The following is a 57,130-nucleotide window of genomic DNA, read 5'->3' on the forward strand; positions in this document are numbered from 1 at the left end:
AGAACAACAAATTAAATTTCTAACCAAAAAGGCGATTGAATTAAATATGCAACTAATTGATATTTAACAATATAAATAAAAACGTCAATGGTAGTGTTTTTGGTTTTGAAGATCAGGAATTAAAGCGCAAGTAAGTTTAAACCAAAAATGTATCGAGAACCCTGCTTAGAGGTTCTCGATACATTTTTTAAAGTCGGAGATTTTTTTTTAAGCTATACTATTTTTGGAAGCTTTAAAAAACACTCGAACTGACGGCGAGCCTAACGTCATTTTATATTGCTTTTTTTAGAATACAAATTATACCTCGAAGCGACGGAAGTTATTTCGATTTTTACATTCGTCAGTTCGAGTGTTTTTGGTTTTGAAGATTAGGAATTAGAGGGCAAGCAAGTTTAAACCAAAAATGTATGGAGAACCCTGCTTAGAGGTTCTCGATACATTTTTTAAAGTCGGAGCTTTTTTTTTAAGCTATACTATTTTTGGAAGCTTTAAAAAACACTCGAACTGACGCGATAGTTGTAACGTCATTTTATATTGTTTTTATTAGAATACAAATTATGCCTCGAAGAGACGTGGTGTTTTCCATTAGAGTAAAATCAAAAATAGAATAGCATTAGTCCTGAATATAGGTTTTATTTCCGTTGGAGTTAATATAATATTTTCCTCCTCTAGGACCGGTATACACTTTTTTGCCATTATACTCGCCGGTGATTTTATCTGCTACTTTCGGGGCTTTTTCATTGCTGGAAACCTCTTTCATTTTTTTGGAGACCGTCTTTTTTTCCTCTTTCATTTTGGCATCCATTTTATTCGTTGCTGCCTTTGCTTTTCCGGCTTCGGATTTCATTTCTCCTTTTGCCGCAGCTGCTTTTTTGCTTGCTGCAGCGGCTTTGGTTTCAGCTCCTTTTTTTGCTGTTTCGGCTGCTTCTTTTTTGGCGGCAATGGTCGCTTTTCTTTTTTCGTTAGCGGCTTGTTTTTTGGCTTCTTTTTCAGCCTCTTTTTCAGCCTCTTTTTTTGCCGTCTCAGCAGCCTCTTTTTTGGCTGCTATGGTCGCCTTTCTTTTTTCGTTGGCGGCTTGTTTTTTAGCTTCTTTTTCAGCTTCAGCCTTTTCCGTTTTTAGTTTTTCCGTTTTTGAAATAGGGGTTTTTTTCTTAGCGACTGCCTCTTGAGCATAGAAGCTATTGGAAATGACAAAAAACGAAAGTAATACTACTAATCTTTTCATAGTGGTTTGATTTTAAGGTTTCTATGTTAAAAATAGTAAATTATTAAATATCTTCTTATAATTTTTGGAATATTCTATTGAAAAATAAGAGTCACTTACTTTGTTTTTTATTTTGTTGTAAATCAGCTTTTTTGTGTGAATTTTATTGAAGACCTAAAAACAATTCTTTTTTTTAATCACTTGTTGTTTAAGCCGAATTAACCATTAAGGCAGAGACACTAACACACTAATTATTCCATAAGGTTAAAATGAAATTTGCGAATTCGCGGTGAATAACTTTGAGCTAATCTATTTTAGATATAACAAAAAAATCCCCGGAAAGTGAAATCCAGGGAAATTAGATGGCTTTAAAAAAATGAGATTATTGGAAATGTTTTTTAATTCCCACTTGTCACAATCTGCATGGTTTCCGTACTGATTTGTTTTAAAAGGACCGTTTTGCCGTTTTCTACTGTTAAAGCAGCATCTTCATTAAAATGTCTGATGGTGTAAAGCGTTACATTCTCAGTAAAGTCAACTTTGAAATTTTTGGATAAAATAGTATTCAGCTGTTTGAAATTATCAAATTTGTCTTCGACGCAAACCGAAAAACTAATCGCCGAGTTCTGGATCAGGTTGACTTTGATCTTGAATTGGTGAAACAAAGAAAAAATACTGCTGATGTTTTCCTCCATAATGAAAGAAAAATCAATCGAGGAAAGCGAAATCAACAATTGATTTCTTTTGACGATAAAACAAGGCAAATACGGTTCCAAAGCAGCTCCTTTTGAAACTTCTGTTCCTTCTAAGAGCGGATTGATAAAAGATTTTACATACAAAGGAATTTCTTTTTTCTGTAAAGGTTGCAAGGTTTTAGGGTGAATTACCGTGGCCCCGTAAAAAGCCAATTCGATTGCTTCTCTATACGAAATATGATTCAGCAAACGGGCATTTTCAAAATAGCGCGGATCAGCATTCATCACTCCTGGTACATCTTTCCAGATGGTCACACTGTCAGCATTCAGGCAATAGGCAAAAATGGCGGCAGTATAATCAGAACCTTCACGACCTAAAGTGGTGGTGAAATTATTCTCGTCAGAGCCTAAAAATCCTTGGGTAATATTTAAAATTTTTCGTTTTACATTTTTAGAAATGTTCTTTTGGGTCAAATCCCAATCCACTTCGGCATCTCTGTAATTCGAATTGGTTTTTATAAAACTCCTCACATCAATCCATTGGGTTTGTATGCCCATGTGATTCATGAAATGGCTAAGGATCGTTGTCGAAATCAACTCGCCATAACTCACAATTTGGTCGTAGACAAAATTGTAATTCGGCGATTTATTATGGGCTAAAAAGTATTCCAAATCACTAAAAAGAGCATTTACCGCCGTGAAAACGGCATTTTTATCATCCTCAAATAAATCCAAAAGGATTTGATTGTGGTATTTTTTCACCTCTTGAACAGAGGATTGCAAGGCTGCCGATTTATCGAAATAGTCTTTAATAACCGCTTCAAGCGCATTGGTGGTTTTTCCCATGGCCGAAACCACCAGAAGCACATCTTCATAACCTACCTTTTGCAGCACATCGTAAACGTTTTTAACTCCCGCTGCATCTTTGACGGAAGCGCCACCAAATTTGAATACTCTCATAGTATTTAGAATATAATTTTAATTTTCTTTATTTTAATTTGTTCTCGATGAAATGGTCGATCCCCATTTCGTCCATTTGCACAACAGACCAGTCTTTTAAATACTTCGCCCCGGTTTTTTCGTAAAACTCGATAGCCGGAGTATTCCAGTCCAGCACATGCCAGTCAATCCGGCGAACCTGATCTTTCTTGGCCTGCTTGATGATTTCAGAATATAAGGCATAACCCAAGCCAGTACCTCTCATTTTTTCCTTGACAACCAAATCTTCCAAATGAAGGATCTTTCCTTTCCAGGTAGAATAACGGTAATAATACAAGGCGATACCTACAATTTCCTTCGGGTCCGATTCAATTTCGGCAACAAAAACATGAAATAGCGGATTAGCACCAAAACCATCTCGAATTAAATCGGCAACAGTGATCAGGACGGCATCCGGCTCTTTTTCAAAATCGGCCAGTTCCTGAATCAGTCCTAAAACGGCTTTCATGTCCTCAGGCTTTCCTCTTCTAATATTCATAATTCCCTGTTTTTTGTGATTAAAAGCAGTTTTATCGATAGTATTTCAGACTGTTTTATCAGCAAATATACAATAGTGATAAACTAAGTAAATATTATTGAATTCATTTTCACAAAAAAAACGATATTTGTGACTTCAAATTAACTACAACGATTTCGTAATGAAAGAACGCAATAAGACCTTAGGGGAATTTATCATCGAAAACCAAAATGCTTTTCAGTATTCATCAGGTGAATTATCCAGAATTATTAATTCAATTAGATTGGCGGCCAAGGTGGTCAACTACAAAGTGAACAAAGCGGGACTGGTTGACATCGTAGGAGCGGCCGGAGAACAAAATATTCAGGGAGAAGACCAGCAAAAATTGGATGTATATGCCAATGAGGTTTTTATCCAGACTTTAATAAATAGGGAGATTGTATGCGGTATCGCTTCCGAAGAAAATGATGATTTTATTACCGTAGAAGGCAGCGATCAAAGTCATAACAACAAATATGTGGTTTTGATGGATCCGCTCGATGGTTCTTCAAATATTGATGTCAATGTTTCGGTGGGGACTATTTTTTCGGTTTACAGGAGGATCACACCCATAGGCACACCAGTTACATTAGAAGATTTTCTGCAGCCGGGAATCAATCAGGTGGCTGCAGGCTATGTGATTTATGGTACTTCCACCATGATTGTTTATACCACCGGTCATGGCGTAAACGGATTTACATTAAACCCCGCTATTGGAACCTTCTATTTGTCGCATCCCAATATGCAGTTTTCTAAAGACGGCTCTATTTATTCGATAAATGAAGGGAACTATGTTCATTTTCCCCAAGGAGTCAAAAATTATATCAAGTATTGTCAATCCGAAGAAGGAGATCGCCCTTATACTTCCCGTTATATAGGTAGCTTGGTTTCGGATATTCACAGAAACATGATTAAAGGCGGAATTTATATTTATCCCACAAGTTCCAAGGCCCCAAAAGGGAAATTGCGTTTGTTGTACGAATGCAATCCAATGGCTTTTATAGTCGAGCAGGCCGGCGGGAAAGCCTCTGATGGTTTTGGAAGAATTATGGAAATTCAGCCCACGGAACTACATGAAAGAGTTCCTTTTTTCTGTGGCAGCTTTAATATGGTGGAAAAAGCCGAAGAATTCATGCACGATGCCAAATTAAGCAAGTACTAAAAGTAAAAAAGCTTTTTTTAATAGTAACGAAAAAGAGTAGAAAACCTGGATTTCTACTCTTTTTCCTTTTTTATCAATTTTAATAAAAAGTAGAATCGTAGCGTTTGCAGGGTCAGGACCAATATCATTAAGTTGAGCTGTTTCAGTTGTCACTTCGAAGCATAATTTTTTACCAAAAAAAGCAATATGATATGAAATCCACAGTGTCACCTCGAGCGGAGTCGAGAGGCCTCAATGATCATTAAGTTGAGCTGTTTCAGTCTTCACTTCGAAGCATAATCTTTCACCAAAAAAAACAATTTGATATGAAATCGACAGTGTCACCTCGAGCGGAGTCGAGAGGCTTCAATGTAAAAAACGTCAATGGTAGTTGTGAGTTGTCGGTTGATTTCCATCACTTCGAAGCATAATTTTTTACCAAAAAAAGCAATATGATATGAAATCCACAGTGTCACCTCGAGCGGAGTCGAGAGGCTTCAATGTAAAAAATGTCAATGGTAGTGATTTTGAGTATTAATGCCATAGCTTTAATGTTTAAAATTGTATCGAGAAGCCAGCTAGGCGAGCATCTCACTCGTACCCAAACCAACTAAAACACCACAAACTATAATCCTAAAAACGGCAGTCTGTTTTGCAATAAACAGCGTTTACGGTTTTCCGTAAAATCCCTGAATCAAAAGGAGTTACTTTTGAGAAAAAGATATAAATCCAATTTTTTTATAAGTATTTTCGGTATTAATTTGTATATTTGAAAACAATTAGGCACGCTGTTTGTCAGATCTATCTACCTGATTCACGGGTGATAAATCGGACATCGTCAGACCTATATGCAAGTTGACAGAAATATTAGCAGAAAATGAGAAAATTTGAGGATTTACAACACCTCTTTTAGCTCCCAATTAGTAAAATTATTTTAAAATGAAAAAAATACTTTTAATATTAGTAATTTCTTTTTCAATGGGATTTACTACAGTAAATATTAATAAAAAATTATCAAATGAACAGTCATTTGAAGTTCTCTTGTTTAATAAATTAAACGAAATAAAATGCAATGATTTCGGCACAATTGATGCTTTATTAAACTCTTTAGATGGTTTTTATATGGAAGGTAAATCTTCTGACCAAACAATGGATATTTATAAACTTAAATCATCTTATAAAAAATACATATCTATAGGTGTTTATGTAGAATATAAAGGTTTCAGATTTGAATCAATTAGTCCAGCAATATATAATTACATTTTGAAGAACGGTGTGTATAAAGAAAAATTCTCTAAAAAAGATTTCTTTATGTTGGTTTATAAAATTGGTAATGAAGAATATCTTTTAAAAAAATCATATCATAACGGACAATCTTATTATCTTGTCGATACTTATTGCGCTTACGATTAATAAATGAAAAATTATAATTTAATATTCGCCCTTTTATTAACAGCCTTGTCTTTTATTCAAATTAGAGGGCAAAATATTAAATATGCAATGTTTAATTGTTCATCTGAACAGCTCACAAATTATCTAAATTCAAGTAAAGAATATTCCATAGGTAAGAATTACTATTCCGCAAAAAACACAAAATTTACCATTCAGTTTTACAATACAACAGGGATTTACGCAAATTATAAAATAAGAAATTACACTTATTTCACAAATATCGTATCAATCATAAATTCTTATGCACTTTTTAAATTTAAATATTGTTCTGATTATAACTCACCTATTATTTATAGACATGACACTTCAAATGGTAACATAATCAGATATAATTATGATGAACTTGTAATACAAATTCAATATCCTTCATCTGTAAATTCATTTCTCGATAGCAATTTTGAATTTACGCCTGTATTTGTTTGTACAAGTAAAGTTTCATATGCCTATCATACAAATATAAAATGTGAAGGATTACAAAATTGTGAATCTCAAATAGCTAAATCAAATATAAAGGAAGCTAAAAAATATGGATATAAAATATGTGGAATTTGCACAAGCAACTAACTATTAAGAATTATGAATAAAGAAGATGAATTACATAGTGAAATAACGGAAATCTGGAAAATTCTGTTGAGTGCTAAAGAATGCCTACTATATTCATTTTATTTACATAAACCAAACACTAAAGAAGAAGTTGTTTATCTAAACGAATCCGCAGATTTTATTTTTATCCGTGGAATTTTATGGAAAATGGCAGTTACAGAATTATCTAAACTATTTACTGAATCTAAAAAAAGAGACAGATTTAATATATTTCATTTTATAAGTAAACATAAAAAAGATGGCTATTTCAGAAATCTAGGTATTGATGATAGAACTATCACAAAATGGGAAAATGAAATTGAAAATAATAAACAGACAATTATAGAAATTATTACTTTAAGAGATAAAGCTTATAGTCACACAGATTCAAATTTTAACGAACACAGTTCGGAATTAACGTTTGAACAAACCGAAAAACTAATTTTATTTATTGAAGAAGTCATAAAGGATATATATATTAAAGTTTTCAATTCTAATGTAGCAATAGACAAAGGAAGATTTAATAGAGAAACATTTGATATAATAAAAATTTTAGCTATTGAAAAACAAAAAGTATTAAGGTAATTTGATTATTGAAGTACAAAAATACTTCTGGCAACCGTTGTTTTGATATAGTGAGGTTTTAGTGGAATTACCGTCTCGCATCATATTTTCTGTAAAGCAGAAAGTTGAAAGGTTACGAATTTCTCACCATCTCAAAGCAGCAAACCGTTAGGTATTTGTTTACACGTTACAGTCTCTTTTTTTGTTTTTATATAAAATTAGGAATTTTATTTTTTCAATAGTTTCTCTAAATACTCCACCTTATCTTTTTCAGCCTGAACTAAACGTTCGTAAAGCTTTTTGTTTTCTTCAAAAACTTCAATTAATTTTTCGATAGAATTGAAACTTGGTTGATAATTAAATAATGCACCATTATCATGATTATTAACTGTATTTCCAATAATATTAAAAACTGCTTCTTCTGAAAAATTTTTTAGAACCGCTTCATTTACGCCCAGTGCTTTTGCAACTTCAATTAATTTTTCATCTTCAATAGTTTCACTGTTTTCCATATTAGAAACCGTTTGCTGACTCACGCCCAATGCAATTGCCAATGCTTCTTGTTTCATCTCTCGCAATTCTCTAATGCGACTGATGTTGCGTCCGATGTGTTTTGATTTTGTAGTTGTATTCATAATTCAAAGATATTAAATCAGTACGACATTTTTTTTGGTAAAATACCAAAGCGGTATGGTGTTATACAAACGGAATTGGTAGGCTACGGCCGGAACTGTTCGGAACTTGCTATGACCTAAACAAAAATACAGTTTTTCAGACATTATATCAATTTAAAAAAGTAAAATTATGAAAGCAATTGAATTTTCACAGCAAAAAGAATTGGAGACAGCAATTAAAGATCATATCAAGACAGCTGCTATTTACTGTTTCGGTAAACGTGTAACAACGTATAGTTCAAATCACACTATTTATCCTGATAAGGGGATACAAAAAAAGCACACTCATTTGTACCTCTTAGTTCTTGTAGAGGAAACCATAGAAAATGCGACCAATGACATTAGTGATAAGATAAAAACAAAAACAGATGGGAGTATTACTGTAACGCTTCTTATACACCAACTCGGTAATCTTAAAAAAATGTACGACGACCAGCAGTACTTTTTCTGGAGCATCATGCAAAACTCAGAGTTGTTATTCCAAGATGCATACAAACCTCCTTATCTAATTACTAATGGGACTCCAAAAAGAAATCTAAAATTAACATCGCTTTATGCAGCAAATAGGAAGAATAATATTTCCACTATTTGGAGCTGGGTGTACAATGATGATGAAGTTAATTCTTCAGATGAAGTGAAAATGTCTGGTCTTCATCAAATAGTAGAACAAACGTGTTTGTCTTTGATCCGTGTTTTTCTGGGATATACGCCCAATCACTTTTCATTAGACTACCTATTTAATCTTTGTGAATACTTCACCGCTATAAGTACGGAGCTTTTCCCTCGTAAAACTCGGGAAGATCAATCCATGTTTAAACTACTAAAGCAGCAACCCAGTGCGTTACGTTTTAGCAAAGCTAATGATGTTGATTATTTGTATTATCAGTTACTGGAAAGAAGATGTACTAAATTTAAAAACGAAGCGGAAGTTTTGATACAAAAAGAACTTGATCGACTCAAGGAAATTGAAAATAAACAGGATTAAAACGTGCCAGTTTTTTCCATGGAAGACACAGAAAGACATTCAACTTTTTAAAATACTCAGCTGACCTTTACAGGCTATACATTATAGTGGCGATGATCATGTTAATTATAAAAACATGGATTTGCTTCAAACACGATGCAACAAGTTTGCCAATGATGCAAATAGTATTGTCAGACAAGAATTGGAACACATCCAAAATCAGAATATTACTTAAACTTAAAAAGCATTAGTTATGTACCATAATATTTTAACCCAGAAAGAATACCCACAGCATAGTCAAATAAAAAAAGTAGTTAAACTGCTGCTGGAGTTTATAGCAATAGATACCATATATTTTTCAAAACACTTTGAGCAGCCTTCTAATATTGGCATCATCACTGTTATCCTCAGCAAAAGCAGTCCTCATTTTTACGAGGATGTTTGCGAGTACGCATGGAAAATATTCAAGTCCCATCCTGAATTTTCATTCGCGATTTTTGATAATAGATGGGTAAAGTTAGAACTCAAAAGGTGCAATCCATTTTTAATTATGAATTGTAGTGAAAGTCAACTGGTGTATGGTGCCACTAATCACAAAAGTGTCAATGTCAAAAAAATAAATATCAAGCAACTGATAAAAAAGACTGGAAAAAGATTCCAGATTTATACTTCGTCCTGTAATGTTATCGATCGGGATTTAAGATACTACCGAAGTAATCACTTTTTAATGGCGGCGTATAACATGCACCAACAATTCCGCTACCTGTTTATAAGTGTCTCCTGGTTTTTGTCAGGAGAATGGTCCTTTGATCAAAGTCTTAAGGAACAACAAAGTCACCTCCGAATGTTTTCCAGTTTACTGGGCAATACGTTTGATTCCGAAAAGTAAGAAGAATGGTTTGTTCTAAAGCAATTAGACAATGCCTGTAAAGCAATTCAATGGGATAAGGAAATAGAACCCATAAGTGCAGAAACTTTGGAAGTAGCATCTGTCAAATTGGATGGAGTTAAAAAAGAGGTTGGAAGATTATTTCGGGCATATATGGAGAAAGCAAAAAAAACAATAGAAGACTATGGAAACAAATAAAATTAAAACATTAGAAGATTTAGAAATTCTCGCGAGGAAAAGCTTTGTAATACTGCAACCGGATAGTCGAAAAGGACATTACAATATCACTTTACCGGTTAAAAGTTACATAGAATTGCATTGGTTCATATTGGACATTGTAAAACTTTCACTGATGGCGCTTGACGCTGAACAAGGGTCAGTGACAACTATTGAAAATCCCTGCATTGCTATTCGAGGCGTACTGGAAATTGTGTTGCGGCTTGTTCCATTGGAGGAAGCTGAATTATTGGATAAAATTCATGAAATGATTAGGAGCGATGATTCAGAACAAAATGAAACTACCAGCCTTAAAGAATAGAATTATGGAAACAAATGATAATGAAGATGTTAAGGATTTTATTGAAGAAATAACAACAGCGGACTTTTTTATGACAATCATCCCTGATAACCGTGAAAAGGCTGTTTGTTATGCCCAACTAAGTTTTTTTTCAGTTATGTGGAATTGTTTTTTACTCTAGGAGATTTATTGAAAATTTCACTTCATACTCTTTATAATGATGGACTTGAATATTCGGGGCAAATAGCAGATCCCAGTTTTCATGTTGCAAGTCTTTTGGAAATCGCAATTCAGCTTCTACCATGCGGTGAAGCGGAAGCATTAGACGAATGTCATAAGCTAGTCTTAAAATTAAAAAAGGAGAAGAAGTCGTAGGACGGGTCAGGACCAATATCATTAAGTTGAGCTGTTTCAGTCGTCACTTCGAGCTAGCATTTTTTGCTAAAAAAGCAATATTAAATGACGTTTTATGCTTGTGCTCAATTAAATTCAAATTGCTATTATTTCCAAGATTCAATTGTCCTTAGCTTCCGCAGTCGAGCGTCAAATGTTTGAAGAAGTCGTAAAAACAAAAACTGTTTGAGCGAAGCGAGTTTTTTTGTTTTAGACTTCGAAAACTAATTTGACCGACGAGGAAGCTCAGACTTGATTTTTTTGTTTCTTTTTTGATCAAGCAAAAAAGAAAATTGGTAACCTAAATTTTTTTTCTTTTAACAAAAACGTCAATGGTAGTGATTTTGAGTATTAATGCGATAGCTTTAATGTTCAAAATTGTATCGAGAAGCTTGTGAAACATAAGGGTTCTCGATACTTCGCAATAATTTTCTATCGCAAATTAGTACTCAACTCGAACTGACGAATCCTTAACTTAACGACATTGGGGTCACGGGATAGGGCAATCACTAATCAATGGAATGGATGGTGCATGGATAGTGCATGGATAGTGCATGGATAGTGCATGGATAGTGCATGGATAGTGCATGAGTAATGTATGAAAAACAGAGCCGAAAAGAAGACTCATTTTCCTCAGGATGTTCAGAGCGTTATGGTCAAAAAAAAACTTTACAATAGCTTACTTCTAATAACTATTAAAAAGCACTTAAATAAACAGGAAATCGAAATAGGATTGAAATCTTTACAAACGAAAAAGCGATTAAGTTAAAATCAGTTTTAACTTAATCGCTTTTTTAATAAACTAAGAAAGAGGAGGAGATTTTTACCATCCTCGTTTTTAGCGGAAGTTTTTGTATTATTTGTTCATGTTTTGCATTTCAAATACAAAAGTGTCCAAATCTACTTTTTTATCTACTAAAGAAAGAGCTTTAGCGATAATGTGCTTAACATTTCCCGGAGTGAAACCCAGGGCAAGACCTATTCTTTGCAAAAGGATTTCCTGTTTGTCTCCCAGTTGATGATCCACGTGGACCATTCGGGCTAAATCATATAAACGCTCCAATCTTTGGGTGTATAAATACGGCGGGTTGATTGGGTACTTTAACGGGTTTTCTAAAATTTCTTCATACTCCTCGGCAGAGATTTCTAGTTTAGTAGCTAATTTGTCTAGAAAGTTTTTTTCTTCTGGAGCGAAATTCCCGTCAGCCAGGGCTACGCGAACAATGGCAGAGAAATGACCTTTATTTCGTTGTTTAAATTCGCTATCAAATAAATCTGAAAATGACATAATTAATTTGTTTTTTGTTGTCTCACAAAGATAATTCAATTTTTAAATTAATAATTTCAATTCAGGTTTAATTTCGTAATAAATTTCTTTTTTTTAAACAGAAATTTAATTTTTGGATTCAAAGATTCAAAACTAGGATTTTCAAAATAAATCGTAAGTTTACAAGCCCAATAATAAATTAATTAAAACCAACCTATGTCGCAGTTTTGGATTTACTTTCAAATAGGATTACAACACGTTTTGGACATCAAAGCCTATGATCATGTTTTATTTTTAATCGCTCTTGCAATTCCTTTTTCTTTTAAAGATTGGAAACGAATCGTTTTATTGGTGACCCTTTTTACAGTGGGGCACACGATGGCTTTGTTGCTTTCGGTGATGGGGATTATTGTCATAAAAGTAAATGTGGTCGAGTTGTTAATTCCTATTACGATACTGATAACGGCATTGTTTAACCTTTTTACCGCAGGTAAATCGAATAAGAAGGAGAGTATTAATTTGATTTTTTTTGTAACCCTTTTCTTTGGTATCATACATGGCCTGGGTTTTTCAAATTATTTCAAATCACTTCTTGGAGGAAGTGCAAGTTCTAAATTACTTCCTTTGGCCGAATTTGCTTTGGGGATTGAGGCGGCCCAAATTATTGTGGTTTTTGTGGTGTTGATTTTGTCGTATATTGTACAAACCGTTTTTAGATTTTCTAAAAGAGATTGGACTCTGGTGATGTCGGCATTTGTGATTGGAGTGGTTTTGCCAATGATTATTGACAATGAAATCTGGATGAGATAATAAATGGAGAAGAAAAAATTAAATAAATACGATAAAGCCTATCTTAGGATAGCAACCGAATGGGGGCTTTTGTCTTATTGCGAGCGCAAGAAAGTGGGGGCAATAATCGTTCGCGACCGAATGATTATTTCTGATGGTTATAATGGAACACCAACTGGGTTCGAAAATTGCTGTGAAGACCATGAAGGATTGACGCGTTGGGATGTTCTGCATGCCGAAGCCAATGCCATCCTAAAAGTGGCCAGATCAACGCAGTCTTGCGAAGGAGCTACTTTATATATTACACTTTCTCCTTGTAAAGAATGCAGTAAATTGATTCATCAATCCGGTATAAAAAGAGTAGTCTATCACCATGGTTATCGTGACGATTCCGGAATCCAGTTTTTAATTAAGGCCGGAGTAGAAGTAGAGCATATTCCTATATTAGAAGAATAAATGAAAACCAATTCTAAATATTTTCCAATCATCATTTGTGCTACTCTTGCTTTTGGAGTGGTGCTTGGCGGATGGTTGAATTCTTCTGACGAAAGTCATTTTTTAGCAACAAACAATTCGAAAGGAAAGCTAAACAGTCTAATTGACTTTATTGATAACGAATATGTAGATAATGTAAATACAGATTCTATTGTCGATAGGACTGTTGATGCTATTTTGGGGCAATTAGATCCGCATTCTGTTTATGTTCCGCCAAGCGAACAGGTTCAGGTGGCTGAGAATATGAAAGGAGATTTTGTTGGGATTGGTGTGAGTTTTTATATGCATAATGATTCTGTTGCGGTAATAAAACCCGTCGAAAACGGTCCTTCTGCCAAGGCGGGAGTCAAAGCGGGAGATCGAATTCTTTATGCCGGAAAGACAAAATTATATGGAAGAAAATGGCCTAGCGACAGCTTGTTTTCTAAGTTAAAAGGCGTACAAGGTTCTGTTGTGGAACTTACAATCTACAGGAAATCCGAGCGCAAAAGAATCAAATTAAATGTCATTCGGGATGTGGTGCCGTTAAAAAGTGTCGATGCGGCTATACTTTTAAATGACAGCACGGGCTATGTTAAAATCAATCGTTTTGCCGAAACTACTTTTGCAGAATTTAAAACCGGATTGACGAAACTGAAAAAAGTAGGAGCTAAATCACTGCTTATAGATGTTAGGGATAATGGAGGCGGCTATATGGAAGAAGCTATTGCTATCGCCGATGAATTGTTGAAGAACAAGCAGTTGATTGTTTTTACCAAAAATAAAAAGGGAAAGATTCAGAAAACATTTGCCACTAAGAAAGGTGATTTTGAAAGCGGAAAAGTTTTTGTGCTAATCAATGAGAATAGTGCTTCAGCAAGTGAAATTCTTGCCGGTGCAGTTCAGGATAATGACAGGGGGATTATCATTGGTCGTCGTTCTTTTGGTAAAGGTTTGGTGCAGAGAGAAATGGATTTTGAAGACGGATCAGCAGTAAGGTTGACCGTTGCCCGATATTACACGCCAACGGGGCGCTCCATTCAGAAACCTTATTCTAAAGGAAATGAAGCTTATCTTAGGGAATCGGAATCTCGTTTTGCAAATGGGGAATTGTTCAATAAAGACAGTATTAAAGTAGCCGACAGTCTAAAGTTTAAAACACCAAAAGGAAAAATTGTTTATGGTGGAGGTGGTATCGTTCCGGATTTGTTTGTTCCTATTGAAACAGAACATGGCGATATTAATGTGTCTTATTTGATGCAAACGGGAATCGTTGGCAGGTTTGTTTTTGAAGAATTGGATAAAAACCGAAGTCTTTTTAAAAATGTTGCTTTTGGGAAACTTAGCGCTAAAATGAATGCGAGTGATTTGTATTTTAACTCCTTTCAAAAGTACCTTTCAAAAATGGGTCTGGATGTAAATTTAAGAGGCAGCAAAGCCTTGGTGAAACGTTATCTTGAAGCAGAATTTGCCCGACAATTGTTTGGCGAAAATTATTATTACAAAATTATTTTAAAGGAGGATGCCATGATTAAAAGAGTTTTGAGTAAGTTAAAATAGCTATACAAAAACCATTATACCAATTTTGGCAGGATTTATAAATGAGTCCATTTTTTTATAGTCTCTGGAAATTATTGTGTCAAATAAGTATATTGACTTTTGATTTCGAACCTTAAGTGACTATTTTCTAATACTGTCGTGTGCGTGGGTCTGAATGCCGTTATTCCATAAAGTAAGAATGTCTGTAGCTACAGCGGCTCCGCTTCCTGCGGCAATGGATAATTGGCTTCTCCAGCCGGCAAGTGTTCCTGCGACATAAATGCCTTCGGCCACTTTGTGATCTGTGTTTTGTAGTTGTATGCGTTGTTTTTCGGGCAGTGATTTTTGATGAGGCGCGATGTACTGCATCAATCCCTCAATGGCGAAGGTATTTGCTGCTCCAATGGCGACCACAATTATTTTAGACTGATAGCTGTTTTTGTTTGTAGTGATCGTGAATTCAGGGTAGGCTCCTTCTATTTTTAGAACTTTCTCGTTAGGAATTTGAATTATGTGTGGATAGGTTTCGGATAAATCCCTCGTACTTTCAATTAACAAATCAGATCCTAGTTTTCCCGGTGGGATTCCGTAGGCGTTGTTAAAAACAGCTTCTTGAAGTGAAGATGTTTTTTGGTGGGTAAAAACACCTATTTTTTTATTGAGGGCAAAGGTTTTGTCTTTTGCAGAGCCTAAGACCAGAGCACAGGATATTCCTGAAACTCCGCCGCCAATAATAAGGACATCAAACATGATTATAGTTTGTCTTTCATTTTTTCTTCTATTTTTTTAGACATTCTAAAAATTAAAAGAATCAACATTGCGCAGAAAGAGGCTGCAATTCCAATAAAAGCAACTATACTATCTCCTTGAAAAGGATTTTTGAAATCCAGTAGTGTAATATTGAAAATGATAAGCGCCAGTGCTAAAACTACTAAGATGTTAGTAAAGATTTTCATAAGTTGGTTTTTTATTTCTGTTATAAATTCAAGATATTCAGTCTGTTTTGAATTTACACTACAATCCAAGTAAACTTAGGATTATTTTTACAGCGATAATTAGGGGGTAAATTTATAAAATTATTTTTTAGAGAAACAAACCTTTAACATTCGCTGCGAATAATTTAACAGCAATAGCCAAAAGGACCACTCCAAAAGTCTTTCGAACAACGCCAAGACCGTTTTTTCCCAGCATTCTTTCTATTTTAGAAGAGGATTTCAAAACAATGTACACCAAGATAACATTAAGGAGTATCGCAATGATGATATTGGTGGTGTGGAATTGTGATTTCAATGAGAGTAAGGTGGTCATGGTGCCTGCTCCGGCAATCAAAGGAAAAGCAAGCGGAACTATTGAGGCTGAACTTGCTTCTTCGTCTCTGTAAATACGTATTCCTAAAATCATTTCCAGTGCTAAGAAGAATAATACAAAGGAACCTGCTACAGCAAAAGAGTTAACATCGATTCCAATGATGTCCAAAAGTTCTTCACCAACAAAAAGAAAGGTAATCAGGATGATTCCGGAGACTGTCGAGGCTTTTTCGGATTCGATATGTCCAAACTTGGTTCTTAAATTTATAATAATTGGAATAGAACCAATAATGTCAATTACTGCAAACAGTACCATTCCTACGGTAATGATTTCTTTTAAGTCTAATCCCAGCATAGTTTTTTTTTGTGAGCAAAGTTAAACTTTTTGATTTATTATTGGTTAATATGAGGACTAAGTGTTTTATTTTAATTTATTTGGTTAAGGATATGCGGATAGTCTTGTTAGGGCTGGGATTCTGATGTGTTTATCGTTGCTTAGCTCTGTGTTGGATTTTGTGTAAAGGTTAAAGTTGGTTTTTATCCGGGGAATAATAGGATACTTTAATTACCTTTGCGCTTAATTATTAAGTGCTACAAAGTAATGTTTCAATTAGGAAAAACCATCGTCTCAGAAGACATTTTAGAAAAAGAATTTGTTTGCAATTTATCTGCCTGCAAAGGGGCTTGTTGTGTTGACGGCGATGCCGGCGCGCCGTTGAGTCTTGATGAAACCAAAATCTTGGAGGAAATCTATCCTAAGGTAAAGCCTTTTTTGCGCAAGCAGGGTATCGAGGCAATCGAATCTCAGGGAACTTGGGTCACTGGCGTTGACGGTGATTTTGAAACGCCTCTAATTGACAATAAGGATTGTGCTTATGTGATTTTTGATGGTAAAACAGCTTTGTGCGGAATTGAACAAGCGTATAATCAAGGGATAATTGACTGGAAAAAACCTGTTTCCTGTCATCTTTATCCTATTCGTGTTAAGGATTTCACTGAGTTTGCTGCTGTCAATTATGACAAATGGGATATTTGTGATGCTGCCTGTTCTTTGGGTCAGGAGCTTGAAGTTCCTGTATATAAATTTGTTAAAGAAGCTCTGGTTCGAAAGTTTGGTGAAGACTGGTATGCAGAGCTTGAAAAAGTCGCCGAAGAGTTAAAAAAGCAATAAGAGAAAAGTATTTTTTTTATTTGTTTTTTGCTTTTATAAATCCTATATTTTACGGCACTTAAGAGGTTTTTGCATTTTGTAAAACACTCATATTCAATTATATATAAATAAGCTTTAAAAATATTCTATTTCTGTCCTTTGTTAAAAACTAGGGCCGATTGTGAATAAGTTTGGCTTTTAATTGCCGCAATATTTCACAATCTTTGTAACTCTCAAAAAGTATTAAATTCCGTTAAAATCTTTTAAAAAATAAAATTATAATGTCGCAAATTGAACCAATTTTACAAGAGAATAAAAATCGTTTCGTAATTTTTCCTATCAAACATCATGATATTTGGGAATGGTATAAGAAGATGGAGGCCAGCTTTTGGACTGCAGAAGAAATTGATTTATCGCAAGATTTGAATGATTGGAACAATAAGTTAAATGAAGATGAAAGGTATTTCATTAAACACATTCTCGCTTTTTTTGCTGCATCTGATGGAATTGTAAATGAGAATTTGGCTGAAAACTTTGTCAATGAGGTGCAATATGCTGAAGCGAAATTTTTCTATGGTTTTCAAATCATGATGGAAAACATTCACAGTGAAACCTATTCTTTATTGATTGATACTTATGTCAAAGATGAAACAGAGAAAGATGAGTTGTTTAATGCTTTAGAAGTTTTCCCAGCGATTAAGAAAAAAGCGGATTGGGCTTTAAAATGGATCGAATCGGATTCTTTTGCCGAACGATTGATTGCTTTTGCAGCCGTTGAAGGGATTTTCTTCTCGGGAGCATTTTGTTCTATTTATTGGTTGAAAAAACGTGGCTTAATGCCGGGATTGACCTTCTCTAATGAATTGATTTCCCGTGACGAAGGTGTTCACTGTGATTTTGCGGTGCATTTACACAACCATCACCTGATCAATAAAGTGCCAAAAGACAGGATTAGAAGTATCATTGTGGATGCTTTGAATATCGAAAGAGAATTTATTACGGAGTCGCTTCCGGTAAGTTTAATAGGGATGAACGCTACTTTGATGACACAATATTTGGAATTTGTTGCCGATCGATTGTTAGTCGAGCTGGGTTGTGACAGAGAATACAATACTTCAAATCCATTTGATTTCATGGATATGATTTCGCTTCAAGGAAAAACAAATTTCTTTGAAAAGAAAGTGGCCGAATATCAGAAATCAGGTGTGATGAATACCGATAGTGATGCTCAAAAAATATCTTTTGACGCAGATTTTTAAAATTCAAAACCTTTATTGAACCTATAGTTAATTAGTTCTTAACTGGTTTGATTTTTGTTGAATATCTTCCTGTTACTGCGGCTTTAGCCCGGATAGCAGTGGAAATCCTTTTATTTTTTTTAATAAAAGATTAGCTCACTTAACTTTTATTTCCATAGGAGTTCAGTGAATTTCAGTTGCAAGATCCCGATAGTTATCGGGAAGCGGGAATAAGTTCCAAAAAAAAGAATACAAATAACGAAAAACAGCGAAGGGATTTTCTGTTTTAAAAAAACAAACAAAAGTATGTACGTAGTAAAAAGAGACGGTCGTAAAGAACCGGTAATGTTCGACAAAATCACAGATAGAATTAAAAAACTATGCTATGGTTTGAATGATTTGGTAGATGCCGTGAAAGTGGCGATGCGAGTAATTGAAGGACTTTATGATGGAGTTTCTACGTCAGAACTAGATAATTTAGCAGCCGAAACCGCGGCTTCGATGACTATTGCGCATCCTGATTATGCGCAATTGGCAGCGAGAATTGCGATTTCGAATTTGCATTCCAATACCAAAAAATCATTCTCGGAAACGATGAACGATATGTTTCATTATGTGAACCCGAGAAATGGACAAGATGCGCCATTGTTGTCTGAGGAGGTACATAAGGTAATTATGGAAAATGCGGAATTTTTAGATTCGCATGTGATATACAACAGAGATTTCAATTACGATTATTTTGGTTTTAAAACACTGGAACGTTCGTATTTGTTAAAGATCAATGGAAAAATAGTAGAGCGTCCGCAGCATATGTTGATGCGTGTTTCGGTTGGGATTCACTTAGATGATTTGGAATCAGTGATTGAGACGTATGATTTGATGTCGAAGAAATTCTTCACGCATGCCACGCCAACCTTGTTTAATGCCGGTACTCCAAAACCTCAGATGTCTTCCTGTTTCCTTTTGGCCATGCAAGACGATAGTATTGACGGGATTTATGATACTTTGAAACAAACGGCAAAAATTTCGCAATCAGCAGGAGGAATAGGGCTTTCTATTCATAATATTCGTGCTACGGGAAGTTATATTCGCGGAACTAACGGAACCTCAAACGGAATTGTTCCGATGTTGCGTGTTTTTAATGATACCGCTCGTTATGTAGATCAGGGCGGAGGAAAGCGCAAAGGAAGTTTTGCGATTTATATCGAGACTTGGCATGCCGATATTTTTGAATTTTTGGACTTAAAAAAGAATACCGGAAAAGAAGAAATGCGTGCCAGAGATTTATTTTTTGCCATGTGGACTTCGGATTTATTCATGAAAAGAGTACAGGAAGACAGTTATTGGACTTTGATGTGTCCTAACGAGTGTCCGGGCTTGTATGATGTTTATGGCGAAGAATTTGAAGCCTTGTACGTAAGTTATGAGCAGCAAGGAAAAGGAAGAAAAACCATCAAAGCACATGAGCTGTGGGAGAAAATTCTGGAGTCGCAAATCGAAACCGGAACTCCTTATATGTTGTATAAAGATGCGGTTAACAGAAAATCAAACCAAAAGAATCTGGGTACGATTCGTTCATCGAATTTGTGTACGGAGATTATGGAATTTACTTCCAAGGATGAGATTGCAGTTTGTAACCTGGCTTCGTTGTCATTGCCAATGTTTGTTGAGAATAATGAATTCAACCACGAATTATTATTTACCGTTACAAAACGCGTAACCAGAAACTTGAATAGAGTTATTGACAGAAATTATTATCCTGTAAAAGAAGGAGAGAATTCGAATAAACGCCACAGGCCTATTGGTCTTGGAGTACAAGGATTAGCGGATGCTTTCATCATGTTGCGTATGCCTTTTACCAGTGATGCGGCTAAAAAGCTGAATCAGGAAATCTTTGAAACCCTTTACTTCGCTGCCGTAACGGCTTCGATGGAAATGGCCAAAGAAGAAGGTCCGTATTCTACTTTTGAAGGTTCGCCAATGTCTCAAGGAGAGTTTCAGCACAATATGTGGGGGATGAAAGATGAGGAATTATCTGGTCGTTGGGATTGGGCTTCATTGAGAAAAGAAGTGATGGAACACGGCGTTCGTAATTCATTGTTAGTTGCGCCAATGCCAACCGCTTCTACATCTCAAATTTTAGGGAACAACGAAGCATTTGAGCCCTATACTTCTAATATTTATACCCGTCGTGTATTGTCAGGAGAATTCATCGTGGTAAACAAACATTTGTTGCATGATTTAGTAGAGCTTGGTTTATGGAATGAAAGCCTGAAACAGGAATTAATGCGAAATAACGGTTCGGTTCAAGCTCTTAATATTCCGCAGGATTTGAAAGAATTGTACAAGACCGTTTGGGAAATGTCGATGAAAGACATTATCGATATGTCACGTCAACGTGGTTATTTTGTGGATCAATCGCAGTCATTGAACCTGTTTATGCAAAATGCCAACTATTCGAAATTGACCTCTATGCATTTCTATGCTTGGCAATCCGGATTGAAAACAGGAATGTATTACCTAAGAACAAAAGCGGCTGTTGATGCCATTAAATTCACATTGAACAACGATAAAAAAGCAGAACCAATTGAGGTATTGTCGAGAGCTGTTGCAGTTCCTGTTGCCACTGCTCCGGTAGAATTGACTGCTGAAGAGTACAGAGCAATGATCGAATTGGCTAAAAATGCCGATCCGGATGATTGCGAAATGTGTGGGTCGTAAGGATTTCGCAATGATGAATGTTTTTTGATCGAAATTCTACAATACATAGCTTCTTTGTCATTTTGACGAAGGAGAAACCTAAAGCAGCTATCCATTATGGATAGCTGCTTTTTTTTTAGTTATTAAAAAATAAAATTGCGGTTTATTGATGTATAATTTAGTTTGATTGGAATTATAGCCTGCTGATAATTGGTTATATTTGAGCAAGTTATGCTTTGTTGGTTTTTTATTTTTTTAAAAGACACTAAAAACTGTAAAATATGAAAAATATAGAATTTACAATTACGGATGATTTGCTGGCGACTAAACAGCAGCGTCTTCTCAATTTAATCATCGATTTGCTGTTTCTCTATATCATTATATTGAGTGTTGGGACAGCTATTATGCTTATAGGAGAAGCTTCTTATAATTTGGCCCTTTCTGATTGGATCAAGTCTATGGGTTGGCTTGAAATTGTTTTTTACAGCTTATTGATCATGTTTTTGTACTATAGCCTGACCGAGATTTATTTCTCTCGAACTTTTGCTCAACTGGTTACCAGAACTGTTGTTGTGAAGAAAGACGGTTCGAAACCTGATAATGCAATGTTCTTCAAAAGAACATTATTTCGGTTCATTCCTTTTGAACCTTTTTCCTTTTTGGGCGCTTCATCAAGAGGATGGCATGATATTTTTTCGGAGACTTATGTAGTCAAGAAAAGGAAGTTGGCCAGAAAAATGAAATTAATCGAAACTTAGCGGAAACTGCGGAAGCATCGTTTGAAACAATAAAAAGAACCATCATTAACGATGGTTTTTTTGTTTTAAACACTTGCTTTTTTCTATATTCGCTACTTGTAATTTAATAGAATTTAAATAGTAAAAATGAACTGGGAACAACTCTTATCACTAAAACGCCAAGGCGATACCAGCAAGCGATTGCGAATAGAACAAGATGATACCCGTTTGGGATTTGAGGTAGATTACGACCGGATTATTTTTTCGGCAGCTTTCAGGAGCCTGCAAGATAAGACGCAGGTGATTCCGCTTTCTAAGACGGATTTTGTCCATACCCGATTGACGCATAGTTTAGAAGTTTCCGTTGTTGGGCGTTCTTTGGGACGTTTGGTTGGCAAAAAGATTATTGAAAAATATCCGCATTTGAAAGAAGTGCATGGTTTTCATATGAATGATTTTGGGGCTATTGTGGCTGCGGCATCATTGGCTCATGATATAGGGAATCCACCTTTTGGTCACTCAGGCGAAAAAGCCATCGGAGAGTATTTTTCGATTGGAAATGGTCAGCAATATAAAAACCAAGTTACTGAAAAAGAATGGCAGGATTTGGTCGATTTTGAGGGCAACGCCAATGGTTTTTCGGTTTTGACGGCAAGTCGTCCCGGAATAGAAGGCGGACTCCGAATTTCCTATGCCACTTTGGGTGCTTTTATGAAATACCCTAAAGAGAGTCTTCCAAAAAAACCAACAAAAAACATTGCTGATAAAAAATACGGATTCTTCCAAACGGATAAAAAATTCTTTCAGGAAGCGGCTAAAGATATGGGATTGATTTCCAATAAAACCGGTGATGATATTGGTTTTGAAAGACATCCTCTTGCGTATTTAGTTGAAGCGGCAGATGATATTTGCTATACTATTATTGACTTTGAAGACGGAATTAATTTGGGCTTGGTCTCAGAAGATTTTGCTTTAGAGTATCTGATTAAATTGGTCAAAGACAGTATCGATACTTCAAAATACAAGACCTTAGAGACTAAAGAAGATCGAATAAGTTATCTGCGAGCCTTGGCTATCGGTAGTTTGATCAATGATGCCGTAAAAGTGTTTGTTGCTAACGAAGAAGCGATTTTGGCAGGGCAATTCCCTTTTGCCTTAATGGACAAAAGTAAGTATAAAGTGCAGATGGACGATATTATTAAGATTAGCGTCAACAATATTTATCAAAGCCGCGAAGTCATTGAAAAAGAAATCGTTGGTTACCAGATCATACAGACTTTGTTGGATAAATTCATAACGGCTTATAATAATAAATTTAACGGGCATGCGTCAAATTATGATGCGTTGATCTTGAAGCTATTGCCAGAGAAACATCTTTTGGAAAAGGAAAACATCTACGAAAGATTGCTTCATATTTGCCATTTTATTTCCTTGCTTACAGATGGAAACGCATTGGAATTGTACGAAACAATCAATGGACGCAAGAAAGATTAATTGCTAAAAAACATACTCTAAACCTACGCCTAAAACTTGTTTTAATTGCAGTTTTGGGCCGACGGTTGTTTGTACTCCGTTAATTTCTTCTTTGGATTTAATATCGTCGTCATAGACAAAATGGGCTCCAATATTTGCCTTGACATATTGGTTTACCACTAAATTCAATTGGGTGTTACAATCAATGTCAATATTGCCGAAATTATTGATGTAATCAGAGTATAAACTCAGTCGATTTTCGAAAATTATATTTTTAAAAATTTCTTTTTTTAAGTAACTGGTTACCAGAAAACCAAGCTCGGTTTTTGATTTTTTTCCTTCATAAATTAAGTTTCCGTCAACGTCATAAACCGCTTTGTTGACACCAAAAGCCCCTTGATTTGCTAAATATTGGTCTAAAACGAGCGTGTTTTTCATCGTAACAGGCGAGATGTAAAGGTTTTCGTCTTTTTTCTTACTGGAATATTCTGCTCCGGCTCCTAAGAAAGTATAGGCGGGGGCAAAAAGTCTCGAAATGGCGATTTCTCTATTGGGATATTTGTAACCGTTTGTAAACTGGGTATTGAAGGTAAATTTTGCCGAATGATACCAATTAGAAGTACTGTCTTTTCTGTAACCGATGGTGGAGTTGTAACGAAAGGCATCGTCTGTTTTTCTAAGATCCAGGCCATCCTGTTTGTTTACGCCATAACGAACAATTAGTTCTTCGACCCATTTGACATTTTTATTAGAATAAGTTAGAACAAAGCTCCCTTTAAACAATCCTGAAATAGAACTTTCCCCTCCTGAACTCCAGTTCATAAAAGCAATTTCGCTAAAATCAAAACCAACAGTGTTTTTGCCGTTCCAATTTGAAACGTTTTTAGGTTTAGGGCTTACAATGTCTTGGGAGAAGCTGTTTATGGTGAATAATAATACAAGTGTCAATAAGGTGTTGCATGCTAACTTTGTCATGAATGTCAATGTTTTTTAGATGGGCAATATAATTATTTTAAATAGTTTAAAAAAATTAGTTCAAGGGTGTTAACGTTAATATTACAACATTGTTGTAGTTCTTCAACGGTACCCTGCTCGATAAACTCATCGGGAATTCCTAATATTTTTACTTCCGAAGTATAATGATGTAGAGCCGAAAATTCGAGAATCGCAGTACCAAATCCTCCTGTAATGGCGCCATCTTCGATTGTTATTATGGTTTTGAATTTCTTAAAAATAGCATGCAGTTCTTTTTCATCCAGCGGTTTGACAAATGCGAAGTTGTAGTGCGCAATTTCGTCCGGATTGGCTATTTTGGTTAAAGCCAAAGTGACGTTTTTAGCTATTGGTCCATTGGATAAAACGGCTATTTCAGTTCCTTTCTTTAAGCAACTAGACGAGCCAATGGCTATTTTTTCATAGTGACCGAAATTTACGGATTCCCAATCAGTAATCATACCACGACCGCGTGGGTATCGAATAGCTATTGGGTTTTTTAGTCCTAATTGTGCGGTGTATAAAATGTTTTGGAGGTCAATTTCATTCAAAGGAGAAAAAATAATCATGTTGGGAATGCAACGAAGATAAGCCAAGTCGAACACGCCATGATGGGTGGCGCCATCTTCTCCTACCAGTCCAGCTCTGTCCAAACAAAAAATGACGGGCAAATTTTGTAGAGCGACATCGTGGATTACTTGGTCATAAGCTCGTTGTAAAAATGTCGAGTAGATGTTACAATAAACGATCATTCCCTGTGTTGCCATTCCGGCTGAAAGTGTAACGGCATGCTGCTCGGCAATTCCCACATCAAAAGCGCGATCCGGCAAGGCTTCCATCATAAATTTGAGGGAACTCCCAGAAGGCATTGCGGGGGTGATTCCAATGATTTTTTCATTTTTTCGGGCTAGATCCAAAAGAGTCAGGCCAAAGACGTCCTGGTATTTTGGAGGGAGATTTTCCTCTACTTTTGTATGTATTTCTCCGGTATTGGCGTCAAATTTCCCAGGAGCATGGTATTTCACCTGATCTTCCTCGGCTTGTTTCAACCCTTTTCCTTTTGTGGTGATTACGTGAAGGAATTTTGGTCCTTTTATTTTTTGTAATCGTTTCAATTCTTTGATTAAAGCAAAAATATCATGTCCGTCGATAGGTCCTGAATAATCAAAATTCAATGACTTTATCATGTTGTTCTGTCTTGGATTCTTTCCGTTTTTGACAGCAGTTAAATATTTTTTTAACGCGCCTACGCTGGGATCGATTCCAATAGCGTTATCGTTAAGAATTACTAATAGGTTGGCATCGGTTACTCCGGCGTGATTTAATCCTTCAAAAGCCATCCCTGAAGCTATGGAGGCGTCGCCAATTACTGCGATGTGTTGCTTGGAGTGTTCCCCTTTTAAATTAGAGGCAATTGCCATTCCCAAGGCTGCCGAAATGGAAGTGGAAGAATGGCCTACGCCAAAGGCATCATAAATGCTCTCGCTTCTTTTTGGGAAACCGGAAATGCCGTGCAATTGACGGTTGGTATGGAAAATTTCTCTTCTTCCTGTAAGGATTTTATGTCCGTAGGCCTGATGTCCCACATCCCAAACTAATAAATCCTCTGGGGTGTTGAATACATAATGCAGGGCAATAGTCAATTCGATTACACCTAAACTCGCGCCGAGATGTCCTTCCTTTACAGATACAACATCGATTATGAAATTACGTAATTCCTGAGCGACTTGAGGAAGTTGGGTTTCGTCAAGCAGGCGTAAATCCTCGGGATTGTTTATGTTTAAAAGTAAATTTTCTGGCATAAGGCAAATGTACGAATTGAATTCCTATTTTTGTAAACAATAGGTTTTCAAGCAAAAATAATGCCTTTCACGTAAATAAATTATGATAAATCCTTTCACTGACGAATATTTTATGAAAAAGGCTTTGCAGGAAGCGGAGATGGCTTTTGAAAAAGGCGAAATTCCTGTGGGAGCTATCGTGGTTGTTGATCATACGATAATTGCGAGAAGTCATAATTTGACAGAATTGTTAAATGATGTGACCGCTCATGCCGAGATGCAGGCGATAACAGCGGCGGCAAATTTTATTGGAGGCAAATATTTGAAAGATTGTACTTTGTATGTTACATTGGAGCCTTGCCAAATGTGTGCTGGCGCTTTGTACTGGAGTCAGATTTCAAAAATTGTTTTTGGGGCCAGCGATGCGCATCGGGGTTATGAGAAAATGGGTACGCAATTACATCCAAAAACGACCGTTGTTCGTGGGGTTATGGCTGATGAGGCTTCGGACTTGATGAAGCGATTTTTTGCCGAGAGAAGGAAGTAATGCAGTACATGGGATTCCTAGTCCGGACGGAAGTGAAAATCCTTATGTTCCGGTGTTGGTCCTATAAGATTATAGCGTGCTGATAGTGATCGGAAGGCCGGAAATTGCTCAAAAAAGCGCAAAAAAAAACTCCCCAATTTCTTGAGGAGTTTCTGATTTATTCTTTTATAACATTTCCTTTTTTGTCGTAGAAATGATATTCTAAATACGTGTAAGCGTCACGAGGTATGATTTTCACCCATTTTTTATGTTCAAAAAACCATTTTGAACGTATTGATGGAAAACCTTTGGTAAGGTATGCGGCCACAAAGGGATGTACGTTAAGCACAACGTCTTGGTGGGTTTTTAAAACTCTATCTAAATCAGAAGCAATTTTATCAATGATTAGAATTGGCGCTTCAATTTCGCCATTCTCATTGTTAGGATCTTCTTCTCTAGTTTTAATGTTTCTTTCCGGTCTTACTCTTTGTCTGGTAATCTGGACTAATCCAAATTTACTAGGAGGTAAGATTTTATGTTTCGCTTTATCATCGCTCATTTCTTCCCTCAGGAAGTCGAACAAAACTTTACGATTTTCGGGATTAGACATGTCGATAAAATCAATCACAATAATTCCGCCCATGTCTCGCAGACGCAATTGTCTGGCGATTTCGGCGGCGGCAATCATGTTGACTTCCATTGCGGTGTCTTCCTGGTTAGTGGCCTTATTAGAACGGTTTCCGCTGTTTACGTCTATGACGTGTAGCGCTTCGGTATGTTCGATAATAAGATAAGCCCCTTTACTCATGGAAACTGTTTTCCCGAATGAAGTCTTGATTTGTCTCTCTATGTTGTATTTCTCAAAAATAGGCGTATCGTTTGATTGATAAAACTTAACAATGGATTGTTTGGATGGTGCAATTTCTTGCAAATAATCCTTTGTTTGGTTGTACAACTCTTCATCATCAATTTGGATACTGGTAAAAGTATCGTTGAAAACGTCTCTCAATATTGAAGAAGCTCTGTTGAGTTCTCCTAATACTTTGGACGGATGATGAGCAGTTGGTAATTTTTTACACATTGCAGTCCATCTGCCAAGCAGGTTCTGCAAATCTTTTTCTAATTCGGCTGTATTTTTGCCTTCGGCTACTGTGCGAACAATAACACCAAATCCTTTTGGTTTGATGGATTGTACTAATCGTTTCAAACGATCCTTTTCTTTCTTGTCTTCTATTTTTTGAGAAATAGAAACGCGATCCGAAAAAGGAACTAAAACTATAAAACGTCCGGCAAGAGAAAGCTCAGCGCTAATTCTTGGTCCTTTGGTTGATATCGGTTCTTTGACGACTTGTACTAAAATAGATTGATTGGCGTTGATTACATCGGTAATGGTGCCATCTTTGTCTATTTCTTTTTCAAACTGAAAGTTTTTTAGGGAGAAATCTTTTATTTTACCTGCGCTTACAAGTTTTATGAATTTCAGTTGGGAAGTGAGGTTAGGACCTAGGTCGTGATAATGTAAGAAAGCATCTTTTTCGAAGCCTACATTTACAAAAGCAGCGTTGAGTCCGGCAACTGGTTTTCGTATTTTGGCAATAAAAATATCGCCTACCTGAAAGTTGCTTTTTTCTTCTTCTTTGTGTAATTCAATTAGTTTTCCATCTTTTAATAAGGCAAAATCTACAAAATCAGAACTAGATCGAATGATTAATTCTTTATTCACGTTGTAAATTTTTATCCGAACTTTTTAGTTTTCAGTTGTCGGTTTTCAGTTCTTGGTTTGCAACTCAGAACTCATAACTTATAACTCATAACTGAATTGTAAGGATGGATTAAACAATAATTTTAACAGGTATTGAACCCGGATGGAAGTCTAGATGTCAGATGCCAGTTTTCAGGCAGCAGTTAAAACTGCAATCTGTAACCTGTAATCTGTTTTCTTTTTTCCAAATTTCAATGAACGGTTAAAAAGAAAAAAGTAGTTTAAAACTACTTTTTCTTTTTGTGACGGTTAGCTCTCGCTCTTTTTTTACGTTTGTGCGTCGCTACCTTATGTCTCTTTCTTTTTTTACCACTTGGCATATCTTGTCGATTTTATGATTAGTTAATATTATTATTTTGCTTCGTTATTAATTTTTACTCCTTCTACAAAAACTTTTGCAGGTTTGAAAGCAGGGATGTTGTGTGCAGGAATTTTTATTGTAGTATTTTTAGAGATATTTCTACCTGTTTTCTCGGCTCTAGTTTTTACTATAAAACTTCCAAAACCTCTTAAATAAACGTTATCTCCAGTCTCCAATGAATTTTTAACTTCATTCATAAAGGTCTCAACTGTTGCTTGAACATCTCCTTTTTCAAGGCCTAATTTTTCTGAAATTTTCGCTACGATATCTGCTTTCGTCATTTTCTTTCCTTATTTATTATTTTATAATAATTTTTTTGAGTTTGCAAATATAGGAATTTAAAAAACAAATATTCAAGCTAATTCATTAAATTTTAATCACATAAACTTTTACTTTTGTCAACAAATATTTAATAATGATTTTTTCTAACTCTCTTATTCAATGGTATTTACAAAATAAACGTGATTTACCTTGGAGAAATACTACAAATCCATACGCTATTTGGCTCTCTGAAATCATGCTTCAACAGACGCGTGTTGCGCAGGGAACACCTTATTTTTTGTCTTTTATGGATGTCTTTCCCACTGTTTTTGATTTGGCCAAGGCCGATGAAGAACAGGTGCTGAAACTCTGGCAGGGTTTGGGCTATTATTCGCGGGCGAGAAACTTGCATAAAACGGCCCAATATGTAGCTTTTGATTTAGGCGGTGTTTTTCCCGCAACTTATAATGAGTTGTTGAAGTTGAAAGGTGTGGGCGAATATACGGCCGCCGCGATTGCGTCCTTTTCTTATCAGGAGCCGGTTCCGGTTGTGGACGGCAATGTGTTTCGGGTGTTGTCGCGTTATTTTGATATAGAGACCGATATTGCTTTGGCTTCCGCCAAGAAAGAATTTGCAGCCCTGGCTTTTGAACTTATGCCGAAAGATATGCCGGCAACCTTCAATCAAGCCATTATGGAATTTGGCGCTTTGCAATGTGTTCCTAAAAGTCCGGATTGCTCAATTTGTATTTTTAACGAAAGTTGTGCCGCCTTGCAAAAAAAGAAAGTGGCTCAGTTGCCTGTGAAATCCAAGAAATTGAAAGTAAGGAATCGCTACTTTAATTATTTAGTGGTTTCGGATGATGATGATAACACTGTGATTCAAAAACGCAGTTCGAAGGGGATTTGGTATAACCTATATGAATTTCCTTTAATTGAAACGGAGAAAGAAGAGGATTTTGATTGTATTGCTGACTTGCTGAAAAAAAGCGATTTTGGTTCCCATACTATTATAGGTATGATGGAGGATAATCAAAAAAGCATCATTCATAAATTGTCGCACCAACATTTGCATATTAAATTTTGGAAGATAAAAATAAAGGGCAGGATCGAAAACGGAATAGATAAGGAGCATCTGAAAACCTTTCCGTTTCCAATTGTGATTCATAATTTTATTGAAAAGGAATAAAATTAATTTCTAAAAAAATGTACCTTTGGTAGAAATGCTAGTTATACTATGAATGGAACATTAAATAAGGTAATGCTGATAGGTCATCTTGGTGATGAAGTGAAGATGCATTATTTTGATGGAGGCAACTGTATTGGTCGATTTCAATTGGCGACCAATGAAGTTTATATCAATAAAACGACAAACGAAAAGATTGTTTCTACCGAGTGGCACAATTTAGTGGTGCGCAATAAAGCGGCTGAAATTTGTGAAAAATATTTATCAAAAGGGGATAAGATCTATGTGGAGGGGCGTATAAAATCACGTCAATGGCAGACGGAGGAAGGAGTTGTGAAGCATACTTCAGAAATTCAGGTAACTGAGTTCACTTTTTTATCGACCAAAAAAGGAAATGAAAACAGCAAACAAATTCCCGATCAGGATTCCGTAAAAAACACTAACTTTGACCCACAAAATAACGGCTTGCCAATCAATGATTTGCCGTTTTGATTGTCTAACTAATCCTTTTTAATTTGGACCCAGAGCCCAGTTTAAGACTTATAAACGCACTAGATACTGAACTAGTGTTTGATTTTATCGGAATAGGTGCATTGCTTTTTTGCTCTGCAGTAGTTTCCGGAGCCGAAGTGGCCTTGTTCTCCTTGTCTCAAAAAGACATCGATGATACTATTCAAGAAAATCCTTCAAAAGGAAAAATCCTGTCAGATCTTTTACAGAAACCCAAAAAACTATTAGCGACCTTGTTAGTGGCTAATAATTTTATCAATATCGGTGTGGTAATTCTGTTTTCGTTTGTTGGCCGAAATTTGTTTTCAGCGATAAGTTCCCCGGTTTTGAAATTTGTATTGGAGGTTATCGTAGTTACTTTTTTATTGTTGTTGTTTGGAGAAGTTTTGCCCAAAGTATATGCCAGCCGGAACAGTGTGAAATTTGCTAAATTGATTGCATTTCCTATTTCCATGCTTGAAAAATTACTTTCACCTATTAGTATACCCATGCGCAACACAACCATTTATTTGCATAATAAGCTGGGAAAACAAAAAACAAATTTTTCGGTAGATCAATTGTCGCAGGCGCTGGAATTGACCTCTTCGGAAGATACTTCTTCTGACGAGCAGAAAATATTAGAAGGGATTGTGTCTTTTGGAAATACAGATACAAAACAGGTGATGAGTCCCCGAATAGATATTTTTGCATTGGAAATCACAGAATCTTTTGTTGAGATCTATTCGAAAATTATTGAGAAAGGTTATTCCAGAATTCCGATTTATCGCGATAATATTGATCAAATTGAGGGTGTTTTATTCGTAAAGGATTTGCTGCCGCATATTGATAAAAAGAATTTTGACTGGGTAACATTGATTAGAGAGCCTTTTTTCGTTCCTGAGAATAAAAAACTAGACAATTTGTTGAAGGATTTTCAAAGGATGAAAAGTCACTTGGCTATCGTGGTTGATGAATATGGCGGGACATCAGGATTGGTTTCTCTTGAGGATGTGATTGAAGAAATTGTTGGAGATATTAGTGACGAATTTGACAATGAAAATGTGGTTTATTCGATGATAGACGATCACAATTATCTTTTTGAAGGGAAAATAAACCTAAAGGATTTTTACAGAATTATAGATGTTGATGAAGATCTTTTTGAAGTTAAAAAAGGCGAGGCAGAGACTTTGGCTGGATTTATTCTGGAGATTTTAGGAAACTTCCCCAAAAAAGGACAAAAAATAGCATACGAAAATTGCCTGTTCACCGTTGAAGCTGTGGACAAAAAAAGAATAAAACAGATAAAAGTTACTATTGATGCTTAATTTAAAGTACTACCGACAAAAATCGAATCAAAATAGAATCGTGATGCAGTTGTTTGCAATTCTAGGACTGTTGCTGTTCTCGGCTTGTAAAGATGATGTTCTTCCGAAACCTTCGGGCTATTTGCGTTTGGATTATCCTGTCGCAAAATATGCCAATTTTGAGAATGAATGTCCGTTTACTTTCGAAATGAATTCAGATGCTGTGATTAAAGGCGAGAAGAATTGTGGTTTTACTATTACGTATCCAAAAATGAAGGCGACGATTTATTTGACATATAAGCCTGTGCATAATGATATTAATAAGTTGTTGCGCGACGCCCAGAAGCTCACTTTTGAACATGTAATCAAGGCAGATGATATCCTGGAGCAACCGTATTTGAATCCGGATAACAAAGTGTATGGGATGTTTTATCAGGTGGATGGAAACGCAGCTACCAACTCACAATTCTATGTGACGGATAGTATAAAACATTTTGTCACCGGTTCCGTTTATTTCTATGCCAAGCCTAATTTTGATTCCATCATGCCGGCTGCGAGTTATATTAAAAATGATATGCAGCGACTGATGGAGACCTTGAAATGGAAGTAAACTGTCTAAGGTTGTTTATAAAAGTTTTTTCATAAAAAAAGCATTCACCGCTAAGTGAATGCTTTTTTTATGAAATCAAAAAAACTAATTTGATTATGATTTAGTGCTTTTTACAGTGTATGTTTTGCCGTCTCCTGTTGCTTGAACTACTTTGGTTAAGCTTTCAGGGTTTTGGATGGTTTTGTCGAAAGTTACGCTGGCTGATTTTGTTTCAAAATCTACTGTGGCTGTTTGTACGCCGTCAAGAGCAGTCAATTCTTCTTGAATCGTTTTAGCACAACCCATGGCACAGGTCATTCCTTCAATGGTAAAACTGGCTGTTTGTAGATTCTCAGCAGCAATTTCCTTCGGCTGTTCGCTGTCGCTCGAGTCTTTTTTAACTTTTGGAGCTACTGTTTCTGTTTTTGCGATGGCAGTGTCAGGAGTAGTTTTTTTACAACTTACAAAAAGAAGGCTGGCAAGAGCTATCGCTGCAATTGATTTTGTGATATTCATATTCATTGATTTTTAGGGATTTAACAAGGGTGTAATTCGATTGCAAAATTAATAAAAAAACGAGGGCTAATTCATAAAATTATTACAATTTTGGGGCAAAATAGTGATGATGGAATCAAAACAGTTGAAATGGGTTTATTTGGCAGTTCTTGCCTTGGTTTGGGGAAGTTCTTTTGTTTTAATCAAAAAAGGGTTGATTGGGCTTACTGCTTTGCAGGTGGGTTCGCTACGAATTGTATTTGCTGCTTTGTTTTTATTGTTAATTGGTTTCAAAAGTTTGTTTAAGATTCCGAAACAGAAATGGAAATATATTGCCTTGACTTCGTTGTTTGGGACTTTTGTGCCAGCCTTTCTTTTTGCAATGGCACAAACGGAGATTGATAGTTCGGTGAGTTCCATCCTCAATTCTCTGACGCCTTTGAATACCTTGATTTTAGGAGCCTTAGTTTTTGGGGTTGGTTTTCAAAGAAGACAAGTTTTTGGTGTTTTTATTGGGCTTTTGGGTAGTTTGTTGTTGGTTTTTAACGGCGCAATGAACCATCCGGATCAGAACTACTATTATGCGATTTTGGTAATTATTGCTTCGATCTGCTATGCGGTGAATGTGAATCTGATTAAGCGGTTTTTGTCTGATTTGAGTCCGGTGAGTATTACTACGGGTAATTTTTTGGTATTGCTATTTCCGTCTTTGACTATTTTATATTTAACGGGTTTTCTTCAGAAATTCATATCGAAAAAGTACAAGAGGCTGTTTTGTTTATCATGATTTTGGGAGTTGTGGGAACCGGGATTGCCAATATTTTATTTTTCAAACTGATTCAGATTTCGTCGCCTGTTTTTGCAACTTCGGTAACGTATTTGATTCCTGTAGTGGCTTTTTTCTGGGGATTGCTGGATCATGAAATGCTTACTTCGATACAGTTTTTTGGTGCTTTTATCATATTGATTGGGGTGTATTTGTCTGCTAAAAAATAGACAGCTGTCGGTATTAGAAAAGCTATAAAACAACAAAGGCTATCAGTTACGATAGCCTTTGTTTATTATTTAAGTTTTTGACTATTTAAAGTCGGAATCAGTAACGCCTTCGTTAATGGTAACTTCAGACATTTTAATGTCTAATTCAAAACCTACATTCTGAATGATGTTGAAAGGTACTTTTACTCCTTTTACCTCTCTGTAGTCGCCAAAGTTGGTTGTTTGGGTGATGGATTTGCCTCCTTGTTCCATTGTTTTGGCTTCGGCAAGTTTTAATCCGGAAGCTACATCATAGTAAAGTGTATTTTTTCCGTTTTTGATTGCATAAGCTTCTTTTCCGTTGAAGTTTTCAATACCGTCAAGGCTGATTCCTTCTTTTTTGGAAAGATTTAATTCTTCGAATAAGACTGCACTACTTTTCATTTCGGCTAATTCGCTTCCTTCAAAGTTTTTTCTTTGTCCTTGTTGAAGAACGTAGGCGCCGGTTTCATTGACTACTTGTTTCATTAGACTCATGGTTCCCATCGCTAATTCTACGTTTAGTTTTCCTTTGCTGTCCGCTTTTGAAGTAAAACTTAGAGGAGAAGGAGCTTGTGGAATTGTAGTAGATCCTTTCATGGAGATGGTTTTTACCGCTTTTACGGCTTTTTCTCCACCAATGGCTACAATGTATTTGTCTAATACGCTTTTGAATGTAACGTCTTTCGGGATGTCTTTTTTGAAAACTGGTTTTTCGATTGGATTACCAAACTTGTCAAAATAAAACATTGGCATTTTTAGGTTTTCCAATGCTGGAGCCACTTCGGTTCCTTTACCTACAACTAGAATTCGGATATTATCGGCCAAGAAGTATTTATTGGCTACGGCTTTAATATCTTCTACGGTTACTGCATTGATGCTTCGGATGTAATTTTCGTAAAAATCAGCAGGTAAGTTCTGTGTTTCTGTGTTTAACGCATAACGGGCTACTGTTGCTGGTTTTTGGATTTGCATTACAAAGTTACCAATGTATTTTGCTTTGGCATTTTTCAAGTCGTCAGCAGAAACCAGTTCGGTTCTTATCTTTTTTAATTCGTTTAAAATTTCAACGACAGAGCTGTCTGTAACGGCATTTCTTACTGATGTTGAAGAGCGGAATTTTTCTACATATTTGCCGTATCCTATCGAAGAATAAGCTCCGTATGTCCAACCGTGTTTTTCACGTAAGTTCAGGAATAATCTTCCTTCACCACCGCCGCCAAGAATTTGGTTTGCCAAAATGGCTGCGAAGTATTGTTTGTCGGTGATTTTTAGATTGACTGTATTAACAACGGAAATTTCAGATTGCACCGCATTGGGCATGTCTACAAAGTTGATTTGTGACTGCGGTACGTTTTTAGGATCCGGATAGGTTATTTGCGGAGCAGTAGCTTTGGCCCAAGAACCAAATAGTTTTTCCACTACTTTTTTTATCTCTTTGGTTTTTACATCACCTACAATAATCAGGTATGCGTTTCCTGGAACAAAATTGTTTTTGTAGTTTGAAACTGCATCTTGCAAAGTTACTTTGTTGATGCTTTCGGCGCTTAAATATTCACCTGAAGGATGATTTACTCCAAAAGTCAACACGTTTTCAACTCTTCCTGCTACAGCAGTAATGCTTTTTTCTTGAGACTTGATAGCCTCTAGCATTTTTGCTTTTATTTTGTCGAATTCTTCCTGAGTGAAAACGGTGTTTAGAGCGCCATCTGCCATTAATTCTAATATTCTGCCGGAATATTTTGACAATCCGCTGGCAGAAGCTCCATTAGCATCAAAACCGATATTTGCTCCTAAGAAATCTACTTCTTCATTGAAGGCGTCTTTGGTGGTTTTGGTGGTTCCGCTTCCTATAAGTTGGCTTGTAATATCGGCAACTCCTTTTTTGTCTCCTTCGGCATAAGGCATGTTGTCTAAGCTTAATCGGAACGAAACTCTTGGTAATTTATGGTTTTCAACCACCATTACTTTTAGTCCGTTTTTTAGTTCAAAATTGTTGGATTTGCCAATTTTGATTGTTGGAGAAGCGGTGGCTTTTGGTTGTGGAATTATTTGTCCTTGCATAGCTAAAGTCAAAAACAGACTGGATATTATATATATTGTTTTTTTCATGATGTTGGTATTAATTATTGGATTTGTCAGTTGGAACATAATCTAATACTAATCTTTGGTTTGGATTTAGGTATTTTTTGGCAACCTCTCTAATCTCTTCCGGAGTGATAGAATGGTATATTTCAATCTCAGTGTTGATTAGATTTACGTCTTTGTACAATAGGTGAAAAGTGGCAAGATTCTCAGCAATTCCTTCAATTGTGGAATTACTATTTACGTATTGATTGTCGTATTTGTTCTGTAATTTCTTTAATTCTTTATTCGAAATTAATTCCGTTTGCAATTTTACGATCTCAGCATCAATTTCTGCCAGGATGTTCTCGGCCGTGCTTGGAGCTTGCGGTAAGCCATACAGAATGTATGTTCCGTAATCTTCCTGGCTGTAGCTGAATGCGCCAATTTGTAAAGCCATTTTTTTGTCGTCAACAATTTTTTTGTACAATCTGGAGCTTTTTCCATCGCTTAAGATTGTTGAAATGAAATCCAATACTCTCGCATCACGCGTTTTCATCGATGGCGTTCTGTAGGAAGCAACCACCATTGGAATTTGGATGTTTGGATCTTCAAATTTTGATTTGATGGTTTTGGTAATAGGTTCTTCTACGAAAGTTTCTCTTTCAATAGCTGCGCCTTTCTTAATGACACCAAAGTATTTTTGAATCCACTCTTTCGCTTGGTTTTTGTCGAAATCTCCGGCAACCACAAGAACAGCGTTATTTGGAATGTAGAATTTCTTGTTGAAATCTTGAAATTCAGCCAGTGTTGCTGCATCTAAGTGTTCCATTGATCCAATGGTTGTCCAGCGATAAGGATGGTTTGTAAACATTTTTTTCTTTACTTCAGGAATCAATTGACCGTAAGGACTGTTGTCATAACGCAATCTTTTTTCTTCTTTAACCACTTCATTTTGAGTGTCAACCCCGATTTGGTTGATAACTGGGTGCAGCATTCTTTCGGCTTCCATCCATAGTCCTAATTCCAGATTGTTAGAAGGGAATACTTCGTAATAATACGTACGGTCTTCGGTGGTGTTGGCATTGTTTGTCCCTCCATTTCCGGTAACAATTTTAAACCACTCGCCACGTTTGATGTTTTCAGTGCCTTCAAATAAAAGGTGTTCGAAAAAGTGGGCGAAACCAGTTCTTTCCGGGTTTTCATTTTTGGCACCTACATGGTACATTACTGATGTGATTACAACTGGTGCCGAAGGGTCATTTTGTAAAATAACGTGCAGACCGTTGTCTAAAGTATATTCTTCGAAGGCTACTTTTTGAGCAGAAACGGCTCCTCCAAGTAAAAGTGTGGCGCTTAATGCCATTATTGATTTTTTCATAAGAATTAATAAAATTATATTGGTAATAAGTAGCAATAGTAGTTCTATTGTTACATCAAAAGTAATTTTTTTTAATGATTAAATAGGAAAATTACTGCTTTTTTATCGAATATAGATAAGTTTGATACTGGTATCTTGTATTGGCTTATAGGTTCTAAATCAAGGTAAAAGAAAGAGGCTGTATTTTTTTGGCACAACTGATTGCTTAGTAAATATTTAATTGTATATTTGCAACCTTAAAAATTAATAAAACAATTTGTTATGTACGCAATCGTAGAGATAGCAGGGCAACAATTCAAAGTAAGCAAAGACTTAAAGGTTTATGTTCACCGTTTGGCTAATGAAGAAGGTTCAAAAGTTTCTTTTGATAAAGTTCTTTTATTAGACGATAACGGAAACGTTACTTTAGGCGCCCCAGCTATAGAAGGTGCTTCTGTAGAAGCTAAAGTGTTACAACACTTAAAAGGAGATAAAGTTATCGTTTTCAAAAAGAAAAGAAGAAAAGGATACAAAAAGAGAAACGGTCACAGACAGTATCTTACTCAAATTGTAATTGAAGGTATTACTTCAACTGGTGCTAAAAAAGCAGCTCCTAAAAAAGCGGCGGTAGAAGCAACTGCAGAAACTGCAGCTCCAAAAGTGAAGAAAGCTCCAAAAGCAAAAAAAGAAGATACTCAAGAATAATAACAAAATAAAACTAATACGTCATGGCTCACAAGAAAGGTGTCGGTAGTTCCAAGAATGGTAGAGAATCAGAATCGAAACGTTTAGGTGTTAAGATTTTTGGTGGACAAGCTGCTATCGCAGGGAACATCATCGTAAGACAAAGAGGTTCAAAACACAATCCAGGTGAAAATGTTTACATCAGTAAAGATCACACCCTACACGCAAGAGTAGATGGAGTGGTACACTTCCAAAAGAAAAGAGATAATAAATCATACGTTTCTATACTTCCATTTGAAGTTGAAGCATAATTGATTTTCTCAATTTATTTAAAAACCCGTTTCGAAAGAAGCGGGTTTTTTTGTGTTCTTAGTTTTTTAAGGTGGAATGAGTTTATTTATGATCTGTCAATTTAAAAGTTTATTTTTTAGGTTTTGAACTCATAAAAAAAGCCATTCTAAGGAACGGCTTTTGGCTTTTGATGTAATGAAAGTATTTCGTGGAAGTTTTAGTCGTTTCTGAAATTTTGTCCTTCTCTTCTGTTGTTCTCTCTGTTTCCAGGCATTTTTTTCATACCGGCAAAATCTTCGATTTTATAGGTTAAAGAAAATAAGGCGTATCGCTTTAAAATAGTGTTTTCTTCATCGCGTATGGTTGTGGCCGAAATAGTTCTGGAATAGCTCTGATTTTGATTCAGGACGTCATATACCTTTATTTTTGCAATCAGTTTTTTGTCAAATAAACCATAGGATAAACTAGAGTTCCATTGGTAGAAATTATTATTTGTTCTGCTGGCATCATAAGTGTAGCCAAAGTCGTTTCCGAAAATCCAATTTTTAGGCCAGTAGTTTGTGGTTTGTAAATTAATTCTGTGAACAGCATTCGATCTTCCGCTAATCTGATAATTTTGATATTTGGATTCATTATACGACATACTGTAGGAAGGGGCGATGGTTAATAATTCTCCGTAATCATAATTAAAATACATTCTAGGACTGATTCCTATTGATTTTGCCTCATATAAAACGCCATCTGTAAAACCTTTGTTCAATGAGTAGCTTCCTCTAAGGCCTATTCCATATCGAAAGACATGTGCTTCTTTTTTTATGGTTTGATTCCAGTTTCCTCCCAATGAAGTCGAATAGGTTCCCGATATGTTCTCGTAGGTGGTTGTTCTTTTTCTGCTTTGGTCAAAAACGGTACTTGAAATAATTTCGCTATTATTATAAGTTGCGCTTGCAAATAAATTGTAGCCAGAACGAGTTCTGAAATCAAAATTTCTGAAATCTAAGCTAATATTGTGCTTTTCATTGGGATTTAAATCAGGATTCCCTATTACAGTGTTCAATGGATTAGATAAATTGGTAATCGCCAATAATTGACTTGATGAGGGCAGGCTATTAAGGTAATCATATTTTAAAGCTACAAATTTAGAGCGCTCGATTCGGTATCTGATTTGTGCGCCTCCATAAGGCAGCAGGTATTTTTTATTTAAATTGGCAGCTTCTCCTTTGTAGAAGGAATAGTTGTCAAATTGTATAATCGAAGTGCTGGAATTTAAGTTAAAAGTAAATTTGTTCTTCTCAAAACTCAAACCAACTTTTGGACTAATTGAGTTTTGTCTGGAAGTGGTATAGGTAGATAATCCTTCATTTAAAACAGAAAAGCTGTTTGAATTGGTATCAAAATCGTAGGTTTTTAAATCTTTGATTTCGTTCTTCCAGTCAAAATCGGCTCCAAAACGGACACGCAAAGAGTCAGTAATAGGTTCGGTATACTCGATATCAGCCGAATAGGAATCGGAGACGTTGTCGTTTTTGCTCTTTTGATTTCGAATGTCATTTGATTCGAATATGCCATCCTTGTAAAGAATTGTGGTAGATTCAGCAAAAGTGTCTGAGTCGCTGTTGTTGTTATTGTTGTTGAAAACAAAACTTAAATTACGTGCTTTTTTTTCAAAAGCTCTATTGAAATTGATCGAATTTCCAAAACTGGTTGATTGGTTTTCTCGCAGCGATATTGAATTGCTTTCGTTTAATAATTGGTCATTTTCGTCTTTAGAAAAGCTGTCGGAGTTATTGGAACTATTCGAACGAGATAAATTGACATTTGGTCTAACGACTATTCGTGTCTTAGGATCAATTTTATATTCCAATTCAAAATTAGCTTTATTTCCAGTGTTTTCATCTTTTGAGCTTGAATTCGATTCTGTTGTGAAATTCCCGGTTGGTTGAAAGTTTACTGTTTTAGATCGGTTGTCGTTTGTAGTAGTGGTATTGTTGAACGAGTAATTTGCCGAAGCATCAAAACCTTTAAACCATTCGTCAGTATAGTTAAATCCTCCTAAATTTGACTGCGTAATTCCTTTTCCGCTTCCTGATGAGGAATTGTTTGAGCCTCTATTGTTTCTCCCGCCACCCATGCTGTCAAAAACTTCATCCATAGAGAAGCCTGTAGAGTTGATGTTGTTAGACGAAGCTAAGACACTAATTTTTTGTTTGTTATTAAAGAAATTCATCACCATACTGCTTTCGTAACGATTGTCGGTGCCGTAACCTCCTAAAAATTTTCCAAACATACCTTTGTTTTTGTTGTCGTCGATAGTGAAGTTAATACTCGAAAAATCAGAAGTAGATTCTTGTTTTGATAATTCTTCTTTTTTGGTTTTAAAATCAGAAACCTGAACTTTATTGATGATTTCGGCAGGTAAGTTTTTTAAAATCATCGCTCCATCTCTGTCAAAAAAGGTTTTTCCATTGACTAGAAATTGGGTTACGTCTTTTCCATTAACCGAAACTTTTCCGTCACTGTCAATTTCAACACCGGGCAACTGTTTTAGCAGTGTTTCTACATTTGAGTCTGGGCGCACCTTAAACGAAGAGGCGTTAAATTCTAAGGTGTCTTTTTTTACTCGAATAGGCGGTGCTTCTGTTTTTATCGTTACTCCATCCAATGCGTTGAAGGATTCAGATAGGTAAATATTGTTGAAGTTTTTGTTTTCTGAGATTTTTGGCAGTTCTTCTGTAAATGTCTGAAACCCCATAAAACTGACTTTTAGAAATACAGGTTTATCATATTTCTTAGTTGTAAATTTAAATATGCCTTCCTTGTTGGTTGTGGCGTATTCTAATACGGCTGAATCTTTTACAGTAGAAAAATAGACGGTAGCCGCTTCTAGCGGAGTTTGGTCATTGATGTTTAAAACTTTACCGCTAATGCTGTATTGTTCTTGGGCATTAGTTAGAAAAGGAAAAATTAAAAAAAGCAGAATGGAGTAGTACTTTAGCATATTAGATTTATTTGACTGCTTTTTAGATGTCAAATCGTTCTAAAGGTTTAATCGGAAACTTTAAAATGAACTCTGATTCTTTATTTTAGATTTTAGAAGTCTTGAATTTAGGGTTTGCTTTGATAGAGTAAAACTATTTGTCATTATAATGCCCCAAGGCTGAAATGATAATTATAACTACTTCGTGGTCGATAATTTCATATACCAATCGGTCTTTTTTATTAATTTGTCTCGACCAAATTTCGGTTTCTTTGTATTTTAGCTTTTCGGGTTTGCCAATTCCAATTGTTGGATGTATTTCTAGCTCTAGAAATATTTTTTCAATTTTTGAAATATCCGTTGTCTTGCCCGACTTTTTTATTTTTAACAAATCAGCAAGAGCTTCTTTGCTTATTTCTATTGTATATCTGCCCATATATTTTTGGGATCTACTTTGGTGTAGTTTTCTTTTCTGTAGGCAGGATCCTGAAAGTTTTTATGGTGTTTGTCTAATCTTTCGATTAACTCTGGATGTGTAATTTCATTGTTTTGCTCAATTACTTCCACATCAAAAGCTTTCAAAATTTTTTTGATGATTGCAATTTGAGAAATGTCTTTTATATTTACCGTAAGTGTGGTCATTTTGATAAGTATTCAATTGAGACACAAAGATATAAAATATTTGGGTTATTGTTAAGAGCTTGATTGTTTTTTGAAAATAGCTTGTAGCTTTTTGAAGATAAGTTTTTTAAATTAATAGCTTTGAGCTATTCCATTATTTGGAAAGGCAAGTATAAATAAGACGCAAAATATAAATAAGATTTTTATTTGTTTTTTCACAGTTTGATTTTATTTGATATTGCTAAATTTTCTTATTTAAGGATATGAGATAAAAATGATAATGTTAAAAATAATATAATTGCACATAAGATGCCTCCTAAAAAGGAAACAACAATATTATCAATTGATTTGTCAATTTGATAACCGGCATAAAATCCGCCAATTATACAAAGTTTTGTTCCAAAATATACCTCTTTGACTCATATTGTAATTATTTTTTACATGGTTAAATATATCAATAATTATAAAATAAAACGCACAAAATTAAATAATGTTTCCTTTCAAAATTATTTGATATTTGAAAAACAAAAAACCCTCACATTGCTGCAAGGGTCTATCTTAATTCTTAGTACTAAAATCTTAATACTAATATCTGTAATATTCCGGTTTGAATGGACCTTCAACAGGAACTCCAATATAAGCTGCCTGATCGTCACGTAAAGTTTCTAGTTCAACACCCAGTTTTGCCAAGTGCAACATAGCTACTTTTTCATCTAAATGTTTAGGTAACATGTAAACATCGTTGTTATAAGCAGCACTGTTTTTCCACAATTCGATTTGAGCTAGAGTTTGGTTGGTGAATGAGTTAGACATTACAAAACTTGGGTGACCTGTAGCACAACCAAGGTTTACCAAACGACCTTCTGCCAAGATGATGATATCTTTTCCTGCGATAGTATATTTGTCTACTTGTGGTTTAATTTCGATTTTTGATGCACCGTGGTTTTTGTTCAACCAAGCCATATCAATTTCGTTATCAAAGTGTCCGATGTTACAAACGATAGTTTTGTCTTTCATTTGTTCGAAATGAGAACCCAAAACAATGTCTTTATTTCCAGTTGTAGTAATGATGATGTCAGCAGTTGCGATAACTGTATCTAATTTTTTTACTTCAAAACCGTCCATTGCAGCTTGTAAAGCACAAATTGGGTCGATTTCAGTTACCGTTACAATAGATCCAGCACCTCTAAAAGAAGCAGCTGTTCCTTTTCCTACGTCACCGTATCCGCAAACAACTACTCTTTTACCAGCCAACATAAGGTCAGTTGCACGACGAACCGCATCAACTGCTGATTCTTTACAGCCGTATTTGTTGTCAAATTTAGATTTGGTAACCGAGTCATTTACGTTAATCGCCGGCATTGGCAATGTTCCGGCTTTTACTCTTTCGTACAATCTGTGAACTCCAGTTGTAGTTTCTTCAGATAAACCTTTAATTCCAGCAACCAATTCCGGGTAACGGTCAATAACCATATTAGTTAAATCTCCACCATCGTCCAAAATCATGTTCAATGGTTTTCTGTCTTCTCCAAAGAATAAAGTTTGCTCAATACACCAGTCAAAATCTTCTTCGTTTAGACCTTTCCAAGCATAAACTTGAATTCCAGCAGCAGCAATAGCAGCAGCAGCTTGATCTTGAGTAGAGAAAATATTACAAGAACTCCAAGTCACTTCAGCACCAAGAGCAATTAAAGTCTCGATCAAAACCGCAGTTTGGATTGTCATATGCAAACATCCTGCAATACGAGCCCCTTTCAAAGGTTGTTCGTCTTTGTATTCCGCACGAAGCGCCATTAAACCTGGCATTTCAGCTTCAGCTAGTTCAATTTCTTTTCTTCCCCAGGCTGCTAGAGAGATGTCTTTTACTTTGAAAGCCACAAAAGGCATAGTTGTAGTACTCATTTATAGTATATTTGTAATTACTTCGTCCGTTCGCCTTGAGGCTCGGGCGTAAAATTTTTGCAAATTTACGCAATAACTTTAAAATCTAACTATTTTCTAAAAGATTTGTGAATTGTTTAATGCGCTAATCTTTTGAACAATAGCTAAATAATTTTTATAAGGAGCTATTCCCGCTAGCCGCTATATCTTTTTCCACGCAAAAAAGCGTGAAAAAAGGATGTCGCTATTATCGGGGCTAAAAAATAAAGAACACAATACGATGCCACTCTACAAAACCATAAACAGCAATGCGTCAACTCAAATTTTGGTTTGGAAAATCACCGAATCTTTCGATGAATTATTCGATGCAGTAGTTTTAAATGAAAACAATCTCATTCGGTTAAACGGAATGAAGTCTGAATTGCATCAGCGTGCTTTCTTGAGCGTACGCAAACTTTTGCAAGAAGCGGGCTATAGTGATTTGGATTTGTACTATGATGAATTTGGGAAACCGCATCTCAAGGACGACAAACATATTTCTATCACGCATTCCCATAATTTTTCGGCCATAATTATCAGCGATGAAATTGTGGGAATAGATATCGAATTGCAACGAGAAAAAATCATCCGGATTGCTGATAAATTCATAAACGAAAAAGAATTAAGCCGTTTAAGAAGTATTGGCGCTCAGGATTACATCAAAAAACTAACGGTAAAATGGGGCGCCAAAGAAGCTATTTTCAAAATCCGAAATGAAAAGGGAATCAGCTTCAAAGACCACATCAAAGTCAATGCGTTCGAAATAATCGATGCGCAAGCGATTGCCGAGCTTCATTTTGGAGGCTTGGTCAAGGAGTTCAAAATCTATTTTGAAGAAATTGAAGGTTTTACTTTGGTTTATGCTTTTGAGAAAAATTAAATCTTACCTCTATTTTCAAAAATATTCATATAAAGAAAAGTGCCCATTTTTCGGGCCCTTCTCTTTAGAATTTCCACATTTTCACCTTCAAAAAGTTCGTCTAAAGTTGCAAACCATAGGTTCAGCCAAATGCCAAATTCGTTTGGGGAAATCCGATGATCGAAATGTTCGTCCACTTTGTTATGAGCGGCAATGGGGTTTCCTTTGTATTTTTTACCCCCAAATAAATTCATTTCCCAAAAATCCGTCAGCTTTTCTAAATGCTCATCCCAATCGCTAATCGTCTCGTTAAAAAAGAAACCAATTTCCTTGTCGGCTCTTATTTTGTCGTAGAAAGAATGAACTAAAAGTGTCAGGTCATCTCGGTTTTCAATTGTTTTTCTCATAAAACAAAGTTATTCAAAAAGATCAAGAAAGCGCTCGAAATCACGCTTGTAATGATAAGGTTGAATACCAGTTTATGACTCATTTGTGCCAAAATAGAAGTGTTTACAAGCATACAAATCAAAACAACAATGGATAATTGTAGCATTTGTAAAGCAGAGGTACCATTAGAAAGGATAAACATTGCAGCAGCGGCGCCAAGGCAACTTTGTCCGATAACTGCCATAGTTGAAAAACCAATAAAGCCTTTTTCAAAATTTTCGAATGTTTTTTTGTAGAGTGTCATAATGTTTGAATTTTATACAGCAAATTTAGCGGTACTTCCATTCCTTAATTTATGACTGAAATCATAAGGGTAAAAATTAACGGTACACTTTTCGATTGATGATTTTTAAGGTTCCTTTTTTTTCCAATGATTTAATGGCACGAATCACGGTTTCAACGCGAAGCCCTGTCAGATCGCCAATTTGTTGGCGCGTTAAATCGATGCGGTGTCCGTTTTTATCTTCTTTGAAATTAAAATAGGTAATCGAATAATCAATTAGACGCAAAACCCTGTGTTCTGGTTCATGGGTCGAAATCTCGGCCGCCATAACAGATTTGTAATGCAAACGCTGGGCCAGATTTTCAATTATTTTTAGTGAAACCGACGGGTTTTCGCTGAGCAATTTCATAAAGTTGTCTTTTGAAATGCAAAGCAGTTCGGTGTCTTCGACCGCTATCGCATTGGCGGGATAGACCCTGTTTAAAAATAAAGGAGGTTCCCCAAAACTTTGACCCTTATTGAAAAAACCTTGGATGAATTCGCGGCCGTCATCATTGAAATTATTCATTTTTACTTCACCGCTCAGGATTTGGTAATAATGCGTAGGCGATTTTCCTTCCTCAAAAATGGTTTCTGATTTGTTGAACGATTTACTCAATGCGCCATATTTTTCCAGTAATTCAGTAGCAATCATGATTTTATTTGTTTTCTGTTCGGAATCGAGTAACAAATATAATTGATTCCAAATTGTTCTTTGGCCTCAAAAAAATCTTTTACTTTTACAACTATTATGAAGCAAATGATTTACAATCAAATAGTCCGGGCCAAGTCAGAAAACAAAAAATTACTGGCCCTATTATTGGATCCTGACAAAGTGGTTCTGGAAAATTTGGAGGGCTTAATTTCAAAAATCAATCAATCGCCAGCCAGCCATATTTTCATTGGCGGAAGCCTGGTCGAAAACAATATTTTAGACGAACTTGTTATTCGATTGAAACAAAAAATAAGTTTGCCCATCGTTTTGTTTCCCGGGGATCCTTCCCAAATTTCAAAAGAAGCCGATGCGATTTTGCTTCTTTCGTTAATTTCAGGACGAAATCCGGATTATTTGATCGAATATCAGGTGAAAGCGGCTCCTGTTTTAAAACAAAGCCCACTTGAAATTATTTCCACGGGCTACATTCTGATAGAAAGCGGCAATGAAACCGCTGTAGAACGGGTCAGTAAAACCAGGCCATTGGACAGAAACAATATCGATTATGTAATTCAAACTGCCCAAGCCGGTGAGATGTTAGGGAATAAATTGATTTATCTCGAGGCGGGAAGTGGAGCAAAAGAGTCAGTTCCTTTGGAAATGATTCAAAAAGTGTCAAAAAATATTCTTATTCCGTTAGTTGTTGGCGGCGGAATTGTAGATTTGCAAGGCATTCAAAACGCCTATGATTCGGGAGCTGATTTAGTGGTTATTGGTACTGCTTTTGAAAATAATCCCGGTTTTTTTGAATCGTAAATTAGTAAACAAAGGACACTTAATTCAAGAGTCAAAATAACGAACTATAATGATTGAATTTTTTCTGAATAGCTATAAAAATGTCCCCATTTGGCATATTGTCTTGGAATTTCTTGTTTTTGTTTTCGGAATTCTAAGCGTTTGGTTTGCCAAAAAAGAAAACATCTGGGTCTACCCAACGGGTTTGATAGCGACAATAATTTCGGTCTATTTGCTTTATGTGGCAGGCTATTTGGGAGATATGCTCATTAACGCTTATTTTTCGGTCATGAGTGTTTATGGCTGGTATGTTTGGTCCAAAGGCGGGAAAACGGACGATCATCTGCCGATTACGCGTACCAATACAAAGGAAAAAGGAATAGGAATTTTGTTGTTTTTTATCACCATTTTTGTGGTATTCGGTATTTATCATTATTTTGATTACGAGATAAAAAAAGAGAATTATATCGATATTATTGCTTCGGGGATATTTTTTGCGGGAATGTGGTACATGGCCAAGAAAAAAATCGAAAACTGGACACTTTGGATTATTGGCGATATCATTGTGGTGCCACTTTATGCTTATCGCGGCCTGGGAATGTTGGCGCTGCAATATTTAATTTTTACAATTTTGGCTATTTCAGCTTATATAGAATGGAAGAGAATCTTAGACAACAAAATACAACAATAGTAAAAATCGCTTTATTCGGACCCGAAAGCACTGGGAAAACCACCTTGGCAATCCAGCTTGCGGATCATTATAAAACGGCTTGGGTTCCTGAATTTGCACGCGATTATCTTCAGGAAAAATGGGATAAGAGCCAACTCATTTGCGATGTGAATGATATGTTGCCTATAGCTTACGGACAAACGCGATTGGAAAACGAAAAACTGTCCATGGCCAATAAATACCTGCTTTGTGACACTAATTTAATGGTAACCAAGGTTTTTTCGGAAGTTTATTATGACTATTGCGATCCTTTGCTGGATCAGGCGGCACGGGAACACGAATACGATTTGTTTTTTCTGACCGATATTGATGTGCCTTGGGAAAAAGACGATTTAAGGGATAAGCCCGAAGGAAGGCAAAGCGTTTTTGAAGTGTTTAAACAATCTTTGGTCGACAATAATAAAGCATTTATAACGCTTTCGGGCGATAAAAATTTGCGATTGAAAAAGGCAATTGCCATTATTGATGATCTGACAATTGCGCGGGAAATGGGATTTTCTTCACATGATTTTGTGCAAATATATGAGCATGGAATTCCATTAGCGAATATCCAAAAGCAATTGCAGTTTTTTCAGAACGGGATTTCCAAAACGGCTTTGGTGGAACCGGCAACTTTGTATAATGGAATCCTGAAACTTTCTGAAAGCGATTTTAAAGAAAAAGCGACTTTTTTTGAAGCGAATAAATCAAATTTAAAACTGAAAAAATTTGTTCCTGCCTCTGGAGCGGCGACCAGAATGTTTAAATTTCTGACAACATTCCTGAAAGAATTTGATCTTAAAAACGAAAGCATCAACGCTTATATCAACCGAAAGAAAGACAGTGAATTGTCGATTTTTATCATTGGTATGGATAAATTTCCGTTTTTCGAGGCCATTGATAAAAAGCTGAGAGAAGAATTTCCTGATTTTGTCACATTGGAGAGTGATTATAAGAATTATTATTTTATAAAATTCCTGTTGTCTTCGGACTATTTTGATTTTGCCAATAAGCCAAAGGGGATTTTGCCTTTTCATAAATACGCAGCCAATATTGCCACACCGATAGAGGAGCATCTGTACGAATGCGGTTATTATTCCAGTTCGAATGGGAATTCTCATTTGCATTTTACCGTTTCAGAGGCACATCAGAGTCAATTTGATGAGATAATCAATTCTATAAAGACTAAGGTTGAAAACGAATCCAAAACGACAATAGAGGTCTCTTACTCGTATCAAAATAAAAGCACTGATACGCTTGCGGTTGATTTGGAGAATATGCCGTTTAGGGATGAAAAGGGAGCCTTGGTTTTCAGGCCGGGCGGACATGGAGCTCTGATTGAAAATTTAAACAGCTTAAATGCAGATGTCGTTTTTATAAAAAATATTGACAATGTAATTCATAATAACAACGATAAAATTGCGCTGTATAAGAATGCTTTGGCAGGAATATTGGTCGAATTGCAGCAGCAGATTTTTGGTTATTTGGGTTTAATTGAATCTAATTTGGCAGCTCATGAACAAATCGAGGAGATTCGCAGTTTTTTAGAAGCCAAATTAAATGTGGAAATGGCGGCGGGTTTCGACAGCTTTAGTTTGGAACATAAAACAGAGTTTGTCAAAAATGCCTTAAACAGACCAATTCGGGTATGCGGAATGGTGAAAAATGAAGGAGAACCTGGCGGTGGTCCATTTTGGGTCAGAAATGAAAACAATGCGGTTTCTTTGCAAATAGTGGAATCTTCGCAAGTGGATTTGAAAGACGAACATCAAGCCAGGATTCTGGCCAATGCGACTCATTTTAATCCGGTTGATTTAGTGTGCGGTCTTAAAAATTATAAAAACGAAAAATTTCATTTAGCGCAATTTGTAAATCATAACAGCGGTTTTATTGTTGAAAAATCCCAAAATGGAGCTGCATTAAAAGCATACGAATTACCGGGATTATGGAATGGAGCGATGGCCAATTGGCTAACGGTATTTGTCGAGGTACCGCTGATTACGTTTAATCCGGTAAAAACGGTTAATGATTTGTTGAAACCGGCACATCAGCCACAATAATTTTATCACATCGATGGAAATAGAAAAAATAATTTCGGAATTGCAGTATAAAGCCGTCCGAAGTAGCGGTGCCGGAGGTCAAAATGTAAACAAAGTTTCTTCAAAAGTAGTCTTGACTTTTGATTTGAAAAACTCTCAGGGCTTGACAGCGGAGGAGAAAATACTATTAGAAACCCGATTGTCATCAAGGTTGACAACAGATCTGGTTTTGATTTTGAATTGTGACGAAGACAGGAGTCAATTTAAAAACAAAGAAATTGTCACCAAGCGCTTTTTGGAACTTATAAAAAAAGGATTGGTTGTTCCCAAAGAAAGGAAGGCGACTAAGATTCCGAAATCGGTGATTAGAAAGCGAATAAAGGATAAAAAGAACATTTCGGAAGTTAAGAAAAACCGCAGGAAACCTGATTTTTAGTATTAAGAAAAACTCAAAAGATAAAATTTTTGATACTTGATGGTAAAATCTTAATACTTTTTCTACCTTTGCGCCGTCTCAAAGGGGTGCTCTAAATAACGAGCTGAGATTATACCCAACGAACCTGAACAGGTAATGCTGTTAAGGGAAAAAATGACAAAAAAATAGCGTGCACACTATCTATTTGTCATAGGAAACAATCATTTTTAATTTAACAAAAGAATAATTCCCCCTTTTATTCGTAATCTTTTTACGGATGAATACTATTATTAGTTTTAAAGTTGCAAAGTCTCAAAGTTGCAAAGTCTCAAAGTTGCAGAAATATGCAAATCGCAAGTTGTTTTTCTGTTTTTTATTTTCTATTTTCTGTTCTTTCTCTTCTTTTTCACAAGTCAAAGACACAACCAAAGTAAACCAACTCGATGAGGTTTTGGTTTCGGCAGTTCGTGTCACTTCAAAAACGCCGGTCAGTTTTAGTGATTTAGGCAAAAAAGAAATCAAATTTCGAAATTTAGGACAGGATATCCCTATTTTGATGAATTATTTGCCATCGGTTGTCACGACTTCTGATGCCGGAAACGGAGTGGGTTATACCGGAATCCGCGTTCGAGGCAGTGATGCCACAAGGGTTAATGTTACCATTAACGGAATTCCGTACAATGATTCCGAGAGTCACGGAACTTATTGGGTAAACATGCCTGATTTTGCTTCTTCGATAGAGAGTTTGCAGTTGCAACGCGGTGTGGGAACTTCTACAAATGGCGCAGGTGCTTTTGGCGCAAGCCTAAATATGCTGACGGATAGTTATGCCAAGGAGAGCAATGGCGAAATCTCGAATTCTTTCGGGAGTTTCAACACCAGAAAACACACGGTTAAGTTCAGTACCGGACTCATTAATGATCATTTTGAATTGGCTGGTCGTTTGTCTGCTTTGAAATCGGATGGGTATATTGACAGGGCCTTTTCTGATTTGAAATCTTATTTCCTGCAGGGAACTTATGTGGGGAAAACAACTTTGATCAAGGCTTTGGCTTTTGGTGGAACTGAAAAAACCTATCAGTCCTGGAACGGATTGGAAGATTTGGACAAACTAAAAAATGACAGAACTTACAATACGGCTGGGATGTACGCCGATGAGTTTGGGAATGTTCGTTTTTATGACAATGAAACCGATAATTACAAACAAGATCATTACCAATTGCATTGGAACGAAAAGGTAGCCAAAAATTGGAATACTAATCTAGCTTTTCATTACACCAAAGGAAAAGGCTATTATGAGAATTACAAAGAAGATGCGAAATTCTCGGCTTATGGATTGACTCCTATCATTATTAATGGGGCTACAATCAATAGAACTGATTTGATTCGTCAAAAATGGTTGGACAATGATTTTTACGGAACTACTTTTTCGGCCAACTACAAAGACGAAAAACTGGATGTGATTCTGGGAGGTGGTTACAACAAATACGAAGGAGCCCATTTTGGGAAAATTATTTGGGCGCGTTATGCTTCGAAAAGTGAATTGGACGATCATTATTATGATGATGCAGCAACCAAAACAGACGGAAACATTTTTGCGAAAGCCAATTATCAAATCACCGAAAAAATCAGTTTGTTTGGGGATTTACAATTGAGAAATGTACATTATAAAGCCAATGGCGCCGAAACAGGAATTGTGAATGATAATTTTAATTTTTTCAATCCAAAAGCAGGATTAAATTTCGAAATCAACACTAATAACGCTTTGTATTTTTCTTATGCCAGAGCCAATCGTGAGCCTAATAGAACCGATTATGAAAACGGAAGTCCGAAGCCGGAAAAACTAAATGATTTTGAATTGGGATTGCGTCATAATTCGGCAAGAGTACAATTCAATGCCAATATGTATTATATGGCTTATAAAGACCAGTTGATTCTTACCGGAGCCTTAGACGATGTTGGTGCTCCTGTTCGCGAAAACAGTGGGGATAGCTACCGCCTAGGATTAGAGATTGATGCTACGATAGCTGTTTTGGATAATTTAATTGTCAGACCTAATGCTACGATAAGCACGAATAAAAACAAAGATTTTTTCTTTAAAAGAGACGGCGTTTTGACGGCTTTAGGGAATACTAATATTGCATACTCCCCTGATTTTATTGCGGGAAATATTGTGACATTTTTACCGGTTAAGAATTTTCAGGTTTCGTTATTGTCTAAGTTTGTTGGAGAGCAATACATGGGGAATATCGACTCTGAGGGGTCTAAGCTAAAATCGTATTTTGTAAATGACCTGAATGTCTCTTATGAGTTTAAGCCTAAGTCTGTTTTCAAGTCAGTACTTTTATCTGGCTTGGTAAATAATATTCTTGATTATAAATATGTGTCTAACGGCTATTTTTATACCTATGACGATGATTATTCTAATCCTCCTGCTGTTACCACAATTGAGGGAGCGGGCTATTATCCGCAAGCGGGAATTAATTTTTTGGTAGGATTGACGCTGAAGTTTTAACAGTGAAATATAAATAACTAAAAAGGGGTGAAAGTTATAAACTTTCACCCCTTTTTAAGTTTTAATTATAAACCCGTAGCACAGTTCCATTTACTTCAACCCGATATTGTTTTAACGGATATTGCAAGTTTCCCTGGCCGGTATATAAGCTGTATTCAGATTTGTCGCAAGGACAAACCAGATTGATGCCTTTTAAGGTCAAATTGGTACAGGAAGTCAAACTCTGATTAGGGCAGGCGGCATCAAAAGCATTGTAGCCACTACCGGTATTAAAAACGTAGATGCCTCTGGATCCTACGCCGGCTCCCGAATAATAAAAGGCATTTCCTGGGTAGGTGAGATTTTGGTAAAAAGCCAGATTTAGATCTACCGAAAAACTATAATTAGGAATATATGGGTTTTTATTGTTAAAACCATTATCGCTACAGCCAAAAAAGAAAGGCAGAATCAGGAGCAGGAGAAGGTGTTTTTTCATTATTTAAAATAAATTAAAAGTATTAGTTAAACAAATTTAATTTATTTAACTTTGACTTAGATATATGATTAACATATAATTTTAGACTAAAGAAAATAAAAGTATCTTTGTGGAAAGAAATCCCGTCCTGATGGGATTTTTTCTATTTACATAAATAACGAAACTATGAGCGCAATATCTTATTATACCGCAGAAGGATTAAAGAAATTAAGAGAAGAATTGGATTATTTGAAAAGTGTGATGCGTCCAAAAGCATCCGCTGATATAGCTGAGGCAAGAGATAAAGGGGATTTATCCGAAAATGCAGAATACGACGCAGCCAAGGAGGCACAAGGAATGCTGGAGATGAGAATCGCTAAATTGGAGGAAATTCATTCCAATGCCCGCTTAATTGACGAAACACATCTGGATGTTTCTAAGGTTTTGGTTTTATCTAATGTGAAGATCAAAAACCAATCTAATGGCATGGAAATGAAATACACCTTAGTTGCCGAAAGTGAGGCTGACTTAAAAACCGGAAAGATATCTGTGACTTCTCCTATAGGGAAAGGTTTATTAGGGAAATCCGTTGGTGAAGTTGCCGAAATTACGGTTCCAAACGGGGTTTTGAAATTTGAAATTCTTGAAATTTCACGAGACTAATTTTGCAAAGTTTAATCGGTTATTTGTTTAATCGGTTAAACGAATAAACAGTTAACTGCTTAATCCAAAAAAAAAACAATGAGTTCAATATTTACCAAAATAGTAAACGGGGAAATACCTTGTTACAAAATTGCCGAAGACGAGCATTATTTGGCTTTTCTGGATGTGAATCCAAATGCCAAAGGACATACGCTTTGTATTCCAAAATTTGAAGTCGACAAAATATTTGACATGGATGAAGCACATTATTTGGGCTTGATGCATTTTTCAAGAAAGATTGCCATTGCGCTGGAGAAAACCGTTCCTTGTAAAAGGATTGGAATGGCAGTGGTGGGACTTGAAGTGCCTCATGCTCATGTTCATTTGATTCCCTTGAATGAGATGGACGAAATGCGATTCCAAAATAAAGTTTCTTTGACCAAAGAAGAATTTGAAAGCTTAGCTGAAGAAATCAGGGTTAATATATAGTTTTTATGACAAAAAGTTTATATAAAAAAATCGTTTAGAGAATTTCTTTAAACGATTTTTTTATGCTTTTAAAAATGTTATTTGCTTTTTTTATTTAGTAAATAGTTCTGAATTCATTACTTGTTTCTTGTAGAATTAATCTTATTTTATATATTTGATATTGTACAACAAACTTTTTTTATTCTGTTATGAGACATACCCTTTTGTTGCTTTCTTGTTTTTGCTCCTTTTTTGTTTTGGCACAAAAAAAACAAAAAATCCAAAATAATTATGATTTGATTGATGCTAAGATGGATAAAATGCCGCTGGCTTATGCTCAATCTATGGATAGTGTGAGCCATTATATTAAGAGCAATTTCGAAACAGAATCAGATAAGATTCGTGCTGTTTTTTACTGGACTGCCAATACAATTAGTTACGATACTGAAAATATGTTTTTGGTGAATTTTGAAGAGAAACCTCAGGATAGGGTTGTGAAAATTTTAAATACAAAAAAAGGAATTTGTGTTGACTATGCTAATGTTTTTAAAGAAATAGCTAATTTGCTGGGTATGAAGACTTTTGTTGTGCAAGGTTATGTTAAAACTAATGGAGTTGTTAATAATTTAGCGCATGTTTGGAATGCCGCCAAAATTGATGATAAATGGTATTTATTCGATCCTACATGGGGTTCCGGTTATGTTATTAATGGTGTTTTTACTAGAAGAATTAATAATGAATATTTTAAAGCAGATCCAGAAATCATGATCAATACACATATGCCATTTGATTATTTGTGGCAGTTTCGAGAGTATCCTATAGGCAATCAAGAATTTATAAATGGTGTTTATTTGGGTGATGATACAAAACAAAAATTTGATTTCGTTAATGAAATAATAAGACTCGAAAGTTTATCAAGAGTAGACCAGTGTAAGGAATCTATTGTAAGAATTGAAAAAGGAGGGATGAAAAATCAGCATGTTTCTCAGGCTTATATTAGTAAAAAGCGAGAATTGATGTTTGAAGAGGATAATGTGAGAAGAGTGAAATTTGAAAAAGTTCAAGCAAAATTTAGAGAAGTAGCAAATCAATTTAGTATGTCCATTGTACAGTTAAATAATTTTATTGATTATAGAAATAAACGATTCCAACCTCCTCTTCCAGATAAAGAAATTAAAAGGATGATACAAGAACCAATTGATAGATTGTTAGATACTAAAGATTCTATTTTATATCTAGAAGAAAATATTGATGAACAAAATAGAGTGAATTTAGAAGGTTTAAAAAGTAGTATTGCTCAGACTTTAGAAAGATCAGATAAACATTTACAATTTGTAAAAACTTATTTGGCTACTAAATCTGGTTCAACAGGAAAAAGGGTCACACCCAAAACTAAGTAGCTGATTTAAATTAGTTTTTTAAAACTCACTTGCATAGTTGTTCCTTTTCCAATTTCGGAATTCAATACCTTTATGCTTCCTTTATGGTATTCTTCGACAATTCTTTTGGTTAAAGAAAGTCCCAGTCCCCAGCCTCTTTTTTTGGTTGTAAAACCAGGTTCGAAGATGGTTTTGAACTGGTTTTTTTGAATTCCATTGCCACTATCCGTAACATTTATTTTTACTATATCATTATCCTGTTCAATTTTTAAAGACAGTTTTCCTCTTCCTTTCATCGCATCAATGGCATTTTTCACCAAGTTTTCGATAGTCCAGCTGTGTAACACAGGGTTAAGCATTACATAAATAGGCATTTTTGGACCTTCGAAAGTAAATTCAATTTGTTTGGAAAATCGGGATTGCAGGTAGTTGTACGACTGAAGGGTTTCTTCGATAATATCTTTTTTTTCAAGGACAGGTTCGGAGCCTATTTTTGAGAAACGATCCGTAATGGTTTGCAAACGTTCGATGTCTCTTTCGATTTCGGCTGTGGTGTTTTTGTCAATATTTTCGGTTTTCAATATTTCTACCCAGCCTATTAAAGAAGACAGCGGTGTCCCAATTTGATGTGCGGTTTCTTTTGCCATTCCAGCCCAAAGTTTGTTCTGTGTGGCCATTCGGGTACTTTTGTAAAAATTGTAAACCAAGGCACCAAATAATACAATGATAAGCAACAGGGCTATGGGATAGTATTTGAGTTTATTCAGCAAAGCCGAATTACCATAATATAATTTTTGAAATTTCCCCGGGACATATTCAATTACAATCGGGTCATTTTCGTTTTTTAAATCGGATAAAAAGGCTAAGGCTTTGCCAGGGTTTTTTATAATTTCGTCGTCAATGTTCACCGTGTTGATGATGCTGTCGTGTTCAGTAAGGATGATAGGAATAGAAGTATTATTACTGAAAATCTGTAACGGAAGTTCAACATCCGTATTTTCGCCAGCTGTTTTTAGTGTTTTTTGGGCGTTTGCCCAAAGATTCATTTTTAAACGTTCTTCGTTTTTAAATATTTGAAAAAAAGTATAAGTATTCCATAGAATTAATGAAATAATCAAAAAAGAGGCGGCAATAATGACCCAGCGGGTGGTGTTTCTTTTTTTAGAAAACTGCATAAATACGTTTTTGAGGTATAAATATAACGAAATATACGCAGTATTATTTCAGTTTTTAAACGAGGGGTTTCTGTTAAAAGTATTTTTTAGGATTAAATAGAGCTAGCTTCTTTTTTTACAAAACGATTTACTTACTTTTGTAAAATAAAATAGCGAAACCAAAATAAATATGATTAGTATTGATCCCAAAAGTATTGCAACTGCTAAGCTACAAGGGTATTTACAAGCAGCTGTTGGTCCAAGGCCTATAGCTTTTGCAAGTACAGTTGATGAAAAAGGGAATCCAAATTTATCCCCTTTCAGTTTCTTTAATGTTTTTAGTGCTAATCCGCCTATTTTAGTTTTTTCGCCTTCAAGACGCGTTCGCGATAATTCGATTAAGCATACTCTGATT

General features: G+C 35.7%; 58 protein-coding genes and 1 pseudogene (1 of these 59 cut by a window edge). 34 read left to right on the plus strand and 25 right to left on the minus strand.

The window, feature by feature from the left end:
• Positions 1–613 precede the first annotated feature (613 nt).
• The 3 genes from BUB25_RS06630 to BUB25_RS06640 all read right to left on the minus strand — a co-directional run bounded on the left by BUB25_RS06630 (position 614) and on the right by BUB25_RS06640 (position 3,376).
• On the minus strand, positions 614–1,225 hold the full coding sequence (locus BUB25_RS06630) for a hypothetical protein (RefSeq protein ID WP_072942125.1): 612 nt from the start codon (positions 1,223–1,225) through the stop codon (positions 614–616).
• A 377-nt stretch (positions 1,226–1,602) separates the two neighbouring features.
• Positions 1,603–2,859 carry an aspartate kinase gene (locus BUB25_RS06635; RefSeq protein ID WP_072942127.1) on the minus strand — a complete coding sequence of 419 codons (1,257 nt, stop codon included), beginning with the start codon at positions 2,857–2,859 and terminating at the stop codon, positions 1,603–1,605.
• A 28-nt stretch (positions 2,860–2,887) separates the two neighbouring features.
• Entirely contained in the window at positions 2,888–3,376 is a 489-nt protein-coding gene (locus BUB25_RS06640; protein ID WP_072942129.1) for a GNAT family N-acetyltransferase, read from the minus strand.
• Between the two features lie 160 nt (positions 3,377–3,536).
• Between BUB25_RS06640 and fbp the strand changes: the two genes are divergently transcribed.
• The 4 genes from fbp to BUB25_RS06665 all read left to right on the plus strand — a co-directional run bounded on the left by fbp (position 3,537) and on the right by BUB25_RS06665 (position 7,154).
• On the plus strand, positions 3,537–4,556 hold the full coding sequence (gene fbp / locus BUB25_RS06645) for a class 1 fructose-bisphosphatase (RefSeq protein WP_072942131.1): 1,020 nt from the start codon (positions 3,537–3,539) through the stop codon (positions 4,554–4,556).
• A 918-nt stretch (positions 4,557–5,474) separates the two neighbouring features.
• Positions 5,475–5,948 carry a hypothetical protein gene (locus BUB25_RS06655; protein WP_072942135.1) on the plus strand — a complete coding sequence of 158 codons (474 nt, stop codon included), beginning with the start codon at positions 5,475–5,477 and terminating at the stop codon, positions 5,946–5,948.
• A 3-nt stretch (positions 5,949–5,951) separates the two neighbouring features.
• Positions 5,952–6,551, plus strand: a complete 600-nt coding sequence (locus BUB25_RS16340) for a hypothetical protein (RefSeq protein ID WP_084089451.1) — start codon at positions 5,952–5,954, stop codon at positions 6,549–6,551.
• A gap of 12 nt (positions 6,552–6,563) precedes the next feature.
• Positions 6,564–7,154 carry an AbiU2 domain-containing protein gene (locus BUB25_RS06665; protein ID WP_072942137.1) on the plus strand — a complete coding sequence of 197 codons (591 nt, stop codon included), beginning with the start codon at positions 6,564–6,566 and terminating at the stop codon, positions 7,152–7,154.
• 206 nt (positions 7,155–7,360) lie between these two features.
• Here the strand turns inward: BUB25_RS06665 and BUB25_RS06670 are convergent, their stop codons facing one another.
• A complete protein-coding gene (locus tag BUB25_RS06670; RefSeq protein WP_072942139.1) occupies positions 7,361–7,768 on the minus strand; it encodes a helix-turn-helix domain-containing protein in 408 nt (135 codons plus the stop codon).
• 169 nt (positions 7,769–7,937) lie between these two features.
• Between BUB25_RS06670 and BUB25_RS06675 the strand changes: the two genes are divergently transcribed.
• The 4 genes from BUB25_RS06675 to BUB25_RS16570 all read left to right on the plus strand — a co-directional run bounded on the left by BUB25_RS06675 (position 7,938) and on the right by BUB25_RS16570 (position 10,358).
• Positions 7,938–8,792: a hypothetical protein gene (locus tag BUB25_RS06675; protein ID WP_072942141.1), complete on the plus strand. Its 855-nt coding sequence runs from the start codon at positions 7,938–7,940 to the stop codon at positions 8,790–8,792.
• 232 nt (positions 8,793–9,024) lie between these two features.
• Positions 9,025–9,660 (plus strand): hypothetical protein, encoded by a 636-nt coding sequence (locus tag BUB25_RS06680; RefSeq protein WP_072942143.1) that lies wholly within the window; start codon positions 9,025–9,027, stop codon positions 9,658–9,660.
• A 184-nt stretch (positions 9,661–9,844) separates the two neighbouring features.
• Entirely contained in the window at positions 9,845–10,198 is a 354-nt protein-coding gene (locus BUB25_RS06685) for a hypothetical protein (RefSeq protein ID WP_072942145.1), read from the plus strand.
• A gap of 4 nt (positions 10,199–10,202) precedes the next feature.
• Positions 10,203–10,358, plus strand: a complete 156-nt coding sequence (locus BUB25_RS16570; RefSeq protein WP_170066885.1) for a hypothetical protein — start codon at positions 10,203–10,205, stop codon at positions 10,356–10,358.
• Here BUB25_RS16570 and BUB25_RS16410 read toward each other — a convergent pair.
• Positions 10,350–10,574 carry a hypothetical protein gene (locus BUB25_RS16410; protein ID WP_139256891.1) on the minus strand — a complete coding sequence of 75 codons (225 nt, stop codon included), beginning with the start codon at positions 10,572–10,574 and terminating at the stop codon, positions 10,350–10,352. The genes BUB25_RS16570 and BUB25_RS16410 overlap by 9 nt on opposite strands.
• 852 nt (positions 10,575–11,426) lie before the next feature.
• Positions 11,427–11,858 (minus strand): tellurite resistance TerB family protein, encoded by a 432-nt coding sequence (locus tag BUB25_RS06700; RefSeq protein ID WP_072942153.1) that lies wholly within the window; start codon positions 11,856–11,858, stop codon positions 11,427–11,429.
• A 195-nt stretch (positions 11,859–12,053) separates the two neighbouring features.
• On the opposite strand from BUB25_RS06700, the gene BUB25_RS06705 reads away from it, so the two are divergent.
• From BUB25_RS06705 to BUB25_RS06715, 3 genes are read left to right on the plus strand one after another with little or no spacing between them, the layout of a single operon-like run.
• Positions 12,054–12,647 (plus strand): HupE/UreJ family protein, encoded by a 594-nt coding sequence (locus BUB25_RS06705; protein WP_072942155.1) that lies wholly within the window; start codon positions 12,054–12,056, stop codon positions 12,645–12,647.
• A 3-nt stretch (positions 12,648–12,650) separates the two neighbouring features.
• Positions 12,651–13,082 (plus strand): deoxycytidylate deaminase, encoded by a 432-nt coding sequence (locus BUB25_RS06710; protein WP_072942157.1) that lies wholly within the window; start codon positions 12,651–12,653, stop codon positions 13,080–13,082.
• On the plus strand, positions 13,083–14,660 hold the full coding sequence (locus tag BUB25_RS06715) for a S41 family peptidase (protein WP_072942159.1): 1,578 nt from the start codon (positions 13,083–13,085) through the stop codon (positions 14,658–14,660).
• A 120-nt stretch (positions 14,661–14,780) separates the two neighbouring features.
• Here the strand turns inward: BUB25_RS06715 and BUB25_RS06720 are convergent, their stop codons facing one another.
• The 3 genes from BUB25_RS06720 to BUB25_RS06730 form a co-directional block, all read right to left on the minus strand.
• Entirely contained in the window at positions 14,781–15,389 is a 609-nt protein-coding gene (locus BUB25_RS06720; protein WP_072942160.1) for an FAD-dependent oxidoreductase, read from the minus strand.
• 2 nt (positions 15,390–15,391) lie between these two features.
• The gene (locus BUB25_RS06725) at positions 15,392–15,595 is read right to left on the minus strand and encodes a hypothetical protein (RefSeq protein WP_072942162.1); all 204 of its coding nucleotides are present in this window, start codon (positions 15,593–15,595) and stop codon (positions 15,392–15,394) included.
• A gap of 127 nt (positions 15,596–15,722) precedes the next feature.
• A complete protein-coding gene (locus BUB25_RS06730; RefSeq protein ID WP_072942165.1) occupies positions 15,723–16,301 on the minus strand; it encodes a MarC family protein in 579 nt (192 codons plus the stop codon).
• A 246-nt stretch (positions 16,302–16,547) separates the two neighbouring features.
• Here BUB25_RS06730 and BUB25_RS06735 point away from each other — a divergent pair, with 246 nt between their 5' ends.
• The 5 genes from BUB25_RS06735 to BUB25_RS06755 all read left to right on the plus strand — a co-directional run bounded on the left by BUB25_RS06735 (position 16,548) and on the right by BUB25_RS06755 (position 23,265).
• On the plus strand, positions 16,548–17,117 hold the full coding sequence (locus BUB25_RS06735; protein WP_072942167.1) for a DUF3109 family protein: 570 nt from the start codon (positions 16,548–16,550) through the stop codon (positions 17,115–17,117).
• A gap of 260 nt (positions 17,118–17,377) precedes the next feature.
• Entirely contained in the window at positions 17,378–18,355 is a 978-nt protein-coding gene (locus BUB25_RS06740) for a ribonucleotide-diphosphate reductase subunit beta (RefSeq protein WP_072942169.1), read from the plus strand.
• A gap of 285 nt (positions 18,356–18,640) precedes the next feature.
• Positions 18,641–21,055 (plus strand): ribonucleoside-diphosphate reductase subunit alpha, encoded by a 2,415-nt coding sequence (locus BUB25_RS06745; RefSeq protein WP_072942171.1) that lies wholly within the window; start codon positions 18,641–18,643, stop codon positions 21,053–21,055.
• Between the two features lie 260 nt (positions 21,056–21,315).
• The gene (locus BUB25_RS06750; RefSeq protein WP_072942173.1) at positions 21,316–21,792 is read left to right on the plus strand and encodes an RDD family protein; all 477 of its coding nucleotides are present in this window, start codon (positions 21,316–21,318) and stop codon (positions 21,790–21,792) included.
• A 126-nt stretch (positions 21,793–21,918) separates the two neighbouring features.
• Complete coding sequence (locus BUB25_RS06755) at positions 21,919–23,265, plus strand: deoxyguanosinetriphosphate triphosphohydrolase (protein ID WP_072942175.1); 1,347 nt, start codon at positions 21,919–21,921, stop codon at positions 23,263–23,265.
• 3 nt (positions 23,266–23,268) lie between these two features.
• Here BUB25_RS06755 and BUB25_RS06760 read toward each other — a convergent pair whose 3' ends face one another.
• Positions 23,269–24,219, minus strand: coding sequence for a DUF3078 domain-containing protein (locus BUB25_RS06760; protein ID WP_072942178.1), 951 nt, complete (start codon positions 24,217–24,219; stop codon positions 23,269–23,271).
• Between the two features lie 32 nt (positions 24,220–24,251).
• Positions 24,252–26,039 carry a 1-deoxy-D-xylulose-5-phosphate synthase gene (locus tag BUB25_RS06765; protein ID WP_072942180.1) on the minus strand — a complete coding sequence of 596 codons (1,788 nt, stop codon included), beginning with the start codon at positions 26,037–26,039 and terminating at the stop codon, positions 24,252–24,254.
• An 82-nt stretch (positions 26,040–26,121) separates the two neighbouring features.
• Here BUB25_RS06765 and BUB25_RS06770 point away from each other — a divergent pair, with 82 nt between their 5' ends.
• A complete protein-coding gene (locus BUB25_RS06770) occupies positions 26,122–26,565 on the plus strand; it encodes a nucleoside deaminase (protein WP_072942182.1) in 444 nt (147 codons plus the stop codon).
• A 157-nt stretch (positions 26,566–26,722) separates the two neighbouring features.
• Here the strand turns inward: BUB25_RS06770 and BUB25_RS06775 are convergent, their stop codons facing one another.
• Both BUB25_RS06775 and BUB25_RS06780 read right to left on the minus strand, forming a co-directional pair.
• Complete coding sequence (locus BUB25_RS06775; protein WP_072942185.1) at positions 26,723–28,267, minus strand: Rne/Rng family ribonuclease; 1,545 nt, start codon at positions 28,265–28,267, stop codon at positions 26,723–26,725.
• 390 nt (positions 28,268–28,657) lie between these two features.
• Positions 28,658–28,948, minus strand: coding sequence for an HU family DNA-binding protein (locus BUB25_RS06780; RefSeq protein WP_016989051.1), 291 nt, complete (start codon positions 28,946–28,948; stop codon positions 28,658–28,660).
• A 134-nt stretch (positions 28,949–29,082) separates the two neighbouring features.
• Here BUB25_RS06780 and mutY point away from each other — a divergent pair, with 134 nt between their 5' ends.
• From mutY to gldD, 4 genes are read left to right on the plus strand one after another with little or no spacing between them, the layout of a single operon-like run.
• A complete protein-coding gene (gene mutY, locus BUB25_RS06785) occupies positions 29,083–30,117 on the plus strand; it encodes an A/G-specific adenine glycosylase (RefSeq protein ID WP_072942188.1) in 1,035 nt (344 codons plus the stop codon).
• A gap of 48 nt (positions 30,118–30,165) precedes the next feature.
• Positions 30,166–30,606, plus strand: a complete 441-nt coding sequence (locus BUB25_RS06790; protein WP_072942190.1) for a single-stranded DNA-binding protein — start codon at positions 30,166–30,168, stop codon at positions 30,604–30,606.
• Positions 30,607–30,629: 23 nt separating this feature from the next.
• Positions 30,630–31,928, plus strand: a complete 1,299-nt coding sequence (locus tag BUB25_RS06795) for a gliding motility-associated protein GldE (RefSeq protein ID WP_072942192.1) — start codon at positions 30,630–30,632, stop codon at positions 31,926–31,928.
• Positions 31,929–31,971: 43 nt separating this feature from the next.
• Positions 31,972–32,517 carry a gliding motility lipoprotein GldD gene (gene gldD, locus BUB25_RS06800; RefSeq protein ID WP_106357464.1) on the plus strand — a complete coding sequence of 182 codons (546 nt, stop codon included), beginning with the start codon at positions 31,972–31,974 and terminating at the stop codon, positions 32,515–32,517.
• Positions 32,518–32,610: 93 nt separating this feature from the next.
• Here gldD and BUB25_RS06805 read toward each other — a convergent pair whose 3' ends face one another.
• Positions 32,611–33,012, minus strand: coding sequence for a heavy-metal-associated domain-containing protein (locus BUB25_RS06805; RefSeq protein ID WP_072942793.1), 402 nt, complete (start codon positions 33,010–33,012; stop codon positions 32,611–32,613).
• A 109-nt stretch (positions 33,013–33,121) separates the two neighbouring features.
• Here BUB25_RS06805 and BUB25_RS06810 point away from each other — a divergent pair.
• Positions 33,122–33,987 (plus strand): annotated as a pseudogene (locus tag BUB25_RS06810) (DMT family transporter).
• An 81-nt stretch (positions 33,988–34,068) separates the two neighbouring features.
• Here the strand turns inward: BUB25_RS06810 and BUB25_RS06815 are convergent.
• Both BUB25_RS06815 and BUB25_RS06820 read right to left on the minus strand, forming a co-directional pair.
• Positions 34,069–36,117 (minus strand): M16 family metallopeptidase, encoded by a 2,049-nt coding sequence (locus BUB25_RS06815; RefSeq protein ID WP_072942795.1) that lies wholly within the window; start codon positions 36,115–36,117, stop codon positions 34,069–34,071.
• Between the two features lie 10 nt (positions 36,118–36,127).
• Positions 36,128–37,450: a M16 family metallopeptidase gene (locus BUB25_RS06820; RefSeq protein ID WP_072942196.1), complete on the minus strand. Its 1,323-nt coding sequence runs from the start codon at positions 37,448–37,450 to the stop codon at positions 36,128–36,130.
• A gap of 261 nt (positions 37,451–37,711) precedes the next feature.
• Between BUB25_RS06820 and rplU the strand changes: the two genes are divergently transcribed.
• Positions 37,712–38,134 carry a 50S ribosomal protein L21 gene (gene rplU / locus BUB25_RS06825; RefSeq protein ID WP_072942198.1) on the plus strand — a complete coding sequence of 141 codons (423 nt, stop codon included), beginning with the start codon at positions 37,712–37,714 and terminating at the stop codon, positions 38,132–38,134.
• A 23-nt stretch (positions 38,135–38,157) separates the two neighbouring features.
• Positions 38,158–38,424: a 50S ribosomal protein L27 gene (rpmA, locus tag BUB25_RS06830; RefSeq protein ID WP_066333538.1), complete on the plus strand. Its 267-nt coding sequence runs from the start codon at positions 38,158–38,160 to the stop codon at positions 38,422–38,424.
• A 197-nt stretch (positions 38,425–38,621) separates the two neighbouring features.
• On the opposite strand, the gene BUB25_RS06835 is transcribed toward rpmA, so the two are convergent.
• The 4 genes from BUB25_RS06835 to ahcY form a co-directional block, all read right to left on the minus strand.
• Positions 38,622–41,402 carry an outer membrane beta-barrel protein gene (locus BUB25_RS06835; protein WP_072942200.1) on the minus strand — a complete coding sequence of 927 codons (2,781 nt, stop codon included), beginning with the start codon at positions 41,400–41,402 and terminating at the stop codon, positions 38,622–38,624.
• Positions 41,403–41,535: 133 nt separating this feature from the next.
• On the minus strand, positions 41,536–41,817 hold the full coding sequence (locus BUB25_RS06840) for a Txe/YoeB family addiction module toxin (RefSeq protein ID WP_072942203.1): 282 nt from the start codon (positions 41,815–41,817) through the stop codon (positions 41,536–41,538).
• Positions 41,799–42,023 carry a DUF2683 family protein gene (locus BUB25_RS06845; protein ID WP_072942205.1) on the minus strand — a complete coding sequence of 75 codons (225 nt, stop codon included), beginning with the start codon at positions 42,021–42,023 and terminating at the stop codon, positions 41,799–41,801. The genes BUB25_RS06840 and BUB25_RS06845 overlap by 19 nt, the downstream gene beginning before the upstream one ends.
• Before the next feature lie 564 nt (positions 42,024–42,587).
• On the minus strand, positions 42,588–43,904 hold the full coding sequence (gene ahcY / locus BUB25_RS06850; protein WP_072942207.1) for an adenosylhomocysteinase: 1,317 nt from the start codon (positions 43,902–43,904) through the stop codon (positions 42,588–42,590).
• Positions 43,905–44,163: 259 nt separating this feature from the next.
• On the opposite strand from ahcY, the gene BUB25_RS06855 reads away from it, so the two are divergent.
• Positions 44,164–44,802 (plus strand): 4'-phosphopantetheinyl transferase family protein, encoded by a 639-nt coding sequence (locus BUB25_RS06855; RefSeq protein WP_072942797.1) that lies wholly within the window; start codon positions 44,164–44,166, stop codon positions 44,800–44,802.
• On the opposite strand, the gene BUB25_RS06860 is transcribed toward BUB25_RS06855, so the two are convergent.
• From BUB25_RS06860 to BUB25_RS06870, 3 genes are all read right to left on the minus strand, one after another.
• A complete protein-coding gene (locus BUB25_RS06860; protein ID WP_072942209.1) occupies positions 44,799–45,188 on the minus strand; it encodes a group III truncated hemoglobin in 390 nt (129 codons plus the stop codon). The two genes, BUB25_RS06855 and BUB25_RS06860, sit on opposite strands and share 4 nt — an antisense overlap.
• Positions 45,185–45,472: a hypothetical protein gene (locus BUB25_RS06865; RefSeq protein ID WP_072942211.1), complete on the minus strand. Its 288-nt coding sequence runs from the start codon at positions 45,470–45,472 to the stop codon at positions 45,185–45,187. Before BUB25_RS06865 ends, BUB25_RS06860 begins: the two co-directional genes overlap by 4 nt.
• Before the next feature lie 76 nt (positions 45,473–45,548).
• Positions 45,549–46,145: a Crp/Fnr family transcriptional regulator gene (locus BUB25_RS06870; RefSeq protein WP_072942212.1), complete on the minus strand. Its 597-nt coding sequence runs from the start codon at positions 46,143–46,145 to the stop codon at positions 45,549–45,551.
• Between the two features lie 96 nt (positions 46,146–46,241).
• On the opposite strand from BUB25_RS06870, the gene BUB25_RS06875 reads away from it, so the two are divergent.
• The 5 genes from BUB25_RS06875 to BUB25_RS06895 all read left to right on the plus strand — a co-directional run bounded on the left by BUB25_RS06875 (position 46,242) and on the right by BUB25_RS06895 (position 52,618).
• Positions 46,242–46,961, plus strand: coding sequence for a geranylgeranylglyceryl/heptaprenylglyceryl phosphate synthase (locus tag BUB25_RS06875; protein WP_072942800.1), 720 nt, complete (start codon positions 46,242–46,244; stop codon positions 46,959–46,961).
• A gap of 49 nt (positions 46,962–47,010) precedes the next feature.
• The gene (pnuC, locus tag BUB25_RS06880; protein WP_072942214.1) at positions 47,011–47,631 is read left to right on the plus strand and encodes a nicotinamide riboside transporter PnuC; all 621 of its coding nucleotides are present in this window, start codon (positions 47,011–47,013) and stop codon (positions 47,629–47,631) included.
• Positions 47,595–49,709 carry a DUF4301 family protein gene (locus tag BUB25_RS06885; protein ID WP_072942216.1) on the plus strand — a complete coding sequence of 705 codons (2,115 nt, stop codon included), beginning with the start codon at positions 47,595–47,597 and terminating at the stop codon, positions 49,707–49,709. Before pnuC ends, BUB25_RS06885 begins: the two co-directional genes overlap by 37 nt.
• 13 nt (positions 49,710–49,722) lie before the next feature.
• Positions 49,723–50,124 carry an alternative ribosome rescue aminoacyl-tRNA hydrolase ArfB gene (gene arfB, locus BUB25_RS06890; protein WP_072942218.1) on the plus strand — a complete coding sequence of 134 codons (402 nt, stop codon included), beginning with the start codon at positions 49,723–49,725 and terminating at the stop codon, positions 50,122–50,124.
• A 256-nt stretch (positions 50,125–50,380) separates the two neighbouring features.
• Positions 50,381–52,618: a TonB-dependent receptor gene (locus BUB25_RS06895; protein ID WP_072942220.1), complete on the plus strand. Its 2,238-nt coding sequence runs from the start codon at positions 50,381–50,383 to the stop codon at positions 52,616–52,618.
• Between the two features lie 61 nt (positions 52,619–52,679).
• Here BUB25_RS06895 and BUB25_RS06900 read toward each other — a convergent pair whose 3' ends face one another.
• Positions 52,680–53,093: a Rieske (2Fe-2S) protein gene (locus BUB25_RS06900; RefSeq protein WP_072942222.1), complete on the minus strand. Its 414-nt coding sequence runs from the start codon at positions 53,091–53,093 to the stop codon at positions 52,680–52,682.
• 165 nt (positions 53,094–53,258) lie between these two features.
• Here BUB25_RS06900 and greA point away from each other — a divergent pair, with 165 nt between their 5' ends.
• The 3 genes from greA (at position 53,259) to BUB25_RS06915 (ending at position 55,582) form a co-directional block, all read left to right on the plus strand.
• Positions 53,259–53,735 (plus strand): transcription elongation factor GreA, encoded by a 477-nt coding sequence (gene greA, locus BUB25_RS06905; RefSeq protein ID WP_072942225.1) that lies wholly within the window; start codon positions 53,259–53,261, stop codon positions 53,733–53,735.
• Positions 53,736–53,813: 78 nt separating this feature from the next.
• Complete coding sequence (locus BUB25_RS06910) at positions 53,814–54,203, plus strand: HIT family protein (RefSeq protein WP_072942227.1); 390 nt, start codon at positions 53,814–53,816, stop codon at positions 54,201–54,203.
• A 188-nt stretch (positions 54,204–54,391) separates the two neighbouring features.
• Positions 54,392–55,582, plus strand: coding sequence for a transglutaminase domain-containing protein (locus tag BUB25_RS06915; protein WP_072942229.1), 1,191 nt, complete (start codon positions 54,392–54,394; stop codon positions 55,580–55,582).
• 5 nt (positions 55,583–55,587) lie between these two features.
• On the opposite strand, the gene BUB25_RS06920 is transcribed toward BUB25_RS06915, so the two are convergent.
• Positions 55,588–56,736, minus strand: a complete 1,149-nt coding sequence (locus BUB25_RS06920) for a sensor histidine kinase (RefSeq protein ID WP_072942232.1) — start codon at positions 56,734–56,736, stop codon at positions 55,588–55,590.
• A gap of 169 nt (positions 56,737–56,905) precedes the next feature.
• Between BUB25_RS06920 and BUB25_RS06925 the strand changes: the two genes are divergently transcribed.
• Positions 56,906–57,130, plus strand: partial view of a flavin reductase family protein gene (locus tag BUB25_RS06925; RefSeq protein ID WP_072942234.1) — the 5' end (the start) only. 651 nt of this gene lie beyond the right edge of the window; the window shows 225 of its 876 coding nt (coding positions 1–225); the start codon lies at positions 56,906–56,908; the stop codon falls past the right edge of the window.

Origin of the sequence: Flavobacterium granuli (assembly GCF_900129705.1) — a bacterium.
Lineage (GTDB): Bacteria > Bacteroidota > Bacteroidia > Flavobacteriales > Flavobacteriaceae > Flavobacterium > Flavobacterium granuli.

Bases quoted from the DNA above. Each gene is read 5' to 3' on its own strand.
- BUB25_RS06735 (WP_072942167.1), top strand. From the start codon at position 16,548: ATGTTTCAATTAGGAAAAACCATCGTCTCAGAAGACATTTTAGAAAAA.
- BUB25_RS06845 (WP_072942205.1), bottom strand. From the start codon at position 42,023: ATGACCACACTTACGGTAAATATAAAAGACATTTCTCAAATTGCAATC.
- BUB25_RS06710 (WP_072942157.1), top strand. From the start codon at position 12,651: ATGGAGAAGAAAAAATTAAATAAATACGATAAAGCCTATCTTAGGATA.
- BUB25_RS06805 (WP_072942793.1), bottom strand. From the start codon at position 33,012: ATGAATATCACAAAATCAATTGCAGCGATAGCTCTTGCCAGCCTTCTT.
- BUB25_RS16570 (WP_170066885.1), top strand. From the start codon at position 10,203: ATGGAAACAAATGATAATGAAGATGTTAAGGATTTTATTGAAGAAATA.
- BUB25_RS06885 (WP_072942216.1), top strand. From the start codon at position 47,595: ATGGAAGAGAATCTTAGACAACAAAATACAACAATAGTAAAAATCGCT.
- BUB25_RS06855 (WP_072942797.1), top strand. From the start codon at position 44,164: ATGCCACTCTACAAAACCATAAACAGCAATGCGTCAACTCAAATTTTG.
- BUB25_RS06670 (WP_072942139.1), bottom strand. From the start codon at position 7,768: ATGAATACAACTACAAAATCAAAACACATCGGACGCAACATCAGTCGC.
- BUB25_RS16410 (WP_139256891.1), bottom strand. From the start codon at position 10,574: ATGATATTGGTCCTGACCCGTCCTACGACTTCTTCTCCTTTTTTAATT.
- BUB25_RS06635 (WP_072942127.1), bottom strand. From the start codon at position 2,859: ATGAGAGTATTCAAATTTGGTGGCGCTTCCGTCAAAGATGCAGCGGGA.
- BUB25_RS06760 (WP_072942178.1), bottom strand. From the start codon at position 24,219: ATGACAAAGTTAGCATGCAACACCTTATTGACACTTGTATTATTATTC.
- BUB25_RS06915 (WP_072942229.1), top strand. From the start codon at position 54,392: ATGAGACATACCCTTTTGTTGCTTTCTTGTTTTTGCTCCTTTTTTGTT.
- BUB25_RS06725 (WP_072942162.1), bottom strand. From the start codon at position 15,595: ATGAAAATCTTTACTAACATCTTAGTAGTTTTAGCACTGGCGCTTATC.
- BUB25_RS06770 (WP_072942182.1), top strand. From the start codon at position 26,122: ATGATAAATCCTTTCACTGACGAATATTTTATGAAAAAGGCTTTGCAG.
- fbp (WP_072942131.1), top strand. From the start codon at position 3,537: ATGAAAGAACGCAATAAGACCTTAGGGGAATTTATCATCGAAAACCAA.
- BUB25_RS06780 (WP_016989051.1), bottom strand. From the start codon at position 28,948: ATGACGAAAGCAGATATCGTAGCGAAAATTTCAGAAAAATTAGGCCTT.
- gldD (WP_106357464.1), top strand. From the start codon at position 31,972: ATGCAGTTGTTTGCAATTCTAGGACTGTTGCTGTTCTCGGCTTGTAAA.
- BUB25_RS06750 (WP_072942173.1), top strand. From the start codon at position 21,316: ATGAAAAATATAGAATTTACAATTACGGATGATTTGCTGGCGACTAAA.
- BUB25_RS06865 (WP_072942211.1), bottom strand. From the start codon at position 45,472: ATGACACTCTACAAAAAAACATTCGAAAATTTTGAAAAAGGCTTTATT.
- greA (WP_072942225.1), top strand. From the start codon at position 53,259: ATGAGCGCAATATCTTATTATACCGCAGAAGGATTAAAGAAATTAAGA.
- BUB25_RS06685 (WP_072942145.1), top strand. From the start codon at position 9,845: ATGGAAACAAATAAAATTAAAACATTAGAAGATTTAGAAATTCTCGCG.
- BUB25_RS06815 (WP_072942795.1), bottom strand. From the start codon at position 36,117: ATGAAAAAAACAATATATATAATATCCAGTCTGTTTTTGACTTTAGCT.
- BUB25_RS06715 (WP_072942159.1), top strand. From the start codon at position 13,083: ATGAAAACCAATTCTAAATATTTTCCAATCATCATTTGTGCTACTCTT.
- rplU (WP_072942198.1), top strand. From the start codon at position 37,712: ATGTACGCAATCGTAGAGATAGCAGGGCAACAATTCAAAGTAAGCAAA.
- BUB25_RS06920 (WP_072942232.1), bottom strand. From the start codon at position 56,736: ATGCAGTTTTCTAAAAAAAGAAACACCACCCGCTGGGTCATTATTGCC.
- BUB25_RS06655 (WP_072942135.1), top strand. From the start codon at position 5,475: ATGAAAAAAATACTTTTAATATTAGTAATTTCTTTTTCAATGGGATTT.
- BUB25_RS06705 (WP_072942155.1), top strand. From the start codon at position 12,054: ATGTCGCAGTTTTGGATTTACTTTCAAATAGGATTACAACACGTTTTG.
- arfB (WP_072942218.1), top strand. From the start codon at position 49,723: ATGGAAATAGAAAAAATAATTTCGGAATTGCAGTATAAAGCCGTCCGA.
- BUB25_RS06730 (WP_072942165.1), bottom strand. From the start codon at position 16,301: ATGCTGGGATTAGACTTAAAAGAAATCATTACCGTAGGAATGGTACTG.
- ahcY (WP_072942207.1), bottom strand. From the start codon at position 43,904: ATGAGTACTACAACTATGCCTTTTGTGGCTTTCAAAGTAAAAGACATC.
- BUB25_RS06755 (WP_072942175.1), top strand. From the start codon at position 21,919: ATGAACTGGGAACAACTCTTATCACTAAAACGCCAAGGCGATACCAGC.
- BUB25_RS06720 (WP_072942160.1), bottom strand. From the start codon at position 15,389: ATGTTTGATGTCCTTATTATTGGCGGCGGAGTTTCAGGAATATCCTGT.
- BUB25_RS06840 (WP_072942203.1), bottom strand. From the start codon at position 41,817: ATGGGCAGATATACAATAGAAATAAGCAAAGAAGCTCTTGCTGATTTG.
- BUB25_RS06745 (WP_072942171.1), top strand. From the start codon at position 18,641: ATGTACGTAGTAAAAAGAGACGGTCGTAAAGAACCGGTAATGTTCGAC.
- BUB25_RS06665 (WP_072942137.1), top strand. From the start codon at position 6,564: ATGAATAAAGAAGATGAATTACATAGTGAAATAACGGAAATCTGGAAA.
- pnuC (WP_072942214.1), top strand. From the start codon at position 47,011: ATGATTGAATTTTTTCTGAATAGCTATAAAAATGTCCCCATTTGGCAT.
- BUB25_RS06740 (WP_072942169.1), top strand. From the start codon at position 17,378: ATGTCGCAAATTGAACCAATTTTACAAGAGAATAAAAATCGTTTCGTA.
- BUB25_RS06900 (WP_072942222.1), bottom strand. From the start codon at position 53,093: ATGAAAAAACACCTTCTCCTGCTCCTGATTCTGCCTTTCTTTTTTGGC.
- BUB25_RS06640 (WP_072942129.1), bottom strand. From the start codon at position 3,376: ATGAATATTAGAAGAGGAAAGCCTGAGGACATGAAAGCCGTTTTAGGA.
- BUB25_RS06630 (WP_072942125.1), bottom strand. From the start codon at position 1,225: ATGAAAAGATTAGTAGTATTACTTTCGTTTTTTGTCATTTCCAATAGC.
- mutY (WP_072942188.1), top strand. From the start codon at position 29,083: ATGATTTTTTCTAACTCTCTTATTCAATGGTATTTACAAAATAAACGT.
- BUB25_RS06895 (WP_072942220.1), top strand. From the start codon at position 50,381: ATGAATACTATTATTAGTTTTAAAGTTGCAAAGTCTCAAAGTTGCAAA.
- BUB25_RS06700 (WP_072942153.1), bottom strand. From the start codon at position 11,858: ATGTCATTTTCAGATTTATTTGATAGCGAATTTAAACAACGAAATAAA.
- BUB25_RS06835 (WP_072942200.1), bottom strand. From the start codon at position 41,402: ATGCTAAAGTACTACTCCATTCTGCTTTTTTTAATTTTTCCTTTTCTA.
- BUB25_RS06675 (WP_072942141.1), top strand. From the start codon at position 7,938: ATGAAAGCAATTGAATTTTCACAGCAAAAAGAATTGGAGACAGCAATT.
- BUB25_RS06875 (WP_072942800.1), top strand. From the start codon at position 46,242: ATGAAGCAAATGATTTACAATCAAATAGTCCGGGCCAAGTCAGAAAAC.
- BUB25_RS06870 (WP_072942212.1), bottom strand. From the start codon at position 46,145: ATGATTGCTACTGAATTACTGGAAAAATATGGCGCATTGAGTAAATCG.
- rpmA (WP_066333538.1), top strand. From the start codon at position 38,158: ATGGCTCACAAGAAAGGTGTCGGTAGTTCCAAGAATGGTAGAGAATCA.
- BUB25_RS06680 (WP_072942143.1), top strand. From the start codon at position 9,025: ATGTACCATAATATTTTAACCCAGAAAGAATACCCACAGCATAGTCAA.
- BUB25_RS06910 (WP_072942227.1), top strand. From the start codon at position 53,814: ATGAGTTCAATATTTACCAAAATAGTAAACGGGGAAATACCTTGTTAC.
- BUB25_RS06765 (WP_072942180.1), bottom strand. From the start codon at position 26,039: ATGCCAGAAAATTTACTTTTAAACATAAACAATCCCGAGGATTTACGC.
- BUB25_RS06860 (WP_072942209.1), bottom strand. From the start codon at position 45,188: ATGAGAAAAACAATTGAAAACCGAGATGACCTGACACTTTTAGTTCAT.
- BUB25_RS16340 (WP_084089451.1), top strand. From the start codon at position 5,952: ATGAAAAATTATAATTTAATATTCGCCCTTTTATTAACAGCCTTGTCT.
- BUB25_RS06790 (WP_072942190.1), top strand. From the start codon at position 30,166: ATGAATGGAACATTAAATAAGGTAATGCTGATAGGTCATCTTGGTGAT.
- BUB25_RS06820 (WP_072942196.1), bottom strand. From the start codon at position 37,450: ATGAAAAAATCAATAATGGCATTAAGCGCCACACTTTTACTTGGAGGA.